This window comes from Mesobacillus sp. (assembly GCF_047739415.1).
GTDB lineage: Bacteria > Bacillota > Bacilli > Bacillales > Cytobacillaceae > Mesobacillus.
On record NZ_JBIQOE010000008.1, the window covers coordinates 1 to 42144 of the forward strand.

Sequence of the window (42144 nt, forward strand, 5' to 3'; positions counted from 1 at the left end):
TTTTAATACACACTTGAGGAGAGAGGAAAATGAAGTATGTAGGTGGTTGGTTTATCATTACATTTTCTTATTTCATAACCTTATATCTTTCTGCAGTAACAGGTTTTTTAATATTTCCCGAAACAGAATATTTAGGGAATAACAGGCATCGATTTAACGAGGAGAATAGACTTTATGTAAAGTATTTTGTCTCTGTAATGTTGATTGTGGTACCTTACGTGATTGCGGGAATATATGTAAGGATTAGTCATTCATCGACAAAAGAAGGATTATGGATCAGTCTAGTTCCTGTGATATGTGAGAGGGTAATCATATTTCTTTTGGGTTTACTGTTTGTACCAAGGTTCTTATCAGGATGGGATATTACTTCAGTAGTTCCTTTCATTCAATGGAAAACTAAAGCATTTTATTTTTCATATGTGTACATTTTGTCGGGTATTATTAGTGTTTTCATTACGATTGGTGTTGCTAAATTAAAATTATGGAAATAATTTTTAAGAATTAACCATGCCAACAGGATAATTATTTGGCATGGTTTTTTAGTTTTAAGTAAAGGTATTTACAAAGAGATTGTCCGAATGTTAAAATTCAACTAATCAGTTGAATAGTTTAATTTATGTTGTGAGGTGGTCTATATGGAGGCTCGGGAATTCAAAGATTTTATATATGGTGAGTTTGCTCGAATTGGAAAGGCAATCTCCAGTCCAAAGAGAATCGAACTTCTGGACCTGCTGACACAAGGTCCAAAAGCTGTAGAAGCTCTGGCGGCAGATACGAGCATGAGCATAGCGAATACCTCTAAGCATTTGCAAGCATTGCTTGAGTCTAAGCTCGTCACCTTTTCAAAAGACAAAAACTATGTGATCTACCGTTTGGCCAGTGAACAAGTGTTGATGCTTGTATTGGCGTTAAGAGGAACGGCTGAGGAGCGAATATCAGATGTGAAGATTGTAAGAGAAGGACACATTCTAAGAGAAAAATCACTAATTCCTATTTCGTTAGAAGAGTTAGGTGAAAAGTTGAATAAGGATGCTGTCACATTACTAGACGTAAGACCATTTGAAGAATATAAGCATGGCCATTTGCCACATGCCTTATCGATACCGATTTCGGAACTTGAAGCACACCTGGAATCATTGCCGAAAGATAAAGAAATTGTGGCATACTGCCGTGGTCCATATTGTGTTTATGCTACTGAAGCAGTTGAGCTGTTAAAATCCAGGGGGTTTCAAGCGACATTGCTTGATGCAGGAATAAATGAGTGGAAACAAATCCAACACTAGCTGAAACACATGATCCAGCTTAAAAAGTGTTGAAAAGTAATTTTTAGAAGCCTGAAGATTTTTTCAGGCTTTCTATTCGGAGGTGATTAGGATGCAACCTAAAATCGGGATCAAGGAAAACATCATTCAATTCGTCCTATTGGTCGTGACGAATCTGTTCGTAGGTTCAATGGTCGGGATTGAGCGTACCGTTCTTCCTTTACTTGGGGAAGAGCAGTTCGGACTGGCATCTGCAAGTGCTGCGTTATCATTCATTATCAGTTTTGGATTTTCTAAGGCAATTGTAAACTATTTCGCAGGACAAATTGCAGATCGGCTTGGACGTAAGCAAGTATTGTTGCTCGGCTGGTTTGTAGGTCTTTTCGTACCAATCCTTATTATATTTGCAAACGCATGGTGGGTCATCATTGTTGCGAATATCCTGCTGGGGATTAACCAGGGACTAGCATGGTCGATGACCGTGAATATGAAAATCGATATTTCTAAAGAGACCCAGCGCGGTACCGCAGTAGGTTTGAATGAGTTTGCCGGCTATTCAGGAGTAGCGATCATGGCGGCTGTTTCTGGATATATTGCATCATCTTATTCATTAAGGCCGGAGCCTTTTTACATTGGAATAGGGATTGTTGTGACCGGGATTATCCTATCGTTGATCGTCAAGGATACGGGAGAGCATTTGAAACTTCAGATTAATAATAGTGGAACCGTCAATTCAGGAATAACTCGGTCCGCAAAAGAAGTATTTGCTTTAACAACCTGGAAAAACAAGAATCTATCGACCATTAGTTTTGCAGGATTATCAACGAATCTTAAGGATGGGATGGCCTGGGGTCTTTTCCCGATCTACTTCGCGACTGCTGGATTATCCGTTGGCCAAATCGGTACCATTGTTGCGGTATATCCAGCTGCCTGGGGCATATTTCAATTGTTTACCGGTACATTAAGCGATAAGATTGGCAGAAAAGTTTTGATCACATATGGCATGTGGACACAAGCCGCTGCACTGTGGTTAATACTCGTTGCAAATCAATTTACACTATGGATTATAGGAGCTCTTTTATTGGGTCTCGGCACTGCCATGGTGTATCCAACTCTGCAAGCTGCGATCAGTGATGTTGCCGAGCCAGACTGGAGAGCTTCCTCAATGGGAGTATACCGTTTCTGGCGTGACAGCGGTTATGCATTCGGTGCATTAATGGCAGGAATCATAGCAGATATTCTAGGAGTCAATTGGGCCATCGGTTTAGTTGCATTTCTTCCATTTATAGCAGGAGTACTTTCAAAAGTGCGGTTGAAAGAAACGATGAAAAGTTAATTAGAGCGTGCATCACCTCATAGGGGTGGTGCACTTTTTTATTGAGACAATTAACAAGGAATTTCTACCAATATTGTAGAACTATTGTTATATAAAATCTTTGAGAAATTAGGTTAATAGTACACAGCAAATCTTTAAATAACAAATCTTATAAAGATCGTAGAGTGCTTATTTTTAGTTAGGAGATGAACAAAGAGTGAAGTGGAAATTAAGAATACCATTGATGCTTTTTATTTTCGGATTGGTTTCAGGTATTTATCAGTATTACCCTAATATAATGATTTCCCAAGAAAATTTCCTTATAAATAGTATCCAGTTCCTTGTTTCAATAGGAATTCCAATCTATATTCTTGAAAAAACACAAATAAATGAGAAGCAAGTAAACTTCTTGTTTGGCATTTTATTAATATTTTCAGGGGTTCTTATTGATTACTTAATGATTTAATTTGAAATGAAGCTGGAGGTAAGTAAATGCCACAAGAATTAATAAGGTTTATAGTAATCGGTGCCATCATTGGATATTTTATAGGAATGTTTTCAGAACAACCCGGTATAGGTGCTATATTAGGAGCAATACTGGCGGTACTAATAGCAATCTATAATAAAATTAATAATAAAAAGAATTAAACCTTTATTGGTCGATCAATGAGGTTCATACATTCAACAGCCAAAGCATTGTTGTTGGAAAGGGACCTTCTATTTGTTTTGGTGGTGGACATCTCCATTTACTATTACAATTGTTAAAAATTCACCGATTGAAAAACTTTGGGATCCCCCATACCTACACGACACAAGCCTTTCAATTGTTGAACTTAACGAAGATGAATATAAGATTGTTTTGGAAGGAGATACATCCCACAGGTTTCCTATTACAGTGGAAAAATAAAATTCATTTTTTTCAGCTGCCATTAAGGTGGCTTTTTACATCTTTTAACTAAAAGAGTTGACTGATTAAATCAATAGAGAGAAACCAAAGAAATAAAAATTGAGGAGAAGTTTTATGTTAAATCGAGTCATTAAGCAATTTGGATTGCAGGTAGAATCAATAAACGAGGTAGAAGATTCACATAGTTCTACCGTCTATAAATGTACTTTGACGAAAGGTCAAAATGTTTTTTTGAAAATTCCTTATACAACATTAAAGTTTCAGCGTGAGTTGGAAGCCTATGAAATATTAAAAGATAGGGTTTCCATTCCTGAAATGTTGGATTATTGGTCTGGTGATGATGAATGTCCGGGCGCTTTTTTATTATCTGAATTAAAAGGAAAACCGTTAACCCTTGAGGCTTCGCCCACAGTAGCTTTTCAGGTTGGAGTTCTTCAAGCCCAGATGCATACAATTGGGCCGCCTGTTGTTCGAAATTTAACTGGCATAAAAAATGAATTTGCGAACTGGTCTGATTTTGTTGAGCAGCAATTTTATAGTTTTGCTGAGGACGTAAAGAATGTTTTGGATCCACAATTATATACTCAAGCGATTGAAAAATACGAGCAAATGAAGCACAAGCTGCCATCTCCAGACGGCCCAAGTTTTGTACATATGGATTTTCGCCCTGGCAATATAATCGTTGATGGTGATCAAGTTTCAGGAATGATTGATTTTGAGAGTGTACGCTTTGGTTCGACAGAAATTGATTTTACCAAACTGTACCGTGATTTTTTATCTTTCGATACTACCCTCTATAAAGCCTTTCGTGAGGGCTATAACAGTATCAGACCATTGATTGATTTAGAAATTGTCCTGCCTTTTTATCAGTTTACAGATGCTTTCAATAGTATTGGGTGGTGTAAACGTCGAGGAATTGAGAAAAATGCTTTATTTCTGGAAGAAAATTTAGCAAGATTAAAAAGTTTTTTACTGTAAAGTCGGGGACATACTTACAAGGCTTGGTATTGAAGAAGATATATCGCCTTTCAATATTTTATGTCTGCCAGGAAGGATTCTATCCTTTCTGGTTTTTCCATTGATATCTTACAAAGTGATTAGTATTGACTGTACATCTTTTAACATTATGTATAATGCAAACAGTAAAAGGAAATTGTAAAATAAACATAAGTTTCTAATTATTCAGAAAATACACAGAGGAGGGTTAGTTGTACATAGGATATTAACTCTCAGGAAAATTGTCGTTTCATCACGAATTATGTAAGCGTTTACAAATAACGACAAATATTCATTTTTATATAAGAGGAGGATCTGAAAATGTCGGACACTGTAAAAATTGGACTCATCCAGGCTTCCAATGATGTGGATGGAAATGAACCGGTGGAGGTTCATAAGCAAAAGGCGATCGAAAAGCATCTTAGGCTGGTCAGGGAAGCGAAGGATAAAGGTGCACAAATCATCTGTCTTCAGGAGATCTTCTATGGGCCATATTTCTGCTCCGAACAGAATTCAAAGTGGTATGACGCCGCTGAAGAGATTCCGAATGGCCCGACGACAAAGCTGTTCCAGGAGCTGGCTAAGGAGCTGGGCGTTGTCATTGTCCTGCCTATTTACGAGAGAGAAGGAATCGCCACCTACTATAATACTGCGGCGGTAATCGATGCGGATGGTTCGTATCTCGGAAAATACAGGAAGCAGCATATCCCGCATGTAGGGGTTGGCGACCAGGGCTGCGGTTTCTGGGAGAAATACTATTTCAAACCTGGAAATCTAGGCTATCCGGTTTTCGACACGGCGTTCGCAAAGGTTGGGGTCTATATTTGCTACGACCGACATTTTCCTGAGGGTGCTAGATTACTAGGGCTGAAGGGCGCTGAAGTCGTCCTGAATCCTTCTGCCACTGTTGCAGGTCTATCTGAATACCTATGGAAGCTGGAGCAGCCAGCACATGCGGTTGCGAATGGCTATTATGTTGGCGCGATCAACCGTGTAGGCTTTGAAGACCCTTGGAACATGGGCGAGTTTTACGGACAGTCTTACCTTGTCGACCCGAGGGGCAATTTTGTCGCGATGGGAAGCCGGGACAAGGATGAAGTCATCATTGGAGAAATGAATAAGAAATTGATCAGGGAAGTCCGTGATACATGGCAGTTCTACCGTGACCGCCGTCCGGAAACGTATGAGGAGATGACGGCACTTTTACCATAAGATTCAAGACAACAGGAAGGGCTTTACATTGGCAGGAGGTAAAGCCCTCTTTCTGTACGAATTTCTAAAAAGGGAGGTTGTTTGAGTGAGCAAAGGAAATGTCTCGAAAATTTCTTATGAAGATTTGCAGGTTAATTTTCAGGAAGTGCATCCTGGCCTGACGAATCAGGAAGCTATAGAGGAATCTAATCGCTGCTTGTATTGCTATGACGCTCCGTGCATCCAGGCCTGTCCGACGGGGATTGATATCCCGACTTTTATCAAAAAGATTGCTTCTGGTAATCTGAAGGGCTCGGCGAAAACGATCATGACAGCGAACCCGATTGGAGCCAGCTGTGCCCGTGTCTGTCCAACAGAGGAGCTATGTGAGGGGGCATGTGTGCTCAACCATTCGACAAAACCAATCATGATCGGAAATCTGCAGCGTTATGCGACGGACTGGGCGATCAGGAATGATCAGGTGCTATTCCAGGCTGGAGAGAAGAATGGAAAGAAGGTTGCGGTTGTCGGCGGCGGTCCTGCCGGGTTGTCGGCTGCAAGGGAGCTAGCTTTGCTTGGATATGATGTGACGATTTTTGAGGCGGAGGACAAAGCAGGAGGATTGAACACTTACGGGATTGTGTCTTTCAGACTTCCGCAGAACATTTCCTTCTGGGAAGTAAAGCAGGTTGAAAGCCTTGATGTCAAAATCCGTACGAATACAAGAGTCGGAGTCGATATTTCCGTCGAAGAAATCATGGACCAGCATGACATCGTCATTTTAGCTGTCGGAATGTCAAAAGTGCCGGAGCTCGGGATAGATGGTGAAGACCTGGATGGAGTGTATGATGCGATTGAGTTCGTCAAGGCCACAAAAACGAAACCAATCGACAGTCAATTTTTAGGAAAAAAAGCTGTTGTAATTGGAGCCGGGAATACAGCGATCGATGGTGCGACTTGTTCGGTCCGTCTTGGTTCGGAAAACGTGAAAATCCTTTACCGCCGTACTGTAGAAGAAATGACGGCTTACGATTTTGAATATGAATTCGCCAAGCAGGATGGCGTGGAATTCCGCTGGCTTACTGCGCCGTTGAAAATCATTGGCGACGAAAATGGGAAGGTCAAGGCGATTGAGTGCGTGAAGATGGTACTAGGTGAAGCAGGTCAAGATGGCCGCCGGCGTCCGGTTCCCCTCGAAGGATCGGAGTTCATATTAGAAGTGGATGCGGTCATCAAGGCGATTGGCCAATCAAGATATGTCGGCCTGCTCGAACAATTTGGATTGGAGCATAGCGGCGGTGTCGTCAAGATTAATCCGGAAACGTATCAAACCTCGAATCAAAAAGTGTTCGCCTGTGGGGATGTCATTTTTGGGAAAGGTCAGGGTGAAGCAATGGTCGTTTCAGCAGCCCAGCAGGGAAAGGACACGGCTTACGCGATTCACCAGCTGGTGTCGAGTACAGTCCCGGAAACAGCCTAACAAACAAAGGGAGGTAAGTGTATGGCAGATTTACGTATTAATTTGGCGGGAATCCAGTCGCCGAATCCGTTTTGGTTAGCTTCTGCTCCTCCAACCAATTCGGGCTACCAGGTTCAGCGTGCCTTTGAAGCAGGGTGGGGCGGCGCTGTCTGGAAGACGCTGGGAGACCCAATCCTGAACGTTTCTTCCCGCTTTGCGGCGGTCAGCTTCAACGGCCAGAGAGTGGCGGGTTTTAACAATATTGAATTGATCACCGACCGTCCACTTGAGGTGAATTTAAAAGAAATTTATGAAACGAAGAAGAAGTTTCCGAACCATGCGATCATCGCGTCTTTGATGGTCGAGCCTAAGCAGGAAAAATGGCATGAGATTGTGAAGCGGGTGGAGGATGTAGGTGTCGATGGGCTCGAACTGAACTTTGGCTGTCCGCACGGAATGGCGGAGCGGGGCATGGGTGCAGCATCCGGCCAGGTGCCTGAGCTAGTCCAGAAGCAGACTTACTGGGTGAAGGAAGTAGCCAAGACTCCGGTTATCGTTAAGCTGACACCGAATATCACGGATATCACGGTGACGGCTGAGGCAGCGGTCGAAGGCGGAGCCGACGCAATCAGCATGATCAACACGATCAACAGTCTGGCCGCGGTCGATATCCATACATGGGATACCGTTCCGCATGTTGGTGGTAAAGGAGCGCACGGCGGTTATTGCGGTCCAGCTGTAAAGCCAATCGCCCTTCATATGGTAGGGGATTGTGCTCGAAATCCACGGATCAATGTCCCTATTTCCGGAATCGGCGGGATTTCCAACTGGGAGAATGCGGTTGAGTTTATGCTTATGGGTGCTACAGGAGTCCAGGTTTGTACCGCAGCGATGCACCATGGCTTCCGGATTGTGGAAGATATGATTGAAGGGTTAAATAATTATCTTGATGAAAAGGGAATTGCCTCGGTATCTGAGCTTGTCGGCAAATCTGTCCAGAAATACTCTGACTGGGGTGACCTTGACCTGAACTACAAGGTCGTTGCGCGAATCAATAATGAGACGTGCATTAACTGCAATAAGTGCCACATTGCCTGTGAGGATACCTCGCATCAGTGCATTGATATGCTCAAGGACGACAATGGAAACAGCTACCTGAAGGTGCGCGAAGAGGATTGTGTCGGCTGTAACCTCTGTTCGATCGTCTGCCCGGTTGATGGAGCGATCGATATGGTCGAGCTGAAGAGTGAGCTGCCGCCAATGACCTGGAATGAACGCCAGGCAGCACTTGGTGTGCTGGCTTGCGGAGTGGATCCGGTTACTAAGTGATTAAGTGCCCAAAGAGTGCAGGTCGGCGAAAGGGAACGAAACCATGAATTGCGTCCCCAAAGAGTGCTCGTGAGCCGGCTGAAAGGAACTGACCCATGGTTTGCTTGCCCGAATAGTACAGGTGTGCAAGCAAAAGGGATCAAAATCGGGATCCAGATGCCCAAAAAGGAACTCAAAAAACCAGTAATGAACATAACTGAGCTTCTAATACTCACTACCTTTCTTTTGAGGAGGAAATTTGATGAAAAAAGTAATAAAGAGTGGAACCATCGTGACCGCAACGGATACATTCCATGCGGATGTGTTGATTGAAAAAGGTGTGATCAGCATGATTGCTGACAATATTGATGTCCAGGGAGCGGAGGTCGTTGATGCGGCTGGCTGCTATCTATTCCCGGGCGGTGTTGACCCGCATACTCATTTTGAGATGCCTTTTGGAGGTACGGTTACGAAGGATGATTTTGAAACAGGATCGATTGCTGCTGCCTTTGGCGGCACGACAACTGTCATTGATTTTTGCTTGACTGAAAAAGGGGTTCCTTTGCAAAATGCCATCAATACCTGGCACGCCAAGTCGAAGGAGAAGTCGGTCATTGATTATGGCTTCCACTTGATGATTGGTGAAATCAATGATGAGGTCCTTAACCAGCTTCCTGCTGTCATTGATGAGGAGGGCATCACATCATTCAAGGTTTTCATGGCTTATAAGAATGTTCTGCAGGCCGATGATGAAACGCTGTTTAAGACATTGCTGGCTGCGAAAGAGCTGGGTGCCCTTGTCATGGTCCATGCCGAGAATGGCGATGTCATTGAGTATTTGACAAAGCAGGCACTGGCCCAGGGCAATACTGATCCGATTTACCATGCCCTGACGAGGCCGGCTGAGGTCGAGGGAGAAGCGACTGAACGGGCTGCGACTTTCACTGGACTCGCGAACTCCCAGCTTTATGTCGTTCACGTATCCTGCGCGGATGCAGCCAGGAAAATTGCAGAAGCGAGGAATAAGGGAATTAATGTGTGGGGTGAAACGTGCCCGCAGTATTTGGTGCTTGATCAGTCTTATCTGGAAAAGCCGAACTTTGAAGGCGCAAAGTATGTTTGGTCACCGCCATTACGAGAAAAGTGGAATCAGGAGGTGCTTTGGAACGCATTAAAGACTGGGCAGCTTCAAACTGTAGGTTCAGACCAATGCTCGTTCGATTTCAAAGGTCAAAAGGAGCTGGGCCGTGGTGACTTCTCCAAGATCCCAAATGGCGGGCCGATCGTTGAAGACCGGGTATCGATTCTTTTCTCTGAGGGGGTGCTGAAGGGAAGGATTTCTCTCAACCAATTTGTTGATGTGACATCTACAAGGGCGGCAAAGCTGTTCGGCCTGTATCCAAAGAAAGGAACGATTTCTGTTGGAGCGGATGCTGACATCGTGGTATTTGATCCAACTGTGGAGAGGACAATTTCGGCTGAGACCCACCATATGGCGGTTGATTATAGTGCGTTTGAAGGAATGAAGGTGACTGGGGAGCCTGTATCGGTGCTATCTAGGGGAGAATTTGTCATACGGGATAAAACCTTCGTTGGAAAACCAGGGGCAGGCCAGTACCTGAAGCGCGCTAAATATGGCGAAACCAAAGCGAATCTAACGAAGGAATCTCTCACTCTATAACTCGCAAGGCACCCTGCAATATATTTTTTAGATTTCGAGGCAGCCATCCAGTTCAACTAACCGCAGCGAGAGGGGGATTCTCTTGCTGCTGGTTATTCCGTTATTAATCGTCTTACAAGTCATTTTTAAAGGAGGTGTACGTGAAGATATAATCATGAGTTGGTTGATATCTCTTTGACTTTGTAATTCAGAAAATTAAGTAAACTTTATGTGGGGGTGTCTGAATGAGCAAAAAAGGAAGTTACTTAAAGTCGCCCGACTTGTTGCCCATCTCCCATGGCGACAGGAAAATTAGTGCATTTGGTTTTGCAGTTATCTGGGTTGGCATGGCTGTTGTTTTGGCTGCGTTTGCGATTGGCGGCTCAGGGATCCAAAGCTTGCCTCTAGGCTGGGTAATCGTGGCAACGCTTATTGGTTCAGTGGCAATTGGTATTTTCATGACAATCATCGGTGATATCGGTGTTGAACATGGACTCTCGTTTCCTGTTTATATGCGGGCGCCATTTGGGACGTTCGGTACTCATATACCATCACTGGTACGCGGAATTACCGCTTCCTGCTGGTTTGGCATCAACACCTATTTCGGAGCGACAGCAATTAATGGAATCTTGAATTTATTGTATGGCTTTGATAACTGGTTCATCTGTTTCGTCTTGTTCGCAACGGTCCAGCTGGTGAATACTGCACTCGGCATCAAGGCGGTTGAGCGTTTCGCCGACCTGGCAGCGCCAATCATCATCATTATCTCGTCCTGGATGTACGTTTCATTATCAGATAAAGCACTGGCTGAAGGAAGAGATATTTGGGTGTGGGTGGAAAGTCCGGTGACAGGAGGGGCAGCGTTCACAGCCTTCATGGTTGTAGTCATGGCCAATATGGGATTCTGGGCAACACTTGCTGCAGATATGCCATCCTTATCGAGATTTTTCAAAGCGCCAAAAAATGAACGAAACTGGCTAAAGCGTAATAAAGCTCAGATTGCCGGAAGTATCATCGCCATGCCGCTTGTAAATACATTCATGGTCATCATCGGTGCCGTTTCGTATGTGGCCGTCCTGAATTATGATCCTGTTGTCGGTCTCCAGCAGGCGGCAAGCGGTTTTATTTTAGGCGTTCTATTGCTGATGATTGTGCTGGCTCAATGGTCAACCAATACTTCCGCCAATGTCATTCCTGCCGCAACGATTTTCTCCAATGTCGGCGGTCCCAAGATTCCATTCTGGGTGGGCGTAATCATGGCCGGTGTTGTTGGGATCATAGTCCAGCCATGGAGTCTTTTTGGCATTATCATCCCTGCCTTGCTTGTCATCGGCGGAATCTTGTCGGCAATCGTTGGGATCTTGTTCACGGACTATTATATACTCCGCAAAAGGCGTGTAAATGTCCAGGACCTGTATGAGGAGCACGGACAATTCAGATACATGAATGGCTTCAACATGGCCGGATTGATTGCCTGGGTTGTCGGCGGGGCTGCTGCTTATCTGATGCCATCCTACTCGTTCCTTGTTGGCTTTGCCGTTGGCGGAATTGCCTACTACGTGCTGGCCAAATACTGGTGGTTTGAGAAATACAAGCAGGCTGAAATCGAGGATCCAAGTGATGAAAAATACCTCGGAATAACAGTGGGCCGCGATTGGACCATCGACGAAGGTGTTGAATCCGTCGTAGTTCCAGAAGCCACGAATCCTATAAACACATAATCGGAAGGAGCGTGCAATCTTTGTCAGAGTACCAGGATTTTTTACAGGAGAGAGACCGGCTTGATTTTATGGTCCAACAGGGGTACAGAATCAAAAATGTAACCGAGAATTTGAGCGGGGCTTTTGTAGAGTTTGAAAATGGCGAGGGCGAGAATGAAACGCTGCAGATCCTTACTCCGGATGCGCGAAAGTATTTTTCAGTCCTATTATTGAAGCAGCAAAAGGCAGGGGCCTAAAATGGAATGGAGGGTTGAGCAATGGAATATATGTTAAAATGCCGGGACAATGTTTTTCCTTGTGAAGTGACAATCGATGACGACAATGGCCGGTATATGATCAAGAAAGCAGATTCAAGCGGCGAGGTGTTCAACTCTTCGGCCGAGCTGGTTCATTGGATTTTGGACAATTGGGAGATTGATGATTTTTACTATCAAGTGCAGTTTGAACAAATGCTGCGTGAGATTCAGGAAGGACATATTGTATAATTTATGTATGTTTGAGGACTTTTGTATAAGAGTCCTCTTTTTCATTCGTTTTTTATCGATAAGACACTTCCAGAAGCTTCTTTTTGAAAAAATGGAACAATAAAATTAACGCGAGTGCTGCCAGCGGATATACGGGAATGGAATAGTAAAACTTCCAGCCAGTATAAATCAACGCATTATTTTTAACACTAAGCCACTCGTAAAAGAGAGCAAACCCTGTCCATGCGAGAATGTACCAAACGGTCTTCCGCCCATACAGTTCGAATTTATCATATATATACAAGAAGAATAAAGACGCACAGGGATACATGAAAAAATGAAATAAAGCCCCTGAAAGCTCATACGTTGGGTTATCTCCAAAATAATAAAGTTTAAAAGGAGTCGCAATAAAAAAATAGTCGATGGTGGAAACCAAGAATATGTTATACATCCAAATTAAAATGACAATGATTGGCGAGAAGTATTTTCGAATCGGCAAGTACAAAAAAAATGCCGTAAACGAAGAAATGATAAAGAACCATTCATTCCAGTCAAAAGTTACATTCATTTGTATTCGCCACCCCGAAATAATAAAATGCGGAATATTTTCATAAAACCGATTAGCAATAGCAACCCTGCAAACCAGATGGCTGGTGACCACCAGAACTGCCAATTCTTATGAACTAAAACACCTAAAAAGTGATTTAGCCATTCTATACTTGTTAAAAGAACGACAAATCCCAACATTAACAACAATTTTCTAACCAAATTATTCGCTTTTAAATAATAATCTAAAAATAACACCATGAGTAAAGGGTAGAGAGTGATTCTGCTGATGAAATGCGAAAACTCAAAAGACAGTTTTTCAGGAATATAGAGATTTTTAAAATTCATATAGAACAAGGCAGAGAAGTTTTGGGCCACATAAGATGCAAAAAACCAATATGCCAGGATTTCAAGAATGTGCAGCTCCTTTTTTTTCCTCATAAAAAAAATAATAGCAATTCCGTTCATCAATAAATAAAGGAATAAAACCATTTCATAATCTCCTCTGTTGCTGGGCTTTATGATTGCCGGTATTTTAGTATTCTTCCCGAGAGCTATTTTATAATGGATAAATTGTTTTTGAAGAAAAAATTCGATTTACAAATTAAAAAAACATATCCAATATGGATGAAAAGTCATGTCAGCAAAAGTGTTTATTTCAATAAACAGAAAACGACACAAATTGCATTTTGGTTCTTTTATAGTAGGGGATATCCTAATTGAAAAGGAGATTTTGCTTTGAAATCTTATATCTCAGTAAAAGACCTTTTGCAAAGAAAGCACTTCGAAAATATTGAAGTTGTCGCTGGACATGATGGACTGGCCAGGATTGTTAAATGGGTTCATGTTGTTGATGTGACGAAAATCAGGAATCTATTGAATGGTGATGAACTGATTTTATCGACAGGTCTTGCCTGGAAGGAGGACAAGGTGTTATTCCTTTCGGTTGTTGAGCAGTTAATTGAATCGCAGGCGGCGGGGCTATGTATTGAAATAGGGACCTATACATCTTTTTTGCCGCAGGAAATCATTGACCTTGCCAACGAGCATCATTTCCCGATCATCCTCTTTAAGCAAGAGGTCCCGTTTGTCGAAATAACCCAAGATATCCATACTCTCCTTATCAATCACCAATATCAAATGATTTCAGACTTAGAAGGCTATTCACAGGCCTTGAATAAGAAGCTTTTAACGATTGAAGATCATAATGAAATCCTCACTTTTATCCATCAATATTTAAATATTCAAGTCGTCACAATCTTTGGCAATCATGAAATACAATTCACCCCGAAAGTAAGCGAGAAAGAAAAGGATGAACTATTAAACATCATTGATAATCATGCATTGGCTTCTCCCTCGCCATCAGTTGCAAGCATGCCCATTCAGCTCCTTGGTGACAGCAAAGCGGAGCTGATTATACTTTCCAGGGACAGGCAAATCACTGACTTTGACCAGCTGATTCTAGACCGGAGCGCTACGGCCCTTGCCCAGTTCCTGTTAAGAAAGCATTATGTTGAGGAAAAGAGGCACGCGGAAGAAACGGAGTGGCTAATGAGCTGGCTTGAGGGTGAGTATAGTGAGGAGTCCATTCAGGAATTTCTTGCTTATCATACACCTGCGGTTAAACCAAAGGGGGCTTTTGTCTGCTTGTGCAGGCTGGACCCATTTGAGCATTATTCCAACGTTGACTTAACTTATTTTAAGCTCTATACGAGGACGATTTTTGAGCAGCAGGGCTTCACTCTGTTTTCAATAGAAAAAAGAGATTATTTAATCTTTATTTTTCTCAATAAAAGAAACACTGGAACCTGGAAGCAGCGAATGAAAGAAGGAATCCAGAAACTGCTGCAAAATGAAACTAAAATCGCCAAAAATAAGTCCAGGCCAGTACTCGGAATCGGAAAGTATGTAGAAGAGTTAAAAAATATTCCTTTTAGTTACCAAACTGCCATGGAAACAATTCGGATCCAGAAACGCTGCAGCCAGCATGAGGGCAGTTACTTTTACGACGACTTACATATTTTCAGGCTCATTTCCCATCTCCACAAGCATCTGGATTTGAAGGAAATTATTGATGAATATCTAGAGCCGGTGATCAACTATGATCAAAAGTACAATGGAAAGCTGATGGAAACGCTGAAAACGTATTTAGCGTGCAATGGCTCTAAGCAGGAAACAGCGAAGCGCCTTTATGTTGTACGTCAAACACTATACCACCGAATTGAAAAACTGGAAAAACTGCTCGGTAAGGATTTTATGAACCATGAAAAGCGGCTCGCGATTGAATTCATGCTGCATTCATATGAATTCTTGCTGTCCTCCAAGCAGGTAAAAGGGGCCGAACAGGAATCATTATAGATTATGGCGGGTGGAACGATCCCTCCTTTTGTGGAACAGAGGTGATTTAATAAGATTCTTTTTGCAATAGGAGTTTTTCAGCTTTTAAAATGCCGATAGATCTTTCTATCGGTTCATTTTTTTATATGATGATTGGTTTTTGTGTAAATCCCTTTTTCATTATGTGCAATTTCCAGCCTCAGTTATTTTACATAATGTCTAATGAAAGCTTGTTGAAAATCAAAGATAATCTAATTATAGGAAAAGTTTTTTAAAAATTTAGAAAAAATAAAGGAGGCTTCGAAAGTATGACGGTGATTAAAAATGAAACGGCTGTTTTGAAGAACTATATCAATGGTGAATGGGTGGATGCCCAGAGTACCGGAACGCTTGACGTGCCGAACCCGGCAACAGGGGAGGTGCTTGCTGCGGTTCCTGTTTCTTCAAAAGCCGATGTAGAGCTTGCTGTAAGTGCTGCGAAGGAAGCGTTCAAAACGTGGAAGAATACTCCGGTGCCGAAAAGGGCGCGAATTTTATATAAATACCATCACCTGTTGACGGAAAACCATGAAAAGCTGGCCAAGCTGATCGTCAAGGAGAATGGAAAGGCCTTTAAGGAAGCACATGGAGAAGTCCAGCGGGGAATCGAATGTGTGGAGTTTGCGGCTGGTGCCCCGACATTAATGATGGGAGAGAGCCTATCCAATATCGCGGAGGATATCGACTCGGAAATGTTCCGTTACCCGCTTGGTGTTGTCGGTGGAATTACTCCATTCAATTTTCCAATGATGGTGCCGTTGTGGATGTTCCCGCTTGCGATTGCCTGTGGTAATACGTTTGTGCTGAAGCCGTCTGAACGGACGCCCCTATTAGCAAATGAATTGGTTGAACTGTTTACGGAAGCAGGTGCACCAAAAGGCGTACTGAATATTGTTCATGGCGCCCATGATGTCGTGAATGGATTGCTGGATCACGAAGATGTTAAGGCAATCTCATTTGTTGGCTCTCAGCCGGTTGCAAAGTATGTGTATGAAAGGGCCGCAGCTCAAGGAAAGCGTGTGCAGGCTTTATCCGGTGCAAAAAATCACCATATTGTCATGCCGGATGCCGATAAGGAAAAAGCGGTAAACCATATCATCAGCTCAGCTTATGGGAGTGCGGGGCAGCGCTGCATGGCGTGCAGTGCCGTCGTTGTGGTCGGGGATGGAGATCAGTTTGTCCAGGCGCTAAAACAGAAGGCAGACGAGCTGGTTATTGGAAATGGTCTGGATGAAGAGGTACTGCTTACACCGGTGATTAGGGACTCCCATCGTGAAAAGGTACTGGGATATATCGAAAAAGGTGTTGAAGAAGGAGCAACCTTGTTGCTGGATGGGCGGAATGAAATGGATGAGTTCAAGGATGGAACTTTCCTCGGGCCTACCATTTTTGATCATGTCACACCAGACATGAAGATCGCAAAGGATGAAATATTTGCACCGGTATTAAGCTTGCTGAGAGCGGAGGATTTGGATGAAGCACTTGAGTATATTCGAAAATCCCGTTTCGGAAATGGTGCGACCATTTATTCGAAGGATGCAAAAGCCATACGACAGTTCCGAGAAGAAGCAGACGCAGGAATGCTGGGAGTCAATGTTGGCGTTCCGGCAACAATGGCCTTCTTCCCATTCTCCGGCTGGAAGGATTCCTTCTACGGAGACCTTCACGTGAACGGCAAAGATGGGGTCAACTTCTATACGCGTAAAAAAATGATTACTTCCCGGTTTGATTATTAAGGACACATCGATATTTAGAGCTTAGGAGGAGGGCAGGCATGACAAAGATTAAGCAAGGTGAAGATTTTCTGACGAAAGACCGCGATTATATCTGGCATTCCATGAAGCCTTACAGCCCCGATAGTACCCTGATTGCCGAGAAGGCAGAAGGCTCATGGGTGACAGATCATAAAGGCAAAAGATATCTGGACGGTATGGCTGGCCTGTGGTGTGTGAATGTTGGTTATGGAAGGACAGAGCTTGCGGATGCTGCTTACAAGCAGCTAAAGCAAATGGCTTATTTTCCGCTGAGCCAGAGCCATATTCCCGCGATTAAACTCGCTGAAAAACTGAATGAGCTCCTTGGTGAAGAATATGTCATCTTCTTTTCGAATAGTGGATCGGAAGCGAATGAGACTGCATTTAAGCTGGTAAGGCAGTATCACCAGCAAAATGGTGAACATGGCAGGTACAAATTTATTTCCCGCTACCGGGCTTATCATGGGAATTCGATGGGATCCCTGGCAGCCACTGGCCAGGCCCAACGAAAATATAAATACGAACCACTAGCTCCTGGATTCCTGCATGTAGCACCGCCGGATTTGTACCGTGGTGCTGACAAGAAGGACACGGAAGCTGCTGAACTAGAGTCTGTCAAGGATATAGACCGAGTGATGACATGGGAGCTGGGCGAGACGATTGCAGGTGTCATCATGGAGCCGATCATCACTGGGGGCGGTGTCATCGTTCCGCCGGATCAGTATATGAAGGGTGTTAAAGAGGTTTGTGAAAAGCATGGTGCCCTGTTGATAGCTGACGAGGTCATTTGCGGATTCGGCAGGACAGGGAAACCTTTTGGGTTCATGAATTACGGAGTCAAACCGGATATCATCACGATGGCAAAAGGAATCACCAGTGCTTACCTGCCATTGTCCGCCACAGCGGTTCGCAAGGATATCTACGAAGCTTTTAAAGGATCAGAGGAATACGATTACTTCCGCCATGTAAACACATTTGGAGGGAACCCGGCGGCATGTGCCCTGGCTTTGAAGAACCTCGAAATCATGGAAAAAGAACAGCTTTTTGATCGTTCAAGCGAGTTAGGCGCCTATTTAAAGCAAAGCCTTGCTGATAAGCTGAAGGATCACCCGCTTGTGGGAGATGTGAGAGGAAAGGGACTGCTCGTCGGGATCGAGCTGGTCAGTGATAAGGATTCGAAGGAACCGCTCGGAACAGAGCTTGTTAACAAAGTCATTGGCGGCTGTAAGGAAAAGGGTCTGATAATTGGCAAAAACGGCGCCACGGTAGCCGGTTACAATAATGTATTGACCCTTGCTCCGCCACTGAATATCGAAATGAAAGATCTTGATTTTATCATACAGACACTGACTGAAGAGCTGAAATCGATTTTGTAAAAATATCACCTATGGCACTCGTAATCCCTTTAGGATTACGGGTGTTTTGCACAATTTACTTTTTTACCAGAAAGGTAGATGGACAATGAGAATTGGTGTACCTAAAGAGGTCAAGAATAACGAGAACAGGGTTGCCCTAACACCAGCCGGAGTGATGCAGTTGACCCAGCACCAGCATCAGGTTGTCATTGAAACAGGAGCGGGTCATAATTCAGGTTTTATCGATGAGCTCTATATTGAGGCTGGTGCAGTAATTGCTGATTCGGCTGCAGAAGTCTGGAAAAGTGAAATGGTCATCAAGGTCAAAGAGCCGACACCAGAAGAGTACCAATATTTTTACGACGGATTGATTCTGTTTACGTATTTGCACCTTGCAGCTGACAGGGCGCTGACCAAAGCATTGATCGACAACAATGTAGTGGCTGTCGCCTATGAAACGGTCCAGCTGCCGAATCGCACTTTGCCGCTCCTGACGCCTATGAGTGAGGTTGCGGGAAGGATGGCGACACAAATTGGAGCCTCCTTTCTTGAGAAGTCACGTGGTGGAAAAGGTATTTTGCTCGGAGGGGTCCCCGGGGTTAATAGAGGCAAGGTCACGATCATTGGCGGCGGAGTTGTCGGAACGAATGCCGCAAAGATTGCACTTGGGCTCGGGGCGAGAGTCTCCATTCTTGATGTAAGTCCCGACCGGCTTCGTGAATTGGACGACATTTTTGGCAACAGCATCACGACGTTAATGTCCAGTCCATACACGATTGCCGATACCGTTGCGGAATCTGACCTGGTTATTGGAGCTGTTCTTATTCCAGGGGCAAAGGCACCGAAACTCGTAACTGAAGAAATGGTGTGCCTGATGCAGGAAGGCTCCGTCATTGTCGATGTAGCCATTGATCAGGGAGGGATTTTTGAAACAGCCACCCACGTGACCACCCATGACCATCCAACCTATGTCAAACATGGCGTTGTCCATTATGCAGTTGGGAATATGCCCGGAGCGGTCCCGCGGACATCGACGATCGCTCTCACCAATGTGACCGTTCCTTACATCCTGCAAATCGCCGACAAAGGCTATGAGCGGGCATTTGAAGATAATGAAGCTTTACGCAAAGGACTGAACATCATTAACGGAAAAATTGTTTATGAGGAAGTGGCCAAGGCCCATCAAATGACAGTGATATAAAAAACAAAGGCGAAGGTTCCGATAATTAGTCTCTGTTAAAGTATATGACCTTCTAATTTTTTGATCTTCCACGTAAACTTAGGAACTCACTTGCTTGTGGGAAAATTATTCTCTCAATCGCGACGGATATTCGCACGCTAAATAGCGATAATCTCACAATGTAAGCCTGTAATCTCTCAAACATTTTCGGAATCGCACAAAAATGAAGCATAATTGCGAAGTCTTCTGATATATGGAAAAACGAGAGTGAAATTTGGAAATATGAAAAACTTTCTTTAAGGAGGGGATTTTTACATGGAACTGCAAACTTTAACCATCAACAAACAGCGGTTGGAACAGCGGATCAATGAGCTTGCAGAAATCGGGAAAATTGGCGAGACAGGCGTCTGCCGGCTGAGTTTATCGAAAGAGGACCGGCAGGGAGTAGAAAAGGTGAAGGGCTGGATGGAAGAAGCAGGACTGACAGCGAGAATTGATCACTTCGGCAATTTGATCGGCCGGCTTGAAGGTGAAAATCCAGAGGCGCCCATTTTAATGCTTGGATCCCATATTGATTCACAGCCCTATGGAGGAAGGTTTGATGGCGTCATCGGAGTACTTGGCGCGCTGGAAGCCGCACAAACGATGAAGGAGAACAACATTGTGTCTAGAATGCCGATTGAGGTGGTCGCTTTTAGCGATGAGGAGGGCTGTCGGTTTAATAAAGGATTGTTCGGGGTCAGGGGAATCCTTGGCAAGCTTGAAGAGGGTGAACTGGAGCGGACGGACAAGGATGGGATTACACGGCGCCAGGCGCTAATCGAATTTGGCTGTGATCCTGACAAGCTGAAGGAATCTGAATATCCAGAGGGAAGCATTGCTGCGTTTCTGGAAATGCACATTGAACAGGGGCCTGTACTTGAGAAGAACAACTTGCCGGTTGGCATTGTCACCGGAATTTCGGGTCCTCTATGGCTGACGGTGGAGTTGGAGGGTTTTGCTGGACATGCCGGTTCCGTTCCTATGCCAATGAGGCAGGATGCGCTCGTAGGGGCGGCAAAAGTCATCGTTGCCCTTAATGAACTGGCCAGCGAAGATCCGGACGCCCCTACGGTTGGAACTGTTGGAAGTCTGAAAATCTTTCCTGATTCCCGCAATATTATCCCTGAAAAAGTGACGTTCACAGTAGATTTAAGAGATATCGATATTAATAGAAGGCACCGGATCGAAGAAAGATTAAGAACACAAATTTCCGAGATTACCGAGCAGCACGGTTTATTGTGCAAGATTTCGGAGGATACGAACAGTGAGCCGCGCTACTGCTCCCAGGAAATCATGAACGTCATGAGGGAGGAAAGCAGTAAGATCGGTCTCGATACGATGGAGCTGATGAGCGGTCCGTTCCATGATTCGCTCGCCATGTCATATGTATGCGATTATGGGATGATTTTTGTCCGCTGCCAGGATGGAATCAGCCATAATCCAAAAGAGTTTTCAACCTTTGAGGACATATCACTGGGTGCTGAATTGCTTTATCAAACAGCTGTAAGGATGGCCGAAGAAAATTAAATGATAGAGTAGATGAAACAAGTTGAGCAAAAAGAGATTTAACACGTTGTATATCGTGGTTGCACTAATTCAGCTTTGAAGAGAAGTTCAATCATGATGTTAACTGGTATTATCTATGAATTAAAAAACTGTTTGCTAGGAGTCTCTCTGCCAAAAGTAAAAATGATGGAATTAGCACATACTAAGAGTCCATCATGATAAGGATATTTTTGACATAGTACGTGTACATTAAAGTAACGAACCGTGAAGGAGTCTTCTTATTATAGAAGTCTTCTTTTTTTGAGAATCTACTAGAAAATCGATTGATAAGTTATGGGATCCATTCTAAAGGCCAATTTAACTTGATTTGTAATTAAAAATTTATCGTTTTTTAGTGGGAAATTTAACTGTATTTTGCCTTTACTTTGGACTAGTTTTGTATTTTAATTGTTATATAGTTTAGAATATTATTATTATTCTAAAAATAAAGGGGGATAAGAGAATGAGAAAGCATTTTAGAAGAATCGCTCAGTTTACAGCTTTATCAAGCCTGCTATTGGTGTCGGCTTGTGGGGGTGCCCAATCGTCTGGGGAAAAGGAAGCAAACGGGGCAGGAAAAGTAACAGCTGATATTGGAGTCATATCCTATATCAGCGGACCGGGAGCGGCGTATGGTGAAGCTATTACCAACGGACTCAAGCTAGCAAACGAAGAAATCAATAAAAAGGGAGAGGTAGAAATCAACCTTGTCATTGAGGATTCAGCAGGCAAGCAGGATCAGGCATTAACCGCTGCCCAGAAATTGATGAATTCCAAAAATGTCACGGCTATTATTGGACCGACTCTAAGTACAGAGATGAACGTAGTTGGTCCTGAAGCGGATCTAAACGGGGTGCCAATTATGGGAACATCTACTACTGCTGAAGGGATTCCGCAAATCGGTGAATATGTATTCCGAAACTCGCTTCCTGAAGCATTGGCTATTCCAGCATCGATCGATAAAGCGATTGAAAAATATGACGCTAAAAAAGTAGCAATCTTATATGGAAATGATGATGTGTTTACGAAGTCGGGTTTCGATACTATGAAAAAGGCAGCTGAAGAGAAGGGGCTTGAAATCTTGACCATTGAAACCTTCCAAAAAGGCCAATCTGACTATAATGCACAATTAACGAAGATTAAAGGTCTGAAACCTGATCTGATCCTGGCTTCAGCTCTTTATAACGAAGGTGCAGTCATTATGGACCAGGCACGCAAATTGGGGATCGATGTTCCGTTTGTCGGCGGTAATGGCTTCAACTCTCCTGAAGTGATCAAAATTGCCGGTGATGCTGCCAACGGCTTGATTGTGGCAACTCCCTGGTATGGTGATAAAGACGATCAGAAAATCCAGGACTTCGTGAAAAAATATGAAGAAAAATATGGCAAAAAGCCTGACCAGTTTGCTGCACAGGCGTATGACGCTCTCTATATCATGGCTGAAGCGTTAAAGAATGCCGGAGAAGCAGACCGGGATGCGGTTCGAGACGCATTAGCGGAAACAAAAGATTTTCAGGGAATTCTTGGAAGCTTCTCCTTTGATAAGGACGGAGATGTTGTAATGGAGCCTACTGTTCTTATAATTGACGAAGGCAAGTTCAAGGTGTTTGAATAGTCAGACCCGCGATCCATCAGCGGATTACTCCGCTGATGGAAATTTCTTTTAAATAAAGAATCAGAAGGTGAGATGCCATGTTAATCGAACAGTTAATCAACGGAATTACCCTGGGCAGCATATATGCCATTGTGGCACTAGGCTTTACACTCGTTTTCGGGGTGCTGGGCATCATAAATATGGCCCATGGTGAAATTTTTATGTTTGGAGCTTTCATTGGTGTTATTGTAACTTCCACTTTCAAAGGACCTCTATGGCTTGCTTTCGCAGCAGCTGTTTTGGTGACTGGGATTATGGGTTATTTGCTGGAGCGCTTTGCGTTAAGGCCTCTCAGAAATAAACAGGGAGTTTCACACCTTGCCCCTTTAATCAGTACCATTGGTGTTTCCATCCTGCTTGAAAACTTATCCCATCACTTATTTGGGGCAGGAAACCATCCGTTCAATAATACTTTTGCGGAAATCAGCTTCCAGATTGGATCGATTACAGTGTATCTGGTGCAAATTGTCATTTTTATGATTTCTGTTATTTTAATGTACACACTATCGTATTGGCTAGGGAAAACAAAAGCTGGCAAAGCACTAAGGGCAACTGCAGAGAACCTTGAAACGGCCAGTCTTCTAGGAGTCGATACGAAAAAGACAATCACCATGACCGTGATTATCGCTTCGGCTATGGGGGGAATTGCAGGAATCCTTGTCGGAATGGCATTTAACTCGGTCACCCCTCAAATGGGCTTGTCTATAGGCTTAAAGGGGCTCGCTATAATCATTCTCGGTGGAATGGGGAATGTCAAGGGTGCGATGGCAGGCGGCCTGATCCTTGGATTGGCGGAAACCTTCATTGTGGTGTATGGAAACTCGGGCTACCGAGATGCGATTGCGTTTGTGGCAATCATTGTCATACTCCTTGTTAGGCCGCAAGGATTATTCGGCCAAAAAATTTCGGCATAAGAAGGTGAACCAATGCTTGGAGAACTTATCAATCCATACTATTTACAGGTCGCTTCATTTATTTTGATCAATGTCATACTAGGTATAAGCATTTATATAACACTTTCTACAGGCCAGCTTTCACTTGCAAATGCAGGGTTCATGGGAATAGGTGCTTATACTTCGGCGCTTCTGACGCTAAACTTCGATTTTCCAATCTTGATTGGAATTTTAGCAGGGACACTTATGGCTGGATTGTTCGGCATTATTATCGGCATTCCGACTCTGAGGCTACAGGGGGTTTATTTGGCCATCGTGACTCTTGGTTTTGGAGAAGTCCTCCGTGTTGTTTTAGTAAACTGGGAGTCTTTGACCAAGGGATCGATTGGTTTATCTGGCATTCCCCATCTTGGACGCGAAATCCTGAGAAATTTTAAGGAATTTGGTTTCGACCCGAAGGTTATGGGATTGCAAAACAACCAATTCATTTTTTTGATGGTTTTTCTGCTCTTATTGTTTATTGTAATTGGGGTTATATGGTTTTTCAGAAGACAATCCCGCTCTCGGGTTGGTCGGGCATTTGCTGCCATCAAACTGGATGAAAAGGCAGCTGAATCTATGGGCATCAACATCACTTACTATAAGGTTCTTGCTTTTACACAGGGAGCTTTGCTTTCAGGGTTTGCCGGGGCCTTGTATGCCCACGTGCTAGCCTATATCAGTCCGGCTGACTTTGCTTACCACAGGGCAGTTGAGATTTTGATTTTTGCTGTGTTCGGTGGCAGCGAGGTCATTTGGGGGCCGGTATTTGGAGCATTATTCTTAACAGTAATGCCTGAGGTCCTTCGTTTTATCAGTGAGTATCGTTATATGATTTACGGTTTGATCATCCTCGTGATGATGGCAGTCCGTCCTCAGGGACTCATTGACGTTCATCTTCTAAACTGGCTGAAGTTGAAAACGAAGAAAAGGGGGAAAGAGCATGGTACTGCAAATCAAAAAAGTGCATAAAAATTTTGGCGGAATCAGCGCAGTTTCCGATGTCTCCTTTTCAATCAACAAAGGTGAAATCTTCGGGCTGATCGGCCCGAATGGAGCAGGAAAAACGACGATGTTCAATTTAGTTACCTCAATGTTTCCGTTAACTTCAGGCGAGATTGTTTTTAACGGGGAAAATATCAGCGGACTCAAGCCACACCTTACCACAAAAAAGGGGATATGCCGTACGTTTCAAAATATCCGCCTGTTCCCTCAGATGACAGCTCAAGAAAACGTCATGGTAGGGGAGCATTGTCGGAGCAAGTCGGGCGTTTTCAGCAGTGTCTTCAGAACAAAAGCACAACGTCAGGAAGAGGAGCACATTCGCAGCAGAGCGAATGAATTGCTCGAATTTGTCGGCCTGGCTGGATATGGCGAGAATTTAGCAGACAGCCTGGCTTACGGACAGCAAAGAAGGCTGGAAATTGCCAGAGCGCTGGCAAGTGATCCGCAATTGCTGCTGCTTGATGAACCGGCAGCTGGGATGAACGAAACAGAAACAAGCAGTTTGTTTGAGCTGATAAAAAAAATCCAGGCTAAAGGGGTTACTGTCCTGTTGATCGAACATGATATGCCGCTGGTGATGAATTTGTGTGACAGGATTGCAGTGCTTAACTTTGGCAGGAAAATTGCCGAGGGCAGTCCTGCTGAGATACAGAATAACCCTGATGTCATCGAGGCATACCTCGGCAGTGAGGAGGATGAACTATATGCTTAAGGTTCAGGGGATTTCTACTTCCTATGGAAAAATCAATGTGTTAAAAAATATTAGTCTTGAGGTTGAGGAAGGCAGTATTGTTACCATTCTCGGAGCAAATGGTGCAGGAAAATCGACCACGATGAAAACGATTTGCGGCCTTTTAAAGCCGCAGGAGGGAAAGGTTGAATTTTTTGGAGAGAATGTAACAGGAAGGAGGCCGGATCAGCTGGTGCGAACAGGAATCGCACTTGTGCCTGAAGGAAGGCAAATTCTTTCCGGTATGACCGTGCTAGAAAATCTTGAAATGGGTGCCTATCATCGAAAGGATAATGAAATTAAACACGATATCGAAAAAGTGATGGAGAGATTCCCAATTCTTAAGGAAAGGCATCAGCAATTGGGAGGTACTCTCTCTGGAGGACAACAGCAAATGCTTGCCATCGCGAGGGCGCTCTTGAGCAGGCCTAAACTTTTATTACTTGATGAACCTTCAATGGGCCTTGCACCACTTGTTGTAGCCGACATTTTCAAAATCATCAAGGAGATCAACGAAGCAGGGACAACCGTTCTCCTAGTGGAGCAGAATGCGAGACAGGCTCTCCGTGTATCTGACTATGGTTATGTTCTTGAAACAGGGAAAATTATCGCAGAAGGAAAATCCAATGATCTTTTGACGGACCCAAGAATCATGGAGGCATACCTAGGGCGGAAATCAAGTTAACGGAACTTCGCTGCTAATCACAGATTGTGGTGAAGTGGGGGGACGTACTCTGTGCTTCTTTTGGAAGCAATAGGTACGTCCCTAAGCTTGCTGAATTGTTTATTGATAGAGTAAAGAATGTAAGACGTTTGAAGTTCCTTTTTACCGAAGACCTTTAAATTATATCCTAACAAAAAATGTTGGTGGTTCCTGTTCTAAGGCAGCTACATTTTTTGTTGACTTTCTTCTTTGTTGTTAAAAAGTAGTAAAGGAACGGTAAGGTTTTTATTAGGTAAAATAAGACCCCTTTAATGAAAAAAAGGGGTTTCCTTTATTATGTATAATGCCGAACAATTAAGTCGGATGAAATTGGTTTAATCCCCATCTCCCGTGACCAGATAGATAATTGTCCGATATGATGAATTTCATGAGTGATGATATGACGGATTACTTTACCATAAGTAAATGAATAAGTTTTACCACTCCGATTTTTTATTTGAATTTTTCTACTTTCATCTTCACTAGTCATATTTCTTATGAAATTTTCTGTAATTCCTTTTGTAAAGTTTGAGTAGCTAATAACATCGACCAAAGTTTTAATAGAATTCTTTTCAGGGTAGCTTTCGGGTTCTTCAAGTATGTAATTTATCCATAATAACTCACAATCAATAACATGAATCATATTTTTCAAGATGCTTCCCATACCGCCAATTCTTTCAGCTTGAAACTCCTCTATGGATAATGACTCGCACCATTTAAACCAGTCCTCTCTCACCTGCCAATTATATAAAAACATATCAAACAAAATGATTCCCTCCTAATAGTTATATAGAATATTTTAACAATAAAATTCATTTATTTGGTACAATGTGGGAAAAAGGAGTTTTTTTAAAGAGGAGGTCTGGCAATGACATGCTGGGTAACTAAGATAATCGAAACCTCACGCGGTAACTTTGAGGTTTTTGTTAAAGGGGTGGGCAACCCAATTTGCGTGACTCATCATTATTCAGAGTTTAATAATTCTGGTGATTACTTTGCCGAATCTTTTACAGAGACCAATAAAGTATTTCTTGTTAATTTAAAAGGTGCAGGGAATTCAAGTAAGGCAACTGAGGCCCATGAATTAAGCATGTTTGATGCTGTTTATGATCTTGAAGCAATTCGGGAAGCATTAGGTTATTTTAAGTGGACATTTGCCGGACATTCAACAGGAGGTATGATAGGGGTCATTTATGGTATTCATTTTTCTAAATCCCTGACTTCACTAATAATTGTTGGATCGGCTGCCAGGAAATACGCTAATTCATCACCTGAATGTATCTATCATCCAGGTCATCCAAAGTTTGAACGGATGCAGGAACTTATTGAGATTTTAAAACGTTCTGACCTATCTCCTAAGGAAAGAGACGGATTGACAAAAGAAAGAACCATGCTGTCTCTATATCATCCAGATAAGTATGAAGAATACTTTTCATTAGGCATTCACAAAAAGATCTCAGCTTCAAGAATGAATTTTTTTATTAGAGAAGAAATGATCTTTGATGTAACTAGAGAATTAGGAAAAATCTCAACTAAGACTTTCGTACTAAGCGGACGATACGATGTCCAGTGCCCACATTTTTTCTCAATAGAAATGAATGAATTAATAACAAAATCACAATTAATTGTTTTTAATCAAAGCAATCATTACCCATTTCTAGAAGAGAAATGGCTTTTTCAACAATTTATCTCAAGTCACTTAAAAGAAACGCTCTGACTTGTGGAACTACAGAAACAGAATAAAAAATGCAGGCGGGGAGAAGAGAAATGAAAACAAAGCAATTGCCAAAAGTTCATATAAGAGAATTGACTATAGATGATACAGAGGACCGTTACAAGTGGTGTCTGGATGAAGAGGTTACAAAGCATTTAAATATGCCAGATAAATACCCTCCATTTAGTAGAGAAGAAACACAGACTTGGATAGAAATGTGTATAAACAAGACAAATGGATATGAACAAAAAGCAATCATGACTGAAGAAGGTAAACACATCGGTTGGGTAGATTTAAAGAATATCGATAAGTTAAACAAGCATGCAGAATTAGGAATAGCAATTGGAGATAAAAGCTACTGGGGTAAAGGTTACGGTTTATCCGCGATGAACGAAATGCTTATTTGGGGATTTCAACAACTAGAGCTTAACAAGATTTGGCTTAGAGTAGAGATTGATAATAAAAAAGCTATTAAATCTTATAAGAAAATGGGATACGTAGAAGAAGGTATATTAAGACAAGATAGATTTAGAAACGGTGAATTTGTTGACCGGTTAAGAATGAGTATTCTTAAAGACGAGTTTTGCAATAAATTGGTGCAAGGCTCAGATCGAGCAGCTACCATGCAGCGATGTGATTGAACAATAGAAGCAGGTTAATAGAAAATGTACTTGAAGTTGTGGAAGACAAAGGAAGAGACGGGAGGGTGAACAAATGTCAGATCCAAGGATAATGCCTGAGCCTCATAGGTATGCAGTTTGTGCCCGCGAAGATATGCTGATTAAGGAATTCTATAAGGGTGTTTTTGATGAAGTCTTCGTTTTGTACCACCCGTTTATTAAGCCAAAAGCAAATGACTATGACTATTGTAAGGCTGGTTCACTAGGGAAAAATGAGATACTGGCACTTTGTGAACCTATTTCCTGGGCAGATTTCTTAGTATTATCTTCGGTTGAAAACTATAAAAAGCTGGATATTGGGCTACGGACAATTATAGGTGGATTGAAAAAGCAATTTGCCGATGAGGCAACAGCTCAAATCATCCAGCATGTATGCAAAAATAATAGATTAATCATCCCATCTGAAGGATTCTTTTCGGAATTTCTTATTAATAAAATGCTATCCGCCATTCAAAATGAAGGACACGAGTGGATCTGGTGTGGTGATGAATTTGGTTCAGAACGGAAATTGCAATACATAGATGATTTAATCAATGACGATAATCCTTTTGGGAATCAGAGAATCAATCTATTTTCACACGATAGCAGCATCCTGCTGACAACCCACTGGGATAGCCATTTTTCACTACTGTGCTCAGATAAGGAGACAGTTAATAGGATAGTAAACCTATGTAACCTAGAAGGCTTTTATTGCACCGATAAAACCCAAATTTATTGGAGCATCTTTAACTAAGCAGTAATCCTTAAAATTAGGGGGTTACAAATTGAAATTAATAAAATGGATAGCTATATCAATCGCAATAGTGATTGTATCCTGGTTTGCTCTTGATTTAATTAGATATGGAGATTATGACGAAAAGAAACAAATAAATGAAATTAATGGGAATACATTAGTGCTGGTTGAACTTAAAATTTTGCCAGATGCTTCATATATCCCTTTAAACGTGAAAATTACAGATGAAACACTAATAACAAGTGTAGGTCCTCAATCCCTCTTTCTTAACAATATAGTTGATTTAAAACAGGGTCAAAAAGTAAGAGTGTGGTATAACACAAACTCTGACAATGAAAATACAGCTAAAAAAGTGGTGGTTTACAACTTGTTTTGATTTCATTGATCCGTTACCCATTAAATTTACGGGTGAGTTGATACGGAGGTATTACCACTTATTATTGAAGTAACGGGGCAAGTTGAATAAATTCAACTCAATAAGGGGTGGGAGTATGAAGTTTTGGTCAATGGCTATGGTCTGGTGGTTGATTCTAAGTATTGTCTTTATTTATTTAGTAGATTTATTTACTTTTAGGCCTAATGTTATATCAGGTAATGGCAACTTATGACTCTTATTTGTAGTGCCGGCACTGGCGTTTTTTATTTTGTTTGTAAGAAGTTTATGGAGATATTTAGGCACACTCAAATTTAAATCTAACACTTGGATGAAGATTGGTTGGGGTGCATTTGCTATTTTGCTTCTGCTATCCAGTTTAGAATATAAGCTTGCAATAGATCTTATTAACGATTTAGGAGGTACACCTTCTATAGTTTCTTCAAAAATATACCGCTATCCCCGGTTAAATCAATATACTAATACAATTTTCATTAACTTTTACACCCTGGGTATTATGGCAACCGGAATCACTATTTTAAGAACTTTAATTAGAAGCAACCAAAAGTCAAATAGTGAAGAATATTAAACAAAAGGAGACTGTTAAAATGACAGTGAAATTCCCTTTAATTTTCTAGGGATTCTTTGCATTCTTGGCATTCGTTGCATTACTCTCTACTTTTTTATTTTTCAAAATAATGTTTTCCGATTTAGCTCCTGCGTTTTTGAAAGCTGAAGCTATCCCTTTAGCACTTTTTTTAGGGTTAACATTGGTTGAACAAAGGAACAAATAAACAGAAATTCTCAGGGGGGTTAGTCATGGGAACACCAATGATCGTCGACCAAGTCTTAAAGGATTATATTAACCTATTTAATGAACATTTTCCTGAAACCATTAAAGGGTTATACATACACGGTTCAGTTGCCCTGAATGCCTATGTTAATGATTCAAGTGACATCGACTTTATCACTTTGACGAATCGTCGATTAACAGAGGAAGATTCAGAAGCTTTATCTTATATACATAAAACAATAGCGAACAAATATAAAAAGCCAGAAATGGACGGAGTTTATTCTGTTCGCGAGGATATAGGAAAACTCTCCAATAGCGGTGATCATAACTATAAATATCCATACTATAACAATGGTGAACTATTGTTCGGTGATTACTTCAATTTTAACCCTATAACTTGGTGGGTGTTAAAAAGAAAGGGACTACGCATATTAGGACCAAAAATTGAAGACTTTCAATTTGAAATTCAGCCGCAAGAATTATCTTCGTATGTACTTGAAAATATGAATAGTTACTGGACCAATAGGATTCAAATGGCTGAAAGTTCATTTGACCATTTAGTAAAGCTGCCGACCGACGAAATTGATTTTGAAATAGAATGGACCGTACTCGGATTACTACGTCAGTTCTATACAATAAAAGAATTCGATATTGTTTCCAAGTTGGACGCTGGTGACTATGGATTAACGAAACTACCGGTGGAATGGCACAATATTATAAAGGAGTCTATGAATATACGTAAAGGTGTCAAAACGGAGTGTTTTAGCTCAGAGATGGAGAGATTGGATCGTACTTTAAGATTCTCAAAATTCCTTATTAATCATTGTAATAACATCGTAGAGAACCGTATATTCTAATAAATTTTTTTAAAAAAATAGAAGTCGGGATTTTTTTAGTAGACTGAATCTTTTATATATTGAAAAACGTATTACTTTAAAAGGGGGAATTGTAATGTTTAATATGGTGCGAAAAATGAAATCCACAATGTATTTAAGTTTCATTCTGATCATGTCAGTTTTTTTAATAGCTGCTTGCTCTAGCGTAGATGCAGAAGACAAAAATAAAGAAGCAATTAAAAAAGTTCTTGAGCATGAGTTTACTGGTCCAGATGAGAAGCTTATGGATATAATGTGGAATCCCAAATATAGGACTGTAGTAAATAATAAAGAAGAAAATAAAGAACTTGATAAGTTATTAGAAGAGAAATACGGATCATACTTTACAGATTCTGGACTTCATTCCTTCATAACTGCATTTGGTGGTACTCAATACCAAACCTTTGCTTACAATGCTGGTTATAAAATTTACTTAAAGGGTGTCACAATTGAGCAAAGTGAGGAAAATCAAAGTCTTTATACTTTTATAGCGAAGGTTGGTTATCAGAAAAGTGGAGAAGAAGAAAAAACAGCAAATGTAGAAGGGAAAGTTTCTTTCTCTGCAAAAGAAGAAGGTAAAATTGGGAAATTTGAATACGGAATCGACGACGGTTTGTCGGATAAATTGAGAGAATAAGAAATATAGCAATATATCAGGCCACGGATTATTTAAATGTTCTAGGAAAGAATCGGAGGAGAAAATGTGGAGAAACAAAATATTGTTGCCAAAGTGCTGCGCGTCATCGGGATTGCAATTATGATCGGCGGCTTTTTCCTAGCATTGACCACGGGATCCAGTCAAAATTTGGGAATGGCTTTGCCTGTCTTGTTTTCCAGTTTTGTCACAGGCATGCTTTTTATTGGGTTCTCTGAAGTCATTGCCTTGCTTCAAAAAATTTACCTTCAACTTTATAAGGGCGGCACCAAAGTGACAGCCTCTTCAAGCACCGAGCCTGAGGTAGAACAGCCACAAGAACAAATAAAGTGGCACCCGTCAGCGCAAGAACTCGTAGACATCCAGGAAATCTACAATGGCCAAAAGATAACTAAGATTGAAGCATCTCCATACGAAGATTATTGCATAGTGCAGATTGAGTGGGAAGACCACATCGAAGTGGTGGAGCTGGGAGGGTTCAAGCCAAAGAAGGTCTCTGCTGCTTCCAAACCGGACCTTGTGAACAATATACAAAAATGGTTCAATAATTTACCTTCATCCTAAAAAATTAAGCTATTTGATATTTTATTAAAGGTTACATTAGAAAAATAAAAACCATCTAATAAATTTCATTTATGAAGTTAGCATATATGCTTTAATCTATAAATCTAGATATATATCGAGGTGATTGAATGAATAGTGAACAATTGCTTAAAATAATCTTAGACCGATTTGATAAAGTAGACCAACGCTTTAATGAGGTTGACCACCAGTTTAAAGAAGTTTTAACTAGGCTGGACAGTATTGGAGAAAGCCAACAAGAAGACGTTAGAGGTACCCTTCAATTAATTTCTAAAAAGGTTGACGGTATTAGGGTTGACGTTGATTATTTAAGTGAAGACAGGGAAACACGTTACAAAAATAAATAGTCTGGAAAAGAGAATTCAGTCCTAATATTGGGACTGATTTTTTATGTAGTAATAAAATTTGATAGTGAAAAAACTTGCCCAGAGTTTTTGTGCTCTAAGCAAATTTTATCAAATATTAGAAAGGAAAGAATAAGGTGTTTTCGATTCTTTATTCTGCTTTTATCCCTGACTGCATTTCATAATTCCTTAATAGCATTCCATTTGCTTTTACCATACCCAGCTTTTCGTAGTAGGGGACGAGGTCATCGTCACAACATAAGTCAATCATATATATATCAGCAAGTTCTGTCATCATTCGATTGACCAATTCCTTGCCGACTCCTCTATTCTTGTACTCGGGTAACACTTCAAGAAAGGGGATATACGCGGATAGGATTCCATCACTGATTGCAGTAATGAATCCAACCACTTGATCAGCATCTTCATTGAGTGCTAGAACAACTTTGCTGCTGTTTTCTAATAGATTGAAATGAGTCTCTGGACTTGGTGGGGTAGGCCATCCGTCAAAGAAGCCTTCCAACATTTCAGATGTAATACCTTCTATCGAATTTTTGAATAGCAACAGTTATCAACTCCTTAAATTTTTTTCTTAGGCAGTTGATATAAATCAAAAGTAAAATAACAAATCAATGACCCTCCAGACCTTCTTCTATCTTGTAGATATTCAATTTTAAAAGGGGAAATCCTCCCAAACAGCTGCAAATTATTTCTCGGGAAAGCGCAGGATTTGACTTTATTTTCAGGCTTTGTCGGTTTTTTGGACATTGTGGCAGTTTGTGTTAATTGTACAGGCTTGTTAAGAAACATGTCGAAACTGAATTTTGGTTTTGGCTGGACATTTAGCCCTAGTTCTGTTTAAGTTTTCAGTATAGATAGAAAATTTCAAAAGAATAGGGGTTGAGGAAAATAATTAAATTTAAGAAGCCAGATATCGAGAATTTTTATCGTACCTTTAATATTCAAAGTTTTACGGTTAGTCCGGATGAGAAGCAATTGGTGTTCAGCACAAATTTAACAGGGAAGTACAATTTGTGGGCAATGGATCTGCCTAACCAGTATCCATATCCCCTGACATTTATTGACCAGACCTGCCAAGCATTGAGCTATTCGCATGATGGAAGCTTTATGGTGGTTGGTTTCGATCATGATGGTGATGAAAATGGTCAGTTATACGCACTCCCTCCAGCAGGTGGAGAGATGGTGCCACTTCGCACGGCTGAAGGACACCGTCATATGTTGCCGTTCTTATCAAAGGACGATCAACGTCTTTATTACACTTCTACAAAAGGCAATGAGACCTATCTGAATATTTACCGTTATGATATCGAATCAGGTGAGGAGAGCGTTATCGTTGAGGGAGAAGGCGCGGCTTGCTTTTTAGTGGCTGTTGACGAAGAAGAAAATAATTTTGCTTACCTAAAACAATATGCCAATACATACGCTCCTGGATTTATTTTTCAGGATGGGAAATCGTACTCACTGACACCTGTAACAGATGAGCAATTCACTGTCGGCGAGGGAGTGTTTGTAGGAGATGAATATTACTTTGTCACTACATTTGGTGAGGATTTTGATTATCTTGCAAAGTTCAATCTTAAAACCCATGAGTTTACCAAGGTTCTTTCGATTGAAAAAGAAGAGTTCGGCCCTATCCGATATGATAAGAGTACAAACAGCCTTTATTTCGTTACATCAAAAGGCGTTAATGATTATTTATATCAATATGATTTGGCTGAAGGAACATATACAAACAGTCATTTGCCAGCTTCGATTATCCAGGGTGGCACAGTTGCCAAGAGTGGGAATGTATACATTTTAGCTGGGTCAGCGACGAAGCCTAATAACATTTTCATGAAGGCATCTGGCAGTGACAAGTGGAAACAGCTGACGAACCTGGCTGTTCCGGGTGTAAAAGAAGAGGATCTTGTGAATCCTGAAGTCCTGACTTACCCATCCTATGATGGCATGATAATGGAAGCTTTATTTTTCAAAGCGAAAGAAGATGTCAGCAATGGCCATGTCATCCTTTGGCCGCATGGTGGCCCGCAGGCGGCAGAACGGAAATTCTTCCGGGCGATGTTCCAGTTCCTTGTGAACAGAGGGTACAGTATTTTCGCTCCGAATTTCCGCGGATCAACGGGTTATGGGCTCGCGTTCACGAAAATGGTCGAGGGCAATTGGGGTGAAGGACCGCGCCTTGATAACATTGCTGGTCTTGAATACCTTTACGAAAACGGAATGGCTGACAGGAATAATACCTTACTGATGGGTGGAAGCTTTGGCGGATATATGGCGTTGCTGTTGCACGGGCGCCATCCGGAATACTTCAAGGCAGTTGTCGATATCTTCGGGCCATCGAATCTATTCTCATTCATTGAATCCGTCCCTGAGCATTGGAAACCAATCATGAACCAGTGGGTTGGCGATCCGGTCAAGGACTTCGATAAGCTGACAGAGTTTTCGCCGATCACTTATCTTGATACGATGACAAAACCAATGCTGATCATCCAGGGAGCAAACGACCCTCGCGTCGTAAAGCAAGAATCAGACCAAATCGTCAAAGCCCTTCAAGAAAAAGACCGCGACGTGAAATACCTTGTACTTGAAGACGAAGGGCATGGATTCTCGAAGAAAGAAAACGAGATTCTTGTGAACCGTACGATTCTTGAATTCTTTGATCAATTTGTTGAAGCTAAGGTATTAGCAGAGTAGCTTGTTGAAACTCCCCATCTGCAGGAGATTCCTGGTGATGGGGAGTTTTTGTTTTATATAGAGTAAAAGGATTAATGCATTTTTTGTAGAATTTTAGATGATACAGCTAGGGGGTGGGTTAATGACAGAATTTGAGTTAAATAATAAAACAGCAGCGTTTCTTTCTACATATGAACTATTTGAGGACGATGAGATTCAGCAGGTTCAGCTGCAACACCGATTGGATATAGTCGAAGCGTTTGGAATTGATAAAGGAATGAGTGTTCTGGAAATTGGCTGTGGCCAGGGAGATACAACGGTGGCATTAGCAGACGCGGTAGGAAACGAGGGGAAGGTGACCGGCATCGATATTGCCAGTCGTGATTATGGAGCTCCGTTCAAGTTGGGAGAGGCAACCGACCGAATCAAGAAGTCGGCATTGGGAGGACGTATTGATTTCCATTTTGAAACGGATCTCGAAACATTTGAAACTATAGAAGTATTTGATGTCGCGGTGTTATCCCATAGTTCCTGGTATTTTAAGAGACCTGAGGATTTGCTTTGTTATTTAAAGAAATTGAGAAGAATGGCAAAATGCATTTGTGTGGCGGAATGGGATATTGAATACACTTACATGACTCAGCGAGCACATTTTTTAGCTGCTTCCATTCTGGCATTGCACTCTAATTTCATAAACAGTGATGGAAATATACAAAACCTGTTTCACAAAGCACATATTCAAGAGTTGCTGGAAGAGGCGGGTTTTCAAATCTTCAAGCAAGATGTGATCGATGCCACGTATTTACAGGACGGACAGTGGGAAAAGAATTATGCCAATAGCATTCGTCAAGAATTTGACAGCGTTCCGGAGATGATTCAAACGTTAGTCGCGAGCTATTACGAATTGATGAACGCTCCCATGGAAAATTGGCAATCGTTAAATAGCTTTATTTTATGTGGAGAGTGAAATTACATGCAAAACCGCTTGGGATACCAAGCGGTTTATACATCATGAAATATTAGTCATTTTATTCTTATATAGAAGTTGCTCTAAATCATGGTCCATCGTAAAAATGGAACTTTGTTTCAATGTTTTCATAAACAGTTCTATTAAATTTTGAGAAGAAATTCTTATACTTTCAACTGTTACTTCCTCTGGATACGTTGAAAGGTATGCTTCAATAAAGGATGGGTTTAAGGTTTGGTACGCTTTAAACTGATGCAGTTTTTTGTCCTCGTTTAATGCTTGTACGATTAAAGTATAGTCTCTCATATCCTCAAGCTTCTTAAGTGCATAGATGTAGTTATTACGCTTTAATTCTTTTTCCAATGCTAAAGCACAATAAACAAACTCAAATGCCACGTCAAATCCTACATTATACTTAACCGGTTTGTTTTGAAATTTTTCGTTTTCAGCTTCCATTTTCTCGGATACTAAACCCGTTTTATCGACAATTACTTTCCATAAGGGAGATTTTACGGATAAAAATTCTCTTGGGACAATCGAAACATTAAATTCCAGTCCATTTTGCAGAAGTGCGATTACAAGAAAAATGTCTTTACTAAATGGTTTTTCTTTAATATAGCTTGTGTTAAAGTCACTTAGGGTTTCACGAACAAAATTTCTTGTTATGTCCGCATCTTCAATGTTAGAGGTAGCAACCATTAAATCAATATCAGAGTAATCATCTTTATATCCAATTACTCCTGAACCTATTTGTACGATTCCTTCCACTAAATCAGATGCCCCGATTTCTCTAATGGCTTTTTCAAAATAAGCGTTTCTCTCTTCATTATTATACATATTCCACCTCTGCTTGTTAATTTTTAATCATTTTAACATAAAATTACAATTTATTTTCGTTTTTTTCTGGCAAAAGGAGGAAGTAGATTTTATGAGTAAGGTGTAGGGAGTTAGGGAAAATACACTCTGTTATCATCTAAGGAGGTATTTTCAATGGCAAAAGTTTTAGCAGTTTTATCAAGTGGTTACAAGGATGAAAAAAACAATTATGAAACTGGTTGGTGGGGAGAGGAATTATTCGCTCCGATGCAGCTTCTTGAACAGGCGGGCCACCAGGTTGACATGGCATCGCCACTTGGAGGCAAGCCGGTTATCGATAAAATGAGCATCAGTGAAGAATACGATCCGAAAGGTATTTATAAGGAGCTTTATGAGTCCGGCAAAGCGGATAATACGATGAAGCTTTCAGATGTGAATCCTGACGACTACGATGTCGTGCTCGTTGTAGGCGGACATGGTGCAATGTACGACCTGGCGAAGAGTGAGGATTTGCATAAAATTATGAACGAGATTTACGATGGAGGCGGCATTGTCGCTGCAGAATGCCATGGGCCTGCACCGCTTGTATTTGCGAAGCGACCGAACGGTGAAAGCTTTATCGCTGGTAAAAAAGTGACAGGTTATCCCGATGAAATGGAGCCAGAAGGTCTATTGGATATCCTGCCGTTCAGCCTCGAACAGGAAATGAGAAAGGTCAGCAACTATGACCAGGGAGATCTTGAAAAAACGGGACATGCTGTATGGGCGGACGAGCAGCTTGTGACAAGCCGCGATCCATTTTCATCTGAGTTGATGGGAGAAGAATTGGTCAAGGCGCTGGATAAGAAAGTGAAATAATTTACGTATTTTTAACACCTTAAGGAAAAAATAACTGTAGACGGAAAAATACGTTAAGGAGAGATCTTGTATTATGGAAAACGAAAATAAAGTGGCTATTATCACTGGTGGCGGCAGCGGATTAGGGCAATCGACCGCACTCAGATTAGCAGAAGAAAAAGTGAACATCGTTGTGGTTGATATCAGCGATAAAGGCGGCAATGAAACTGTTGAGATGGTGAAAAAGCTGGGAGTGGAGGCAATTTTCATCAAAGCTGATGTCTCTAAGCAAGAGGATGTAAAAAAATATGTCGATCAAACAGTTGAACATTTCGGCAAAATCGATTATTTCTTTAATAATGCAGGGATTTCAGGCAGCGGCTCGTATTTCCTAGATTCATCTATTGAAGAAATTGAAAAGATTGTAGGGATTAATCTTCTAGGTGCACTATACGGTGTCCGTTATGTTGCTGAAGTAATGCTGAAGAATGGCGGAGGTTCCATCGTAAACACCGCCTCAAGTGCAGGCGTGATCGGTCAGGATTCCGTTGTTACCTATTCTGCTACTAAGCATGGAATTATTGGCTTGACGAAGAGTATGGTAGCAGAGTACGGAAAAGACGGGCTTCGGGTGAATGCCATTGCTCCGGGACCAACCGAGACGCCAATGGTTAAAAGCTTTTACGAAGCAAATCCGGCAATGAAGGAAAACGCAATGAAAGGGATCCCTCAAAGACGATTGGGCAAGCCAGAAGAAGTTGCTGAATTGGTAACATTCCTGCTAACCTCTAAAGCACAGTATATTAATGGAGAAGTCATCCGGATCGATGGCGGGTTTACTAATACGAAATAACAGTGAAGCCGGGGTGAGGGAAAAACTTACCCCGGCTATTTATTTTTTCAAAAAATAAACCACACTTGAGTTGGAGTTTATAACTACCATAGATAAGCACCTTCGCAAGTATTAGCAATTGGTTCGTAATAACAATGTTTTTTATATTGTCCTGTGAATGGTTGATTGTACCATGTTGGAGGACAAGGAGCATATGGATTAAAATACCAAAGAGCAAATTTTGAAGGGTGTTGCCTCCAATATTCTAAGACTTGTTTGGCTAATCTCTTTTCTACACTTCTGGCTCGGTTATAAAAAACATTTCCCTTTTGTACTGCTTCAAAAGAGTAATTCCCTCCTTGAATATGGAAAATCACATCTCGCACAGAACGTAAATCTTGAAAATCTAGACAATTCGCTTTAAGTCGATTGACAATTACATTACCAACCATCAACATCCCGAGCTTTCCTTCACCTTCTGCTTCAGCCCTCATCATCCTGGCCACTAATGCAACGTCACTGTCGGTATATCTTACCCTTGGCATTTTTATCACCTCTACGATAATTGTATTTAAAACAGCTTGTAAAAATGTTAACTTGTTCCGATTACTAAGAGATAACGAGTAAAGTCTTCATGAGGAGTAGAAGGAACAATTCCAAAGTTCCAAGCAGGAATTTAACCACCTGCTACCGGAATCACAGGGCATGTGGAATACGGTCGTAACACGAGCAAGTCTTCGAACAAAACCCGGAGAAAGTGAAATTAAGGTTGAAGCATCAGCCAGGCTGCGACAAGTAACCGGAGGGATTCACTAATTTGAGGAACAAGCAAGGCCAACATGTGACCGAAATGGGCGGGCAATACGAATTTGGGACACAAGCAAAGTCAACATGTGACCGAAATCGAAAGCGAACTTGAGTTACGGTCACAAAGAAGGTAACTTTGTGACCGTAGGAAGATCCTTATTGAATTATTCAATCTCTTCGTCTTTAAAAAGTGCCGGGTTGGCTGATGTATTCAAGCTCTGGGTCGACGCCCACAGGTTCCCAAGGAATCTTGGCATCATCTGCTGGGAAGGTAAGACACCGTATCTTGAAAAATAGACGAAGAGTTTCAAATAGGTCCGCGCATTTCCAGGCAGATGAATTTCTTTTGCATAAAACTCATTTTCTGTCACAGTCGCAAAGGAACGGGTTTCGAAGCCTGAAATAAAGCGAGTTTTCTCACCTTTGTACTCATTCTCGATAAAATGAATTTTCTTGATGATTGTTGGATCGTCGCTGCCATCGTAATTGGCCATCCGTGCATGGTTGAAAGCTGAAACAGAATCCAGCCTAGGAACAAGTGAAAGCACATTGCCATATGCTTTGTCGTGGCCTTCATAATAGGGGGTAATTTCCAACTTGTCCATTAAATCCACCAGCTTGAGCTTTTCATCTTTTAAATAAGGAGGGCGGAAAATCTGCCTTGAGAGTTTTAATTCATCAAGAGAGTTGCATTCAAGGGATATGAAGAAGTACCACTGGCCATTATCATCCACGCTAATATCATACGATTGCCCGTCCTTCTCCAATAAGTAATCCTTAAAACGATTTTCTTTATCAAAAGTAAAATCCCACGCAGATTCCTTACCTGGCATGAAGCCAAAAGGAGATTCGATTGGGACAGCAATTTCTGAATAAAGCTTCATTTTCATTGAAAAACACACCTTCACATCATCATAATACATACAGATTACCCACTCACAAACGGTGGCACACATTAATATATAAAAATGGTATCAAAATCGAGGAAAAAAATGGTAATATTTGACTAGATAAGGAGGAGATTTATGCATGGGAGATTAAGACTGAAGAAAATGTAACTGCTAGAGTGAATTTTGCAAATAGAGAAAACATTGAGTTATACATTATTATCGGTCTCATGATTGTATCTGTTCTTTTCATTCCTGAATTGAAGGGAATCATGGCAATTGCGCCAATCGTTTATTTTTTTGTAGAGAGAAAGCTTAGGAATAGGACGAAAGAGGAGGTCGGATTTCGTACTGCTAATTTCTCAGAGAAAATCAAGGAATCATGGATGCTCATTATGTTTGTCGGGGTGGCAATGCAATTATTGTACTTATTTTCTTATCAGAACTTCTTCCCGCAAGTATTAGAGCATGTTCTTGGCAGGATTCCGCTAGATTTCAGTGACTTGAATCCACTACTATTTCTTTTTATTGCATTGCTTGCCTTTGGCGAAGAGATTGTCTTTAGAGGATTAATCCAGGCGCGATTGAGCAAACTCTTGCCAGTATGGGGCGCCATCCTTGCCATCATGCATATTGCGACCGGCGAAACAAGTGTTGTGGTGGTTGACTTAATGAGTGTATTTATCGATAGTGTACTGTTCGGAATCATTTTTGCAAAAACAAGAAGTATCTATATTGCGACGTTAACTCATATTTTAGCAAATACGGTTGCTTTGTTATCAATTTATGTATTTGTTTTATAGGTAATTGAAAATGCAACATAGCAGCAGGAGTATCGCGTCTAATCAGAGAAACTATCTATGTAACTATCCGTTGCATTTATTTTTTGATAAGGAGTGGTAATTTTCATGATAAGAAAAATCGGACAAATCATGTTGTACGTAAATGATCAGGATATTGCAATTAAGTTTTGGACTGAAAAGTTGGGTTTTGTTGTTAAAGCAGAAGAGGATAATGGTGCAGGATTTAGATGGATTGAAATTGCTCCAAGTTTAGATTCCGAAACAAGCATTGTACTGCATAATAAAGAATTTGTTGAGAAAATGTCGCCTGGACTCAATCTTGGCACTCCTTCATTAATGTTTTATTCTGAGAATCTTGAGAAGTTCCGCAGCGATTTATCGAATACAAATGTGTTTGTCGGCGAAATTGTAAACATGCCTTCAGGCAGGGTATTTAACTTTGCTGATGATGAGGAAAATTACTTTGCTGTTATGGAAAAATAATATCTCTCACGAAACCAATGAGCCGTTTTTAAGTAGAAAGCGGCTTTTTTTGGTTATTTTTTACCCACGACTGCTATGATATAGAAAACTTAATTATATATTGGAAAAAGTGGGGTAGGTAATATTTTTACGAATCATGGTATTAAAAAGAGTATGGAAGATGT

The 42144-nt window shown here is 41.4% G+C and carries 45 protein-coding genes; 38 read left to right on the forward strand and 7 right to left on the reverse strand.

Annotated features, from left to right (window positions below):
* Window positions 1-29: 29 nt before the first annotated feature.
* The 13 genes from ACH0QE_RS00430 (at window position 30) to ACH0QE_RS00490 (ending at window position 12304) form a co-directional block, all read left to right on the forward strand.
* A complete protein-coding gene (locus ACH0QE_RS00430) occupies window positions 30-491 on the forward strand; it encodes a hypothetical protein (RefSeq protein ID WP_415798783.1) in 462 nt (153 codons plus the stop codon).
* Window positions 492-635: 144 nt separating this feature from the next.
* Window positions 636-1283, forward strand: a complete 648-nt coding sequence (locus ACH0QE_RS00435) for an ArsR/SmtB family transcription factor (protein WP_415798784.1) — start codon at window positions 636-638, stop codon at window positions 1281-1283.
* 91 nt (window positions 1284-1374) lie between these two features.
* Complete coding sequence (locus ACH0QE_RS00440) at window positions 1375-2598, forward strand: MFS transporter (RefSeq protein WP_415798785.1); 1224 nt, start codon at window positions 1375-1377, stop codon at window positions 2596-2598.
* A gap of 196 nt (window positions 2599-2794) precedes the next feature.
* A complete protein-coding gene (locus ACH0QE_RS00445; RefSeq protein ID WP_415798786.1) occupies window positions 2795-3043 on the forward strand; it encodes a hypothetical protein in 249 nt (82 codons plus the stop codon).
* A 26-nt stretch (window positions 3044-3069) separates the two neighbouring features.
* The gene (locus tag ACH0QE_RS00450; protein WP_415798787.1) at window positions 3070-3225 is read left to right on the forward strand and encodes a hypothetical protein; all 156 of its coding nucleotides are present in this window, start codon (window positions 3070-3072) and stop codon (window positions 3223-3225) included.
* A 373-nt stretch (window positions 3226-3598) separates the two neighbouring features.
* Window positions 3599-4462, forward strand: coding sequence for a phosphotransferase enzyme family protein (locus ACH0QE_RS00455; protein ID WP_415798788.1), 864 nt, complete (start codon window positions 3599-3601; stop codon window positions 4460-4462).
* A gap of 339 nt (window positions 4463-4801) precedes the next feature.
* Window positions 4802-5692, forward strand: coding sequence for a nitrilase-related carbon-nitrogen hydrolase (locus ACH0QE_RS00460; RefSeq protein ID WP_415798789.1), 891 nt, complete (start codon window positions 4802-4804; stop codon window positions 5690-5692).
* A gap of 85 nt (window positions 5693-5777) precedes the next feature.
* Window positions 5778-7151 (forward strand): NAD(P)-dependent oxidoreductase, encoded by a 1374-nt coding sequence (locus tag ACH0QE_RS00465; protein ID WP_415798790.1) that lies wholly within the window; start codon window positions 5778-5780, stop codon window positions 7149-7151.
* Window positions 7152-7172: 21 nt separating this feature from the next.
* On the forward strand, window positions 7173-8459 hold the full coding sequence (gene preA / locus ACH0QE_RS00470; protein WP_415798791.1) for an NAD-dependent dihydropyrimidine dehydrogenase subunit PreA: 1287 nt from the start codon (window positions 7173-7175) through the stop codon (window positions 8457-8459).
* 241 nt (window positions 8460-8700) lie between these two features.
* Entirely contained in the window at window positions 8701-10119 is a 1419-nt protein-coding gene (hydA, locus tag ACH0QE_RS00475; protein WP_415798792.1) for a dihydropyrimidinase, read from the forward strand.
* A 224-nt stretch (window positions 10120-10343) separates the two neighbouring features.
* Entirely contained in the window at window positions 10344-11819 is a 1476-nt protein-coding gene (locus ACH0QE_RS00480) for an NCS1 family transporter (protein ID WP_415798793.1), read from the forward strand.
* A 20-nt stretch (window positions 11820-11839) separates the two neighbouring features.
* The gene (locus ACH0QE_RS00485) at window positions 11840-12055 is read left to right on the forward strand and encodes a hypothetical protein (protein ID WP_415798794.1); all 216 of its coding nucleotides are present in this window, start codon (window positions 11840-11842) and stop codon (window positions 12053-12055) included.
* Window positions 12056-12076: 21 nt separating this feature from the next.
* Window positions 12077-12304, forward strand: coding sequence for a hypothetical protein (locus tag ACH0QE_RS00490; protein ID WP_415798795.1), 228 nt, complete (start codon window positions 12077-12079; stop codon window positions 12302-12304).
* Between the two features lie 52 nt (window positions 12305-12356).
* Here the strand turns inward: ACH0QE_RS00490 and ACH0QE_RS00495 are convergent, their stop codons facing one another.
* Window positions 12357-12851 (reverse strand): hypothetical protein, encoded by a 495-nt coding sequence (locus ACH0QE_RS00495; RefSeq protein ID WP_415798796.1) that lies wholly within the window; start codon window positions 12849-12851, stop codon window positions 12357-12359.
* A complete protein-coding gene (locus ACH0QE_RS00500; protein ID WP_415798797.1) occupies window positions 12848-13321 on the reverse strand; it encodes a CBO0543 family protein in 474 nt (157 codons plus the stop codon). The genes ACH0QE_RS00495 and ACH0QE_RS00500 overlap by 4 nt, the downstream gene beginning before the upstream one ends.
* A 246-nt stretch (window positions 13322-13567) precedes the next feature.
* Here ACH0QE_RS00500 and ACH0QE_RS00505 point away from each other — a divergent pair, with 246 nt between their 5' ends.
* The 10 genes from ACH0QE_RS00505 (at window position 13568) to ACH0QE_RS00550 (ending at window position 26087) form a co-directional block, all read left to right on the forward strand.
* Entirely contained in the window at window positions 13568-15187 is a 1620-nt protein-coding gene (locus ACH0QE_RS00505; protein ID WP_415798798.1) for a PucR family transcriptional regulator, read from the forward strand.
* A 287-nt stretch (window positions 15188-15474) separates the two neighbouring features.
* Window positions 15475-16941, forward strand: coding sequence for a CoA-acylating methylmalonate-semialdehyde dehydrogenase (locus tag ACH0QE_RS00510; protein WP_415798799.1), 1467 nt, complete (start codon window positions 15475-15477; stop codon window positions 16939-16941).
* 38 nt (window positions 16942-16979) lie between these two features.
* Window positions 16980-18335 carry an aspartate aminotransferase family protein gene (locus ACH0QE_RS00515; protein WP_415798800.1) on the forward strand — a complete coding sequence of 452 codons (1356 nt, stop codon included), beginning with the start codon at window positions 16980-16982 and terminating at the stop codon, window positions 18333-18335.
* An 85-nt stretch (window positions 18336-18420) separates the two neighbouring features.
* Window positions 18421-19515 (forward strand): alanine dehydrogenase, encoded by a 1095-nt coding sequence (gene ald, locus ACH0QE_RS00520; protein WP_415798801.1) that lies wholly within the window; start codon window positions 18421-18423, stop codon window positions 19513-19515.
* A gap of 294 nt (window positions 19516-19809) precedes the next feature.
* The gene (locus tag ACH0QE_RS00525) at window positions 19810-21063 is read left to right on the forward strand and encodes a M20 family metallo-hydrolase (protein WP_415798802.1); all 1254 of its coding nucleotides are present in this window, start codon (window positions 19810-19812) and stop codon (window positions 21061-21063) included.
* A 481-nt stretch (window positions 21064-21544) separates the two neighbouring features.
* The gene (locus tag ACH0QE_RS00530) at window positions 21545-22696 is read left to right on the forward strand and encodes an ABC transporter substrate-binding protein (RefSeq protein WP_415798803.1); all 1152 of its coding nucleotides are present in this window, start codon (window positions 21545-21547) and stop codon (window positions 22694-22696) included.
* Between the two features lie 77 nt (window positions 22697-22773).
* Window positions 22774-23649 (forward strand): branched-chain amino acid ABC transporter permease, encoded by an 876-nt coding sequence (locus ACH0QE_RS00535; RefSeq protein ID WP_415798804.1) that lies wholly within the window; start codon window positions 22774-22776, stop codon window positions 23647-23649.
* A 12-nt stretch (window positions 23650-23661) separates the two neighbouring features.
* Window positions 23662-24639, forward strand: coding sequence for a branched-chain amino acid ABC transporter permease (locus ACH0QE_RS00540; protein WP_415798805.1), 978 nt, complete (start codon window positions 23662-23664; stop codon window positions 24637-24639).
* Window positions 24611-25384: an ABC transporter ATP-binding protein gene (locus ACH0QE_RS00545; RefSeq protein ID WP_415798806.1), complete on the forward strand. Its 774-nt coding sequence runs from the start codon at window positions 24611-24613 to the stop codon at window positions 25382-25384. Before ACH0QE_RS00540 ends, ACH0QE_RS00545 begins: the two co-directional genes overlap by 29 nt.
* Window positions 25377-26087 carry an ABC transporter ATP-binding protein gene (locus ACH0QE_RS00550; protein ID WP_415798807.1) on the forward strand — a complete coding sequence of 237 codons (711 nt, stop codon included), beginning with the start codon at window positions 25377-25379 and terminating at the stop codon, window positions 26085-26087. Before ACH0QE_RS00545 ends, ACH0QE_RS00550 begins: the two co-directional genes overlap by 8 nt.
* 313 nt (window positions 26088-26400) lie before the next feature.
* On the opposite strand, the gene ACH0QE_RS00555 is transcribed toward ACH0QE_RS00550, so the two are convergent.
* A complete protein-coding gene (locus ACH0QE_RS00555; RefSeq protein ID WP_415798823.1) occupies window positions 26401-26862 on the reverse strand; it encodes a DinB family protein in 462 nt (153 codons plus the stop codon).
* A 111-nt stretch (window positions 26863-26973) separates the two neighbouring features.
* Here ACH0QE_RS00555 and ACH0QE_RS00560 point away from each other — a divergent pair, with 111 nt between their 5' ends.
* The 9 genes from ACH0QE_RS00560 to ACH0QE_RS00600 all read left to right on the forward strand — a co-directional run bounded on the left by ACH0QE_RS00560 (window position 26974) and on the right by ACH0QE_RS00600 (window position 32857).
* The gene (locus tag ACH0QE_RS00560) at window positions 26974-27822 is read left to right on the forward strand and encodes an alpha/beta fold hydrolase (RefSeq protein WP_415798808.1); all 849 of its coding nucleotides are present in this window, start codon (window positions 26974-26976) and stop codon (window positions 27820-27822) included.
* A 50-nt stretch (window positions 27823-27872) separates the two neighbouring features.
* A complete protein-coding gene (locus tag ACH0QE_RS00565) occupies window positions 27873-28460 on the forward strand; it encodes a GNAT family N-acetyltransferase (RefSeq protein WP_415782363.1) in 588 nt (195 codons plus the stop codon).
* Between the two features lie 73 nt (window positions 28461-28533).
* Window positions 28534-29232: a DUF2711 family protein gene (locus ACH0QE_RS00570; RefSeq protein ID WP_415782362.1), complete on the forward strand. Its 699-nt coding sequence runs from the start codon at window positions 28534-28536 to the stop codon at window positions 29230-29232.
* Window positions 29233-29263: 31 nt separating this feature from the next.
* A complete protein-coding gene (locus ACH0QE_RS00575) occupies window positions 29264-29608 on the forward strand; it encodes a hypothetical protein (protein ID WP_415782361.1) in 345 nt (114 codons plus the stop codon).
* A 268-nt stretch (window positions 29609-29876) separates the two neighbouring features.
* Window positions 29877-30194 (forward strand): hypothetical protein, encoded by a 318-nt coding sequence (locus tag ACH0QE_RS00580; RefSeq protein ID WP_415798809.1) that lies wholly within the window; start codon window positions 29877-29879, stop codon window positions 30192-30194.
* Between the two features lie 230 nt (window positions 30195-30424).
* Entirely contained in the window at window positions 30425-31255 is an 831-nt protein-coding gene (locus ACH0QE_RS00585) for an aminoglycoside adenylyltransferase domain-containing protein (RefSeq protein ID WP_415798810.1), read from the forward strand.
* A 94-nt stretch (window positions 31256-31349) separates the two neighbouring features.
* Entirely contained in the window at window positions 31350-31910 is a 561-nt protein-coding gene (locus tag ACH0QE_RS00590) for a hypothetical protein (RefSeq protein WP_415798811.1), read from the forward strand.
* A gap of 66 nt (window positions 31911-31976) precedes the next feature.
* A complete protein-coding gene (locus ACH0QE_RS00595; protein WP_415798812.1) occupies window positions 31977-32492 on the forward strand; it encodes a hypothetical protein in 516 nt (171 codons plus the stop codon).
* 128 nt (window positions 32493-32620) lie between these two features.
* A complete protein-coding gene (locus tag ACH0QE_RS00600) occupies window positions 32621-32857 on the forward strand; it encodes a hypothetical protein (protein WP_415798813.1) in 237 nt (78 codons plus the stop codon).
* Window positions 32858-33005: 148 nt separating this feature from the next.
* Here the strand turns inward: ACH0QE_RS00600 and ACH0QE_RS00605 are convergent, their stop codons facing one another.
* Window positions 33006-33419 carry a GNAT family N-acetyltransferase gene (locus ACH0QE_RS00605; RefSeq protein WP_415798814.1) on the reverse strand — a complete coding sequence of 138 codons (414 nt, stop codon included), beginning with the start codon at window positions 33417-33419 and terminating at the stop codon, window positions 33006-33008.
* A gap of 344 nt (window positions 33420-33763) precedes the next feature.
* Here ACH0QE_RS00605 and ACH0QE_RS00610 point away from each other — a divergent pair, with 344 nt between their 5' ends.
* Window positions 33764-35569 (forward strand): S9 family peptidase, encoded by a 1806-nt coding sequence (locus ACH0QE_RS00610; RefSeq protein WP_415798824.1) that lies wholly within the window; start codon window positions 33764-33766, stop codon window positions 35567-35569.
* A 121-nt stretch (window positions 35570-35690) separates the two neighbouring features.
* Window positions 35691-36515 carry an SAM-dependent methyltransferase gene (locus ACH0QE_RS00615; RefSeq protein WP_415798815.1) on the forward strand — a complete coding sequence of 275 codons (825 nt, stop codon included), beginning with the start codon at window positions 35691-35693 and terminating at the stop codon, window positions 36513-36515.
* A gap of 42 nt (window positions 36516-36557) precedes the next feature.
* Here ACH0QE_RS00615 and ACH0QE_RS00620 read toward each other — a convergent pair whose 3' ends face one another.
* Complete coding sequence (locus ACH0QE_RS00620; protein ID WP_415798816.1) at window positions 36558-37352, reverse strand: aminoglycoside 6-adenylyltransferase; 795 nt, start codon at window positions 37350-37352, stop codon at window positions 36558-36560.
* Between the two features lie 153 nt (window positions 37353-37505).
* On the opposite strand from ACH0QE_RS00620, the gene ACH0QE_RS00625 reads away from it, so the two are divergent.
* Together ACH0QE_RS00625 and ACH0QE_RS00630 are read left to right on the forward strand one after the other, a co-directional pair.
* Entirely contained in the window at window positions 37506-38189 is a 684-nt protein-coding gene (locus ACH0QE_RS00625; RefSeq protein ID WP_415798817.1) for a type 1 glutamine amidotransferase domain-containing protein, read from the forward strand.
* A gap of 73 nt (window positions 38190-38262) precedes the next feature.
* Window positions 38263-39021: an SDR family NAD(P)-dependent oxidoreductase gene (locus ACH0QE_RS00630; RefSeq protein WP_415798818.1), complete on the forward strand. Its 759-nt coding sequence runs from the start codon at window positions 38263-38265 to the stop codon at window positions 39019-39021.
* An 83-nt stretch (window positions 39022-39104) separates the two neighbouring features.
* Here ACH0QE_RS00630 and ACH0QE_RS00635 read toward each other — a convergent pair whose 3' ends face one another.
* Window positions 39105-39545, reverse strand: coding sequence for a cell wall hydrolase (locus tag ACH0QE_RS00635; protein ID WP_415798819.1), 441 nt, complete (start codon window positions 39543-39545; stop codon window positions 39105-39107).
* 426 nt (window positions 39546-39971) lie between these two features.
* A complete protein-coding gene (locus ACH0QE_RS00640; protein WP_415798820.1) occupies window positions 39972-40697 on the reverse strand; it encodes a hypothetical protein in 726 nt (241 codons plus the stop codon).
* Between the two features lie 176 nt (window positions 40698-40873).
* Here ACH0QE_RS00640 and ACH0QE_RS00645 point away from each other — a divergent pair, with 176 nt between their 5' ends.
* A complete protein-coding gene (locus tag ACH0QE_RS00645) occupies window positions 40874-41497 on the forward strand; it encodes a CPBP family intramembrane glutamic endopeptidase (protein WP_415798821.1) in 624 nt (207 codons plus the stop codon).
* A 105-nt stretch (window positions 41498-41602) separates the two neighbouring features.
* On the forward strand, window positions 41603-41980 hold the full coding sequence (locus tag ACH0QE_RS00650) for a VOC family protein (RefSeq protein WP_415798822.1): 378 nt from the start codon (window positions 41603-41605) through the stop codon (window positions 41978-41980).
* Window positions 41981-42144 lie beyond the last annotated feature (164 nt).

What these genes read in the sequence shown, in the direction of transcription:
- ACH0QE_RS00430 (WP_415798783.1), top strand. Translation starts at nt 30, where the DNA reads ATGAAGTATGTAGGTGGTTGGTTTATCATTACATTTTCTTATTTCATA.
- ACH0QE_RS00435 (WP_415798784.1), top strand. Translation starts at nt 636, where the DNA reads ATGGAGGCTCGGGAATTCAAAGATTTTATATATGGTGAGTTTGCTCGA.
- ACH0QE_RS00440 (WP_415798785.1), top strand. Translation starts at nt 1,375, where the DNA reads ATGCAACCTAAAATCGGGATCAAGGAAAACATCATTCAATTCGTCCTA.
- ACH0QE_RS00450 (WP_415798787.1), top strand. Translation starts at nt 3,070, where the DNA reads ATGCCACAAGAATTAATAAGGTTTATAGTAATCGGTGCCATCATTGGA.
- ACH0QE_RS00455 (WP_415798788.1), top strand. Translation starts at nt 3,599, where the DNA reads ATGTTAAATCGAGTCATTAAGCAATTTGGATTGCAGGTAGAATCAATA.
- ACH0QE_RS00460 (WP_415798789.1), top strand. Translation starts at nt 4,802, where the DNA reads ATGTCGGACACTGTAAAAATTGGACTCATCCAGGCTTCCAATGATGTG.
- preA (WP_415798791.1), top strand. Translation starts at nt 7,173, where the DNA reads ATGGCAGATTTACGTATTAATTTGGCGGGAATCCAGTCGCCGAATCCG.
- hydA (WP_415798792.1), top strand. Translation starts at nt 8,701, where the DNA reads ATGAAAAAAGTAATAAAGAGTGGAACCATCGTGACCGCAACGGATACA.
- ACH0QE_RS00480 (WP_415798793.1), top strand. Translation starts at nt 10,344, where the DNA reads ATGAGCAAAAAAGGAAGTTACTTAAAGTCGCCCGACTTGTTGCCCATC.
- ACH0QE_RS00490 (WP_415798795.1), top strand. Translation starts at nt 12,077, where the DNA reads ATGGAATATATGTTAAAATGCCGGGACAATGTTTTTCCTTGTGAAGTG.
- ACH0QE_RS00495 (WP_415798796.1), bottom strand. Translation starts at nt 12,851, where the DNA reads ATGAATGTAACTTTTGACTGGAATGAATGGTTCTTTATCATTTCTTCG.
- ACH0QE_RS00500 (WP_415798797.1), bottom strand. Translation starts at nt 13,321, where the DNA reads ATGGTTTTATTCCTTTATTTATTGATGAACGGAATTGCTATTATTTTT.
- ACH0QE_RS00510 (WP_415798799.1), top strand. Translation starts at nt 15,475, where the DNA reads ATGACGGTGATTAAAAATGAAACGGCTGTTTTGAAGAACTATATCAAT.
- ACH0QE_RS00515 (WP_415798800.1), top strand. Translation starts at nt 16,980, where the DNA reads ATGACAAAGATTAAGCAAGGTGAAGATTTTCTGACGAAAGACCGCGAT.
- ald (WP_415798801.1), top strand. Translation starts at nt 18,421, where the DNA reads ATGAGAATTGGTGTACCTAAAGAGGTCAAGAATAACGAGAACAGGGTT.
- ACH0QE_RS00525 (WP_415798802.1), top strand. Translation starts at nt 19,810, where the DNA reads ATGGAACTGCAAACTTTAACCATCAACAAACAGCGGTTGGAACAGCGG.
- ACH0QE_RS00530 (WP_415798803.1), top strand. Translation starts at nt 21,545, where the DNA reads ATGAGAAAGCATTTTAGAAGAATCGCTCAGTTTACAGCTTTATCAAGC.
- ACH0QE_RS00535 (WP_415798804.1), top strand. Translation starts at nt 22,774, where the DNA reads ATGTTAATCGAACAGTTAATCAACGGAATTACCCTGGGCAGCATATAT.
- ACH0QE_RS00540 (WP_415798805.1), top strand. Translation starts at nt 23,662, where the DNA reads ATGCTTGGAGAACTTATCAATCCATACTATTTACAGGTCGCTTCATTT.
- ACH0QE_RS00545 (WP_415798806.1), top strand. Translation starts at nt 24,611, where the DNA reads ATGGTACTGCAAATCAAAAAAGTGCATAAAAATTTTGGCGGAATCAGC.
- ACH0QE_RS00550 (WP_415798807.1), top strand. Translation starts at nt 25,377, where the DNA reads ATGCTTAAGGTTCAGGGGATTTCTACTTCCTATGGAAAAATCAATGTG.
- ACH0QE_RS00555 (WP_415798823.1), bottom strand. Translation starts at nt 26,862, where the DNA reads ATGTTTTTATATAATTGGCAGGTGAGAGAGGACTGGTTTAAATGGTGC.
- ACH0QE_RS00560 (WP_415798808.1), top strand. Translation starts at nt 26,974, where the DNA reads ATGACATGCTGGGTAACTAAGATAATCGAAACCTCACGCGGTAACTTT.
- ACH0QE_RS00565 (WP_415782363.1), top strand. Translation starts at nt 27,873, where the DNA reads ATGAAAACAAAGCAATTGCCAAAAGTTCATATAAGAGAATTGACTATA.
- ACH0QE_RS00570 (WP_415782362.1), top strand. Translation starts at nt 28,534, where the DNA reads ATGTCAGATCCAAGGATAATGCCTGAGCCTCATAGGTATGCAGTTTGT.
- ACH0QE_RS00585 (WP_415798810.1), top strand. Translation starts at nt 30,425, where the DNA reads ATGGGAACACCAATGATCGTCGACCAAGTCTTAAAGGATTATATTAAC.
- ACH0QE_RS00590 (WP_415798811.1), top strand. Translation starts at nt 31,350, where the DNA reads ATGTTTAATATGGTGCGAAAAATGAAATCCACAATGTATTTAAGTTTC.
- ACH0QE_RS00600 (WP_415798813.1), top strand. Translation starts at nt 32,621, where the DNA reads ATGAATAGTGAACAATTGCTTAAAATAATCTTAGACCGATTTGATAAA.
- ACH0QE_RS00615 (WP_415798815.1), top strand. Translation starts at nt 35,691, where the DNA reads ATGACAGAATTTGAGTTAAATAATAAAACAGCAGCGTTTCTTTCTACA.
- ACH0QE_RS00620 (WP_415798816.1), bottom strand. Translation starts at nt 37,352, where the DNA reads ATGTATAATAATGAAGAGAGAAACGCTTATTTTGAAAAAGCCATTAGA.
- ACH0QE_RS00625 (WP_415798817.1), top strand. Translation starts at nt 37,506, where the DNA reads ATGGCAAAAGTTTTAGCAGTTTTATCAAGTGGTTACAAGGATGAAAAA.
- ACH0QE_RS00630 (WP_415798818.1), top strand. Translation starts at nt 38,263, where the DNA reads ATGGAAAACGAAAATAAAGTGGCTATTATCACTGGTGGCGGCAGCGGA.
- ACH0QE_RS00635 (WP_415798819.1), bottom strand. Translation starts at nt 39,545, where the DNA reads ATGCCAAGGGTAAGATATACCGACAGTGACGTTGCATTAGTGGCCAGG.
- ACH0QE_RS00640 (WP_415798820.1), bottom strand. Translation starts at nt 40,697, where the DNA reads ATGAAAATGAAGCTTTATTCAGAAATTGCTGTCCCAATCGAATCTCCT.
- ACH0QE_RS00650 (WP_415798822.1), top strand. Translation starts at nt 41,603, where the DNA reads ATGATAAGAAAAATCGGACAAATCATGTTGTACGTAAATGATCAGGAT.